Source organism: Corynebacterium gottingense (assembly GCF_002285125.1).
GTDB classification, from domain to species: domain Bacteria; phylum Actinomycetota; class Actinomycetes; order Mycobacteriales; family Mycobacteriaceae; genus Corynebacterium; species Corynebacterium gottingense.
The window spans coordinates 115344-171430 of sequence record NZ_NSGN01000006.1 but is presented as its reverse complement, the minus strand read 5'-3'; the positions used below and the strand labels follow the sequence as shown (position 1 = coordinate 171430).

Annotated in this window: 55 protein-coding genes (2 of these 55 cut by a window edge); 31 read left to right on the top strand and 24 right to left on the bottom strand. The window is 67.1% G+C overall.

Translation table 11 applies throughout. The annotated features are described in order from the left end of the window. Together CKJ82_RS07540 and CKJ82_RS07535 are read right to left on the bottom strand one after the other, a co-directional pair. Positions 1 to 1121, bottom strand: partial view of an MFS transporter gene (locus CKJ82_RS07540; RefSeq protein WP_095537651.1) — the 5' portion only. It extends 64 nt beyond the left edge of the window; only the first 1121 of its 1185 coding nucleotides appear in the window; its start codon is at positions 1119 to 1121; the stop codon falls past the left edge of the window. Positions 1122 to 1170: 49 nt separating this feature from the next. Then, the gene (locus CKJ82_RS07535) at positions 1171 to 2844 is read right to left on the bottom strand and encodes an AMP-binding protein (protein ID WP_095537650.1); all 1674 of its coding nucleotides are present in this window, start codon (positions 2842 to 2844) and stop codon (positions 1171 to 1173) included. Between the two features lie 194 nt (positions 2845 to 3038). On the opposite strand from CKJ82_RS07535, the gene CKJ82_RS07530 reads away from it, so the two are divergent. Beyond that, complete coding sequence (locus CKJ82_RS07530; RefSeq protein WP_095537649.1) at positions 3039 to 3893, top strand: GDSL-type esterase/lipase family protein; 855 nt, start codon at positions 3039 to 3041, stop codon at positions 3891 to 3893. On the opposite strand, the gene CKJ82_RS07525 is transcribed toward CKJ82_RS07530, so the two are convergent. Next, positions 3874 to 4836 (bottom strand): heme-copper oxidase family protein, encoded by a 963-nt coding sequence (locus tag CKJ82_RS07525; RefSeq protein ID WP_095537648.1) that lies wholly within the window; start codon positions 4834 to 4836, stop codon positions 3874 to 3876. The two genes, CKJ82_RS07530 and CKJ82_RS07525, sit on opposite strands and share 20 nt — an antisense overlap. After that, positions 4833 to 5213 carry a PadR family transcriptional regulator gene (locus CKJ82_RS07520; RefSeq protein WP_095537647.1) on the bottom strand — a complete coding sequence of 127 codons (381 nt, stop codon included), beginning with the start codon at positions 5211 to 5213 and terminating at the stop codon, positions 4833 to 4835. The genes CKJ82_RS07525 and CKJ82_RS07520 overlap by 4 nt, the downstream gene beginning before the upstream one ends. Before the next feature lie 120 nt (positions 5214 to 5333). On the opposite strand from CKJ82_RS07520, the gene CKJ82_RS07515 reads away from it, so the two are divergent. Together CKJ82_RS07515 and CKJ82_RS07510 are read left to right on the top strand one after the other, a co-directional pair. Further along, positions 5334 to 6434: an S-(hydroxymethyl)mycothiol dehydrogenase gene (locus CKJ82_RS07515; RefSeq protein WP_095535196.1), complete on the top strand. Its 1101-nt coding sequence runs from the start codon at positions 5334 to 5336 to the stop codon at positions 6432 to 6434. Between the two features lie 25 nt (positions 6435 to 6459). Further along, complete coding sequence (locus CKJ82_RS07510) at positions 6460 to 7086, top strand: MBL fold metallo-hydrolase (protein WP_095537646.1); 627 nt, start codon at positions 6460 to 6462, stop codon at positions 7084 to 7086. 15 nt (positions 7087 to 7101) lie between these two features. Here CKJ82_RS07510 and CKJ82_RS07505 read toward each other — a convergent pair whose 3' ends face one another. The 12 genes from CKJ82_RS07505 to CKJ82_RS07450 form a co-directional block, all read right to left on the bottom strand. Beyond that, on the bottom strand, positions 7102 to 7815 hold the full coding sequence (locus CKJ82_RS07505; protein ID WP_240510723.1) for a DsbA family protein: 714 nt from the start codon (positions 7813 to 7815) through the stop codon (positions 7102 to 7104). Between the two features lie 13 nt (positions 7816 to 7828). Beyond that, positions 7829 to 8197, bottom strand: coding sequence for a DUF2304 domain-containing protein (locus CKJ82_RS07500; RefSeq protein ID WP_095275334.1), 369 nt, complete (start codon positions 8195 to 8197; stop codon positions 7829 to 7831). Next, positions 8194 to 8946 (bottom strand): polyprenyl-phospho-N-acetylgalactosaminyl synthase PpgS, encoded by a 753-nt coding sequence (locus CKJ82_RS07495; protein WP_095537644.1) that lies wholly within the window; start codon positions 8944 to 8946, stop codon positions 8194 to 8196. The genes CKJ82_RS07500 and CKJ82_RS07495 overlap by 4 nt, the downstream gene beginning before the upstream one ends. Positions 8947 to 9034: 88 nt before the next feature. Beyond that, entirely contained in the window at positions 9035 to 9808 is a 774-nt protein-coding gene (locus CKJ82_RS07490) for a glycosyltransferase (protein WP_095275166.1), read from the bottom strand. A gap of 211 nt (positions 9809 to 10019) precedes the next feature. After that, complete coding sequence (gene rfbA, locus CKJ82_RS07485) at positions 10020 to 10883, bottom strand: glucose-1-phosphate thymidylyltransferase RfbA (protein ID WP_095537643.1); 864 nt, start codon at positions 10881 to 10883, stop codon at positions 10020 to 10022. Between the two features lie 50 nt (positions 10884 to 10933). After that, a complete protein-coding gene (locus CKJ82_RS11530) occupies positions 10934 to 11395 on the bottom strand; it encodes a hypothetical protein (protein ID WP_109561650.1) in 462 nt (153 codons plus the stop codon). Positions 11396 to 11447: 52 nt separating this feature from the next. Continuing rightward, the gene (locus CKJ82_RS07475) at positions 11448 to 12770 is read right to left on the bottom strand and encodes a sugar nucleotide-binding protein (protein WP_095537642.1); all 1323 of its coding nucleotides are present in this window, start codon (positions 12768 to 12770) and stop codon (positions 11448 to 11450) included. A 21-nt stretch (positions 12771 to 12791) separates the two neighbouring features. Next, positions 12792 to 13772 carry a dTDP-glucose 4,6-dehydratase gene (rfbB, locus tag CKJ82_RS07470; protein ID WP_095537641.1) on the bottom strand — a complete coding sequence of 327 codons (981 nt, stop codon included), beginning with the start codon at positions 13770 to 13772 and terminating at the stop codon, positions 12792 to 12794. 6 nt (positions 13773 to 13778) lie between these two features. Next, positions 13779 to 14969 carry a polysaccharide biosynthesis protein gene (locus CKJ82_RS07465; protein ID WP_095275161.1) on the bottom strand — a complete coding sequence of 397 codons (1191 nt, stop codon included), beginning with the start codon at positions 14967 to 14969 and terminating at the stop codon, positions 13779 to 13781. Further along, a complete protein-coding gene (locus tag CKJ82_RS07460; protein WP_095537640.1) occupies positions 14966 to 17044 on the bottom strand; it encodes a prolyl oligopeptidase family serine peptidase in 2079 nt (692 codons plus the stop codon). The genes CKJ82_RS07465 and CKJ82_RS07460 overlap by 4 nt, the downstream gene beginning before the upstream one ends. Further along, positions 17045 to 18190, bottom strand: a complete 1146-nt coding sequence (locus tag CKJ82_RS07455; protein WP_095537639.1) for an alpha/beta hydrolase — start codon at positions 18188 to 18190, stop codon at positions 17045 to 17047. Between the two features lie 370 nt (positions 18191 to 18560). Further along, the gene (locus CKJ82_RS07450; RefSeq protein ID WP_240510722.1) at positions 18561 to 20237 is read right to left on the bottom strand and encodes an alpha/beta hydrolase; all 1677 of its coding nucleotides are present in this window, start codon (positions 20235 to 20237) and stop codon (positions 18561 to 18563) included. A gap of 177 nt (positions 20238 to 20414) precedes the next feature. Here CKJ82_RS07450 and lpdA point away from each other — a divergent pair, with 177 nt between their 5' ends. The 9 genes from lpdA to CKJ82_RS07405 all read left to right on the top strand — a co-directional run bounded on the left by lpdA (position 20415) and on the right by CKJ82_RS07405 (position 29203). After that, positions 20415 to 21878 (top strand): dihydrolipoyl dehydrogenase, encoded by a 1464-nt coding sequence (gene lpdA, locus CKJ82_RS07445; protein ID WP_095537638.1) that lies wholly within the window; start codon positions 20415 to 20417, stop codon positions 21876 to 21878. A gap of 389 nt (positions 21879 to 22267) precedes the next feature. Then, positions 22268 to 23041, top strand: coding sequence for a succinate dehydrogenase cytochrome b subunit (locus CKJ82_RS07440; RefSeq protein WP_095275158.1), 774 nt, complete (start codon positions 22268 to 22270; stop codon positions 23039 to 23041). A gap of 24 nt (positions 23042 to 23065) precedes the next feature. Continuing rightward, entirely contained in the window at positions 23066 to 25159 is a 2094-nt protein-coding gene (locus CKJ82_RS07435) for a fumarate reductase/succinate dehydrogenase flavoprotein subunit (protein ID WP_095537637.1), read from the top strand. Then, the gene (locus CKJ82_RS07430; RefSeq protein ID WP_095535209.1) at positions 25159 to 25908 is read left to right on the top strand and encodes a succinate dehydrogenase/fumarate reductase iron-sulfur subunit; all 750 of its coding nucleotides are present in this window, start codon (positions 25159 to 25161) and stop codon (positions 25906 to 25908) included. Before CKJ82_RS07435 ends, CKJ82_RS07430 begins: the two co-directional genes overlap by 1 nt. Before the next feature lie 55 nt (positions 25909 to 25963). Continuing rightward, positions 25964 to 26335 (top strand): hypothetical protein, encoded by a 372-nt coding sequence (locus CKJ82_RS07425; RefSeq protein WP_095275155.1) that lies wholly within the window; start codon positions 25964 to 25966, stop codon positions 26333 to 26335. Between the two features lie 123 nt (positions 26336 to 26458). Then, positions 26459 to 27736, top strand: coding sequence for a DUF445 domain-containing protein (locus CKJ82_RS07420; RefSeq protein ID WP_095537636.1), 1278 nt, complete (start codon positions 26459 to 26461; stop codon positions 27734 to 27736). 54 nt (positions 27737 to 27790) lie between these two features. Beyond that, a complete protein-coding gene (locus tag CKJ82_RS07415; protein WP_095537635.1) occupies positions 27791 to 28336 on the top strand; it encodes a CGLAU_01105 family protein in 546 nt (181 codons plus the stop codon). Positions 28337 to 28339: 3 nt separating this feature from the next. Further along, positions 28340 to 28660: a DUF2516 family protein gene (locus tag CKJ82_RS07410; protein ID WP_233125689.1), complete on the top strand. Its 321-nt coding sequence runs from the start codon at positions 28340 to 28342 to the stop codon at positions 28658 to 28660. Between the two features lie 6 nt (positions 28661 to 28666). Beyond that, complete coding sequence (locus tag CKJ82_RS07405) at positions 28667 to 29203, top strand: hypothetical protein (protein ID WP_095535212.1); 537 nt, start codon at positions 28667 to 28669, stop codon at positions 29201 to 29203. On the opposite strand, the gene CKJ82_RS07400 is transcribed toward CKJ82_RS07405, so the two are convergent. Genes CKJ82_RS07400 through CKJ82_RS07390 form a run of 3 tightly spaced genes read right to left on the bottom strand, consistent with a single transcriptional unit; the run spans position 29200 to position 31298 of the window. Beyond that, on the bottom strand, positions 29200 to 29985 hold the full coding sequence (locus tag CKJ82_RS07400; RefSeq protein ID WP_095537634.1) for an LmeA family phospholipid-binding protein: 786 nt from the start codon (positions 29983 to 29985) through the stop codon (positions 29200 to 29202). The genes CKJ82_RS07405 and CKJ82_RS07400 overlap by 4 nt on opposite strands. Positions 29986 to 29990: 5 nt before the next feature. Continuing rightward, a complete protein-coding gene (locus CKJ82_RS07395; RefSeq protein WP_095537633.1) occupies positions 29991 to 30806 on the bottom strand; it encodes a class I SAM-dependent methyltransferase in 816 nt (271 codons plus the stop codon). Beyond that, complete coding sequence (locus CKJ82_RS07390) at positions 30807 to 31298, bottom strand: DUF2505 domain-containing protein (protein ID WP_095535335.1); 492 nt, start codon at positions 31296 to 31298, stop codon at positions 30807 to 30809. Here CKJ82_RS07390 and CKJ82_RS07385 point away from each other — a divergent pair. Next, positions 31260 to 32354, top strand: coding sequence for a UDP-N-acetylmuramate dehydrogenase (locus CKJ82_RS07385; protein ID WP_095537659.1), 1095 nt, complete (start codon positions 31260 to 31262; stop codon positions 32352 to 32354). The two genes, CKJ82_RS07390 and CKJ82_RS07385, sit on opposite strands and share 39 nt — an antisense overlap. On the opposite strand, the gene CKJ82_RS07380 is transcribed toward CKJ82_RS07385, so the two are convergent. Both CKJ82_RS07380 and CKJ82_RS07375 read right to left on the bottom strand, forming a co-directional pair. Beyond that, positions 32351 to 34102, bottom strand: a complete 1752-nt coding sequence (locus CKJ82_RS07380; protein ID WP_095537632.1) for a long-chain-fatty-acid--CoA ligase — start codon at positions 34100 to 34102, stop codon at positions 32351 to 32353. The two genes, CKJ82_RS07385 and CKJ82_RS07380, sit on opposite strands and share 4 nt — an antisense overlap. 10 nt (positions 34103 to 34112) lie before the next feature. Beyond that, positions 34113 to 35927 carry a long-chain-fatty-acid--CoA ligase gene (locus CKJ82_RS07375; protein WP_095537631.1) on the bottom strand — a complete coding sequence of 605 codons (1815 nt, stop codon included), beginning with the start codon at positions 35925 to 35927 and terminating at the stop codon, positions 34113 to 34115. A 176-nt stretch (positions 35928 to 36103) separates the two neighbouring features. Here CKJ82_RS07375 and CKJ82_RS07370 point away from each other — a divergent pair, with 176 nt between their 5' ends. Together CKJ82_RS07370 and mshA are read left to right on the top strand one after the other, a co-directional pair. Then, positions 36104 to 37072: a MinD/ParA family ATP-binding protein gene (locus CKJ82_RS07370; RefSeq protein WP_095535217.1), complete on the top strand. Its 969-nt coding sequence runs from the start codon at positions 36104 to 36106 to the stop codon at positions 37070 to 37072. Between the two features lie 44 nt (positions 37073 to 37116). Continuing rightward, positions 37117 to 38376 carry a D-inositol-3-phosphate glycosyltransferase gene (gene mshA, locus CKJ82_RS07365; protein WP_095537658.1) on the top strand — a complete coding sequence of 420 codons (1260 nt, stop codon included), beginning with the start codon at positions 37117 to 37119 and terminating at the stop codon, positions 38374 to 38376. On the opposite strand, the gene CKJ82_RS07360 is transcribed toward mshA, so the two are convergent. Continuing rightward, positions 38373 to 39548, bottom strand: coding sequence for a chymotrypsin family serine protease (locus CKJ82_RS07360; RefSeq protein ID WP_095537630.1), 1176 nt, complete (start codon positions 39546 to 39548; stop codon positions 38373 to 38375). The genes mshA and CKJ82_RS07360 overlap by 4 nt on opposite strands. 86 nt (positions 39549 to 39634) lie before the next feature. Between CKJ82_RS07360 and CKJ82_RS07355 the strand changes: the two genes are divergently transcribed. From CKJ82_RS07355 to CKJ82_RS07345, 3 genes are read left to right on the top strand one after another with little or no spacing between them, the layout of a single operon-like run. Further along, on the top strand, positions 39635 to 40381 hold the full coding sequence (locus CKJ82_RS07355) for a phosphoglyceromutase (protein ID WP_173783189.1): 747 nt from the start codon (positions 39635 to 39637) through the stop codon (positions 40379 to 40381). 18 nt (positions 40382 to 40399) lie between these two features. Further along, positions 40400 to 41686, top strand: a complete 1287-nt coding sequence (locus CKJ82_RS07350; protein ID WP_095537629.1) for a sensor histidine kinase — start codon at positions 40400 to 40402, stop codon at positions 41684 to 41686. Positions 41687 to 41700: 14 nt separating this feature from the next. Continuing rightward, positions 41701 to 42390 carry a response regulator gene (locus CKJ82_RS07345; protein ID WP_095275143.1) on the top strand — a complete coding sequence of 230 codons (690 nt, stop codon included), beginning with the start codon at positions 41701 to 41703 and terminating at the stop codon, positions 42388 to 42390. On the opposite strand, the gene CKJ82_RS07340 is transcribed toward CKJ82_RS07345, so the two are convergent. Then, on the bottom strand, positions 42387 to 43283 hold the full coding sequence (locus CKJ82_RS07340) for a DUF3109 family protein (RefSeq protein WP_095537628.1): 897 nt from the start codon (positions 43281 to 43283) through the stop codon (positions 42387 to 42389). The two genes, CKJ82_RS07345 and CKJ82_RS07340, sit on opposite strands and share 4 nt — an antisense overlap. Positions 43284 to 43316: 33 nt before the next feature. On the opposite strand from CKJ82_RS07340, the gene CKJ82_RS07335 reads away from it, so the two are divergent. The 5 genes from CKJ82_RS07335 (at position 43317) to CKJ82_RS07315 (ending at position 46730) form a co-directional block, all read left to right on the top strand. After that, positions 43317 to 44273, top strand: a complete 957-nt coding sequence (locus CKJ82_RS07335; RefSeq protein ID WP_095537627.1) for a Ppx/GppA family phosphatase — start codon at positions 43317 to 43319, stop codon at positions 44271 to 44273. Next, entirely contained in the window at positions 44273 to 45100 is an 828-nt protein-coding gene (locus tag CKJ82_RS07330; protein WP_095537626.1) for a hypothetical protein, read from the top strand. Before CKJ82_RS07335 ends, CKJ82_RS07330 begins: the two co-directional genes overlap by 1 nt. 76 nt (positions 45101 to 45176) lie before the next feature. Beyond that, positions 45177 to 46010: a pyrroline-5-carboxylate reductase gene (proC, locus tag CKJ82_RS07325; RefSeq protein ID WP_095537625.1), complete on the top strand. Its 834-nt coding sequence runs from the start codon at positions 45177 to 45179 to the stop codon at positions 46008 to 46010. Positions 46011 to 46220: 210 nt separating this feature from the next. After that, complete coding sequence (locus tag CKJ82_RS07320; protein ID WP_095275138.1) at positions 46221 to 46412, top strand: helix-turn-helix domain-containing protein; 192 nt, start codon at positions 46221 to 46223, stop codon at positions 46410 to 46412. 216 nt (positions 46413 to 46628) lie between these two features. Next, the gene (locus CKJ82_RS07315; protein ID WP_003855542.1) at positions 46629 to 46730 is read left to right on the top strand and encodes a 30S ribosomal protein bS22; all 102 of its coding nucleotides are present in this window, start codon (positions 46629 to 46631) and stop codon (positions 46728 to 46730) included. Between the two features lie 144 nt (positions 46731 to 46874). Here the strand turns inward: CKJ82_RS07315 and CKJ82_RS07310 are convergent, their stop codons facing one another. Beyond that, positions 46875 to 47927 carry an HAD-IB family hydrolase gene (locus CKJ82_RS07310; protein ID WP_095537624.1) on the bottom strand — a complete coding sequence of 351 codons (1053 nt, stop codon included), beginning with the start codon at positions 47925 to 47927 and terminating at the stop codon, positions 46875 to 46877. A gap of 112 nt (positions 47928 to 48039) precedes the next feature. On the opposite strand from CKJ82_RS07310, the gene CKJ82_RS07305 reads away from it, so the two are divergent. From CKJ82_RS07305 to CKJ82_RS07270, 8 genes are all read left to right on the top strand, one after another. Beyond that, entirely contained in the window at positions 48040 to 48258 is a 219-nt protein-coding gene (locus CKJ82_RS07305) for a glutaredoxin family protein (protein WP_095537657.1), read from the top strand. A gap of 57 nt (positions 48259 to 48315) precedes the next feature. Further along, positions 48316 to 49641, top strand: a complete 1326-nt coding sequence (locus CKJ82_RS07300) for a glutamyl-tRNA reductase (protein WP_095537623.1) — start codon at positions 48316 to 48318, stop codon at positions 49639 to 49641. Then, the gene (hemC, locus tag CKJ82_RS07295; RefSeq protein ID WP_095537622.1) at positions 49641 to 50525 is read left to right on the top strand and encodes a hydroxymethylbilane synthase; all 885 of its coding nucleotides are present in this window, start codon (positions 49641 to 49643) and stop codon (positions 50523 to 50525) included. Before CKJ82_RS07300 ends, hemC begins: the two co-directional genes overlap by 1 nt. A gap of 171 nt (positions 50526 to 50696) precedes the next feature. Next, a complete protein-coding gene (locus CKJ82_RS07290; protein WP_095537621.1) occupies positions 50697 to 52421 on the top strand; it encodes a bifunctional uroporphyrinogen-III C-methyltransferase/uroporphyrinogen-III synthase in 1725 nt (574 codons plus the stop codon). A gap of 33 nt (positions 52422 to 52454) precedes the next feature. Next, entirely contained in the window at positions 52455 to 53453 is a 999-nt protein-coding gene (gene hemB, locus CKJ82_RS07285; RefSeq protein WP_165765405.1) for a porphobilinogen synthase, read from the top strand. Between the two features lie 5 nt (positions 53454 to 53458). Further along, a complete protein-coding gene (locus CKJ82_RS07280) occupies positions 53459 to 54073 on the top strand; it encodes a hypothetical protein (protein ID WP_133064043.1) in 615 nt (204 codons plus the stop codon). A gap of 11 nt (positions 54074 to 54084) precedes the next feature. Further along, positions 54085 to 54579, top strand: a complete 495-nt coding sequence (locus CKJ82_RS07275) for a hypothetical protein (RefSeq protein ID WP_095537618.1) — start codon at positions 54085 to 54087, stop codon at positions 54577 to 54579. A gap of 15 nt (positions 54580 to 54594) precedes the next feature. Next, on the top strand, positions 54595 to 56087 hold the 5' portion of the coding sequence (locus CKJ82_RS07270) for a heavy metal translocating P-type ATPase (protein ID WP_095537617.1). The gene runs 1075 nt beyond the window's last position; 1493 of the gene's 2568 nt are visible here — the first part of the coding sequence; its start codon is at positions 54595 to 54597; its stop codon lies off the right edge, out of view.

The window sequence follows — 56087 nt, the reverse complement described above, 5'->3', positions numbered from 1 at the left end:
GAGCACGCAGCCAGCACGGCGAAGACCGCAAACGGCAGGCTCGGCCCGACGCGCGGCGTGATCCACGCGATCAGCGGCGAGATCCCAAACCCGATGTAGGTGGCCACGTAGTACAGCCCGATGACGCGGCCGCGTTTGTCGGGCGGGGTGTATTCGTCGACGTCGAGAAGCCCCTCGCGCAGGCACAGTCCGTAGGCGAGCCCGAGCAGCGCGGTGGCAGCCAGGAACACGGCGGCGGAAGGCTGCGCCCCGCCAACCGCGATGAGCGCCATGCCACCGGCCGCACCGAGCGCCCCGACCACACCCGCGCGCGGCCCCCACTGCCCGCGCCGCGCGAGCGCCTGCACGGCCAGCGCCACGCTAAAGCCCAGCACCGCGGCCACACCAGGCATAAACGCCGCGCCGATGGCAAAGTCGGTGCGCCCGGCCAGCACCACCATCGCGGTCGTGATCGAGGCGAAAACCCATATCCCCATCGGCACCGCAGTCGCGAGCGCCTTGACCTCGCTGTGGCCCGGGCGAGTCTCAGCAGTCTTCGTCACCGCAGGTGCGCCGTCGTCGCGCATGCGTATCGACGCCACCATCACCCCCACAGCCATCACAATCGGCACCACGAACGGGACCTTCACCGCGTCTGCGGCCAGGTGGGCGACCACACCGGAGGAGACCGGACCGAGCATGAACCCGGTGGTCAGGGCGATGCCCGCGAGCGTGGACCCGCCCGCGCCGCGGAGCCTGCCTGCCCAGGTAGTACCGGCGCTGACGACCAGCCCCACCCCGAGCCCGACGACGAAGCGGCCGAGGAGCAACCCGTGCCCGGGGATACCCAGCATGAGGTAGACATTGCCCGCGGTCGCGATGACGGTGCCCGCAACGACGGCGGGTCGCGAGCCGAAGCGGTCAGCGATCCACCCGCCGATGAGCAGGCTGGGGAAGAGCCCGAGCGCGTAGATGCCGTAGGCGCTGTTGGCTAACACTGCGGAGACGTCGTGGTCGCGGCGCAGCAGCACCAGCACTGAGGCGAAGTGGTTCGCTGACCACCCGGCCGTGATGAGGAACGCGAGGGCGAGGAGGAATGGTGCGCGGGCGTTGTCGCGCGGGCCCGGTGCAGCAGCTCCCATGGGGCTCCTTCCGCCCGGGGATGAGCACTGGCACCCTGGTCCTCGGGACTTATGTGTCGCGGCGGCTTTCCGGCAGCAGGCGGGGGACAACCTTGCCCGTCGCGTTGCGCGGAAGCTTGTCCACGAAGTTTACGTCGCGGGGGATGGAGTGGTCAGCCAAATGGGCTCGGACCCAGTCGCGAATTGCCTGGGGAGTCAGGCGAGCGCCGGCGTCGGAGCGTTCGCGCACCACCCACACGGCGATGCGCTTGAAGGTGTCGGGGTCGTCGACGCCGCCGGAGTGGAGCTCGTCCACCCCCGGCATCTTCTCCAGGACCTCGGTGACGGATTGCGGGTGCACGTTCTCGCCGCCGACGATGATCATGTCGTCGTTGCGGCTTAAGACGTGGAGGTAGCCGTGCTCGTCGAAGTAGCCGAGGTCGCCCATTTCCACGAGTCCGTCGATGGTGACCAGCGGGGTGTCCGGGTTGGTGTAGCCGCGCAGGGCCGTTTCGTTGTTGAGGAAGATGCGGCCGACTTCGCCTTGGGGGACTTCCTGGTCGTTGGCGTCGTAAAGCTTGAGCACCGTGCCCGGCGGGACGCGGCCGGCGACGGAGAAGTCGCTGGCCAGCAGTTCCGGGTCGGCGGCCGCGGCGAGGGCGAGTTCGGTGGAGCCGTAGATGTTGGCCAGGATGGGGCCGAAGCGCTCGTGCATGCGCTCAATGATGGCGGGGGTGAGCGCGTTGCCGGCCGAGCCGATGAACTTCAGGTGCGAGGTCTCGTAGCGCTCGTTGCCGGGGACGTCCAGCATCTGTTTGAAGAAGACAGGGGAGGAGACGAGCCCGTCGCAGCGGAAGTTCTGGATCTGGCGGAACACGTTCTCGGGATCGAAGACGCGCTGGGTCACCACGGTGCCGCGCACGCCGAGCGTGATGTTGAGCGCGGACCACCCCCAGGTGTGGAAGATGGACGCCGTCATCTGGATGGTGTGGCCGGAGCGGAACGGCATGGCTTCGAGGTAGCCGGCTACCACGATCGGCAGCTTCGGCTCGGGGCGGAGGATGCCTTTGGGGATGCCGGAGGTGCCCGATGACATGAGCACCATGTCGCCGTGCGCGGGGAAGGTGGGGAGTGCGGGGAGGTCGCGGGTGCCGCGGGCGATGATGCCGGCCTGGGTCAGCTCGTCGCCGTGGTCGCGGGAAGTGTGCGCCCACACCGTGGTGACGTGGTCGATCCCCTCGGGGATGCGGTCGGCGAACTCGTCGTCGATGAACAGGATGTTGATGTCGTTTTCCGCGATGATGCCGGCCAGCTGCTCTGGGGAGGAACCGATGTTGAGCAGGAAGATCGTGCCGCCGGTGTAGCCCTTCGCCGCGAGGGGCAGGATGATGCCGCGGCCGTTGCGCGCCATGACGCCGATGCGCAGCGCGTCGAGGTCCTGCGTGCGCTGGACGTCGAGCATCCAGCGGCCGAGGGTGCGCGAGTGGTCGCGGAGCTGGCGGTAGGTGAGGAGGCCGTCGTCGTCGATAAGCGCGGTGCGCTCGGGCACTGCCGCGGCGCCCTGCTCGACCTCGCGCGCGGTGGTGAAGTGGTAGCGTGCGAGCGCGGGCGCGAGGGTGAGCAGGGCTTTCGGCCCGCCTTCGGCGCTGATGAAGCCGGCGTGGGTGGCGGCGCGGAGGAAGCGGACCGCGGAGCGCGCGGTGAACGCGGCGCGGCCCACGGGAGAGAGTGCGGGGTGCGGCATGGCGCGAGGTCCTTCTTTCCCTGAAAAGCTGGCAGACACAGCATATCTGCTGAGTTGTACAAAATGATTTGGGATGTTAATTCAGTAAACGTATGTGACTTATGTTGTGGTGAAAGTATGGCACGGGTAACGTTTGTCTACGACTTGGGGATACACATCCTGTACATAATGCCGCCACAAGGAGCATACGGAACATGACGCGCACTTCACTTCGTACCAAGGTTGCCGCCACCTGCGCAGCGGTCCTGGCCACCATCGGCTCCGTCGGGGCTGCCGGCATGGCCGGCGCACCGGCCGCGCAGGCGCAGGAGCGAAACCTGGTCATCTTCGGTGACTCCGTTATCGCGGACCCGAGCGGCCCGCAGTGGGCGGCGGGCAAGCTCGGGCTGGACCCGCGCGGCTCCTCTTCCGTGACCACGTGGTGCCCGACCTCGCCAACCAGCTGGGGCAAGCAGGCGGCCGGCCGACTCGGGCTGCCCGCCTGGGACTACTCCTGCACGGGCACGGTCTCCATCCAGAAGGGGCCGCAGTTCGCCTCCCAGGTCACCCGCGCCGTCGACGAGGGCGGCCTGACCCCCAGCACGGCCCGCGTGATCATCTCCACCGGTTTCAACGACACCTACCACAACGACGGGCGCGATCGAGCCGCTTTTCGACGCGACTTTGTCGCCGCCATGGTGCCGCAGATCAATCGTATTCGCGCCGCCGCCCCCAACGCGCGCATCCAGATCGTCGGCTACCCCAAGATCACGCAGGGTGACCGCGTCTGCCTCTTCCATGTTGCGCCGAACGTGTCGGACTACACCCCGTTCGCGGCGGTGCAGGAGTGGGAGGACTCCGCGCAGTGGGCCCAGGTTGACCTTGCGCGCGCGACCGGTGTGGAGTTCCTGGACATGAAGCCGTCCACCTGGAACAACAACATGTGCTCGCCGGATAACCAGCGCATGTGGGCCGGCCTCGTAGACTTCTACGGCGGGCCGGGCAACCTGCCCATCCACGTCAACCAGCGCGGCCACGCCCACGTCGCGGCTATGATTGCCGCATCTTAAGCAGTGAGAAGATCGCTGCCGCGCCGGAGCATACCGCGGCGATGCTGAACATGACGATGCCGAACATGTTTGGCCCGTCTTCGCTGAAGTAGTTGAGCGCCAAGTTGGCGAGCATGAGCAGGAATGCGCCGGCGTTGATGCTGGCGGCGCGCTGCAACTTACGCTTCGGGCGCGACGGGAGGCTGTGCGCGTAGCGCTTCGCGTCGCCGAATTCTTCCTCCACCGTCGTGCCGTTTTCCTCGGCGAACGCGTGGGCTTCCGCCAGTGCCTCGCGGATCTCGCGCTCGCGGTACTCGCCGCGGGCGCGCAGCTCCCTGGCGACCGTGGTGTCCCAATCGCCGGTGGGGGCGGCGTTGAGAGGCGCGCGCTTCTTCCACGGCAGGAAGAACGCTGCGGCCGACATGACCAGTGCCAGGATGAGGCCCCACCCGTTGCCAAACGGCAGGTCGATCGTGCTCAGCGCCGTAATGAGCCACGCACCGATGAGGCTGAACGCCACGAGCGGGATGGCGGAAATGGCACCGGCCTTCCACTTCGCCATGCGGGTGTAGAGATTCCAGTACGTTGCCAGCGTGGCGCTCAGCCCGAGCGCGAGGACCGCCGGGGTGATCGCCATGCCAAGGGTGACGTCTTCGTTCCAGGTGGCGACGGTGAGTCCGATGGCGAAGCCTGCCGTGGCGACGAAGAAGATCCAGGCCAGGCGCGGTGGGCGCGCCAGTCCCTGACCGACGAACGGGTCCGTGCCACCGTGTGCCAAGTCGTCGCGGACCTCGGCGGCGTGGGATTCTGCCCACTCGTCGGCCTTGCCGAAGGCGGCCTCGGGTGTGAGCCCGTCGGCGTCTGCGTGCGCTGCGGCATCGGCGGCGGCCTGCTCGGCCGCGTCGCGGGAAAAGCCGTGGTTGAGGGTGAGGACAAGGGTTGCGCGGTCGGTCCAGAAGCTCATTTCGTGTCCTTTCGGGTCGCAGTGGAAGCAGCAGAGTCAGCGGCGGCGGTGCCGGTGGTGTGCGTTGGCCCGTCGCGAAGCGCCGCCTTGAGCTGGTCGAGCTGGGTGCCGTAGTCGAAGAGCTCGGCCTTGCCCTTGGTGGTGATGGAGTAGGTCTTGCGGCCGGGCCCGCTTTCGCTGGGGGCCCAGTGGGCTTCGATGAGGTCGGCGTTCTCGAGCTTGCCCAGGACGGGGTAGAGGGAGCCGCCCTTTGGTCTGCCGAAGCCGAGCGATTCGAGCGATTGTGCGATGGCGTAGCCGTGCGCGGGCCCGTCGGCGAGGCATCGGAGGACCGCAGCCGGCATGAAGGCGCGTATCCAAGGTTGGGGGAATGTCATGTATCTAAGTATGAAACGTATCTAGGTATGTGTCAAGGCTTTGGTTGGTGTGAGGGGCCAGCGCTCGGATCAGTGCTCGGATAAGTGACAGATCTCCAAATTTCGGTACAGTAGGGCCCTATGAGTATCCAAAAGGTCCAAGGAGTCATCGCCCGCGAGAAGGGCGCAGACGTTGAAGTCACCACCATCGTCATCCCGGAGCCGGGCCCCAACGATGTAGTGGTGAAAGTCCAGGCCACCGGTGTGTGTCACACCGACCTGGCATACCGTGACGGCGACATCGAGGACGCTTTCCCCTTCCTCCTCGGCCACGAAACCGCTGGCGTGGTCGACACGGTCGGCGAGGACGTGACCCACGTGGCACCCGGCGATTTTGTCGTGCTGAACTGGCGCGCAGTCTGCGGTGAGTGCCGCGCCTGCCGCAAGGGCGACACGAAGAACTGCTTCAACACCCACAACGCCTCCAAGGGCATGACCCTGGAGGACGGCACCGAGCTCACCCCGGCGCTGGGCATCGGCTCGTTCGCGGAGAAGACCCTGGTCCACGAGCTGCAGTGCACCAAGGTGAACCCGGACGAGGATCCGGCGGCCGCGGGCCTGCTCGGCTGCGGCATCATGGCCGGCCTCGGTGCGGCCGTGAACACCGGCGACATCCAGCGCGGCGATTCCGTCGCCGTCTTCGGCCTGGGCGGCGTTGGCCTGGCCGCAGTGGCGGGTGCTGCGCTCGCGGGTGCATCGAAGATCATCGCGGTGGACATTGACCAGCGCAAGTGCGACGCCGCCACCGAGACCTTCGGCGCCACCCACGCCGTGTGCGCGAAGGACCTCAGCGAGCAGGAGGTCATTGATAAAGTCCGCGAGCTCACCGACGGCTTCGGTACCGACGTGGCGATCGACGCCGTGGGCATCCAGCCCACCTGGCGCCAGGCCTTCTACTCGCGCGACCTGGCCGGCCGCATGGTCATGGTGGGCGTGCCCAACCAGACCGACCACATCGACGTGCCGGCTATCGACGTCTACGGACGCGGCGGCTCCATCAAGCCGGCCTGGTACGGCGACTGCCTGCCGGAGCGCGATTTCCCCACCTACGTCGACCTGCACCTGCAGGGCCGCTTCCCGCTCGGCGAGTTCGTCTCCGAGCGCATCGGCGTCGGCGACGTGGAGGACGCTTTTGCCAAGATGAAGCGTGGCGACGTGTTGCGCAGCGTCGTCGAGTTCTAGTCAGACCGAGCCCGAAAGGACCACCATGACATTCCGCGTAGAATACGTTGTCACCTCCGGCCTGTTCAAGCTGGACGGCGGCGAGTGGGAGGTGGACAACAACGTCTGGATCGTCGGCGACGACAGTGAGGTCTACATCATCGACGCCGCCCACGACGCCAACGCCATCGCCGCCGCGGTGGGCGACCGCCGGGTGAAGGGCATCATTGCCACCCACGGACACTCGGACCACATCGACGCCGCGCCGGAGCTCTCTCGGCTGGTCAACGCGCCGGTGTACCTGCACCCCACCGACGGTTTCCTGTGGCAGCGCGAGAACCCCAACGCGCAGTATGAGCAGCTTGTCGACGGCACCACGTTCCAGATCGCCGGCACCGACCTCAAGGTGCTGTCTACCCCGGGCCACTCGCCCGGCTCCGTGGTTGTTTACGCGCAGGAGGCCGGCGAGCTGTTCTCGGGCGACACCCTGTTCCAGGGCGGCCCGGGCGCGACGGGTCGCTCGTTCTCGTCCTTTGACACCATCATCCACTCCCTGCAGACGTCCGTACTGGACCTGCCCGCGGAGACGGTGGTGCGCACCGGCCACGGCGACCACACCACCATCGGCGCGGAGGCCCCGCACCTGGAGGAGTGGATCCGCCGCGGCTACTAGCCCGGCGAGCCCGGGCTAGGCGTCGGCTTTCTCAAGCTCGGCGTCGATGACCTGGGCAAACTTCTCAAAGGGCAGCGCGCCCTCGAGCACCTGGCCGTTGATGATAAAGGTCGGGGTGGCGGTGACCTCGGACTGCTGGGCGAGCGTGTTCGCCTCCGAAAGCGCCTGGTCGTACTTGTCACTTTCCGCGTCCGAGCGGAACTGCTCGAGGTCCGGCACGCCGGCCTCTTTGGCAAACCCGGCGAGCTCGTCGAGGGAGAAGTCCGGGTGGCCCTCCACCTGGGAGGCGGCCGCGACGTAGGCTTCCTGGAACTCGAAGAACTTGCCCTGGTCCGCTGCGGCGCGGCCGGCGCGCGCCCCGTTGAGGGCGCCTTGTCCGTTGATGACAAAGTCGTTCATCTCGAAGCGGACCTTGCCGGTGTCCACGTACTGCTTCACAATCTCCGGCATCGTTTGCGCGGCGAAGCGCATGCAGTAGGGGCAGGCCCAGTCGGAGAACTCGGAGATGACGACGGGGGCGTCGACGTCGCCAAGCGCCATGGCGTCGTCGGCCTCGCGGCGAGCAACATCCACCTTCGGGGCCTCTGCCTGGGTAGACTGCTGAGCGGTCTCCGTCGCGGCGGGCGGCGTCGCGGTCTGGTTGCCAATGAGATATCCGCCCACGCCGGTGCCGATGGCGAGCACGGCCGTAAAGGCCCACATCAGGGGTGGGATCTTCGTATCGCTCACGGTAAAAATACTCCTATTCAGGTTGCGATGCTTGAGTCGCTGCGCCGTACGGATCTTCCGGGCGCACCGCATTCTGCAAGGCTACCGCGCGGGCCAAGCGGGCATAACGCAGCTCCTGTTCGCGGAACCGGGTCCACGTGGAGATGGTGGTGAAGAAGAACGCGAAGATGAGCGCGTACAGCATGAGATCCGTGCCGCGAGACACCCCGAGCCAGTTGGCCAGCACCGTGACGTCGTCGGGGCGCAGGATCGCCCAGATTGCCGCGAAGACGAGCACCACGAAGCCGAGCTTGACCCACGCCTTCGCGTTCGCCTTCTTGCGGTGCGTGAAGAAGTAGATGACCAGCACCAGGGTCGCCAGGATGAGGAACAGCTGGATCATGGGAGCCTCCTTGCCACAATGCCGTCGGCGAGGATGTTCACACCGTTGATCAGGGACTGGCCCTTGCTCATGGAGTACTCGGTGTACAGGATGTCCACCGGCTCCTCAGCCACGCGCCACCCCTGCGCATCAATCATGCTGACAATTTCGGAGGCGTGCGACATCCCATTCATACGGATGTTCATCTCGTGTGCCACTTTGGTATTGAAGGCGCGCAGGCCGTTGTGCGCGTCGGTCAGCCCAAGTCTGCGGGTGCGAGGGGAGAGGAGCACCACCGTTCTCAGCACGAGGCGCTTGATCCACGGCACCTGCGTCTCCTCCTGGCCTGCAAAGCGGGTGCCCACGACGATGTCAATCGGCTCGGTGCGCAGCCGCTGGATCATGCGCTTAACGTCTTTGACCTGGTGCTGGCCGTCGGCGTCGAAGGTGACAAAGTACTTCGCGCCGGGCTGAGTACGCGCGTACTCAACACCCGTCTGGATCGCGGCACCCTGGCCAAGGTTCACCGGGTGGTTGACCAGGTGCGCGCCCGCGGCGTGGATCGCCTCGGCGGAGTTGTCGTGCGAGCCGTCATTGACCGCCACGATATTGGGAAACGTTTCCCGCGCGTGCTCCAACACGTCCTGGATGACCTGACCCTCGTTGTAGCAGGGGACGATGAGCCAGGTGTCGGTGAAAGACTCGTGCGCGCCCTGTTTGCGCCCTGGGTATTGCGCCGAATGCTTATCGACGCCGCGAGATTGGTTCATAGCGCTCAATACGTTACCGGTCTCGATGGAAAAGTAGGGCGTACACGCGCGTGAGCAGTCTGTGAGGAATAGTCAGCGAAAACGGTGTTCACTTACTTCGATGGAACAGCACGCCATATGCGCGCTGCATGAGGTGTAGTGGGAGCGCGCGGTAGAGGTTTCGGAGGACGAAGTTGAGGCGCGCGCGCACCGGCGAGACTAGGCCATACTGAACCAGCGCGGTTTGAAGTTCTCTTTCAGCCTCGCGTACGTTGTTCGCGGAACGGCGTCTGAACTGGTCTTGATCCACTCGAAAATATGTTAGAGGTTCTGGGAGATTATAAAGTTTCTTCCCCTGCGAGATCATGCGTGCCCATAAATCGTAGTCCTCCATGCCACGTAGATCGCGGTAACCTCCTACGGCAAGTACGTCGGCGGTGCGAAACATTACCGAAGGGTGGTTCATTGGGGAGTTGAGTCGGACGTATTTTGCAATCGCCGAGGGAGATTCCGGCAGTTTTCTAATATTGCCGTGACCCGCTTCGTTGAACTCCCTCATCGAGGAGCCGACTACCGAGATGTCAGGGTGCTTATTGAGGAAACTGAGCTGAGTCTCGATGCGGTGTGGGAAAGCGGCATCGTCCGAGTCAAGGCGTGCGACAAATTCGGTGTCGACTGCACGAAGTCCAGCTGCCAGAGCTTTCCCGAGGCCAACATTTTCTTCCAACGGTAGCGTATCGACGTTGTTGAGAAGCGAATGGACGTCCTGGGCGATTGGGCCGTCGAGAACTACGAGAATGCGTTCGGGCGGCCGAGTCTGTGCTTGTAGGCTCTTCAGGGCGAAGGCGAGATCTTCAGCTTTCGTATTTGCGTATACGGACATGAGTACTGTGACTTCGCCTACGCGCAATGACTTGACCTGCTTTTCTTCGAATTGTGAACGTGTGATCTCAGGGCAAATTCCTCTGAAGCCCTGAGATTTCACATCTGGCTAGTTCAAGGTTTTTAAAATACCATTCCCCGACCATGTGTGGCGGAATTGAACTAATTTTGTAGCACAAAGTAGGGTAAAAAAGTATATTGCGGAGTGTCTCCTAGTCCCGCGCTGCGTCCAACAAGTAGCGCCCGTAACCCGATTTCAGCGTGGCGCGGCCGAGGGCCTCGAGCGCGTCGCGGGAGATGAACCCCTCCCGGTAGGCGGCCACCTCGGGCGAGCCGATGATGGTGCCGGTGCGCTTCTGCATGACCTCCACATACGCGCTGGCCTCGCTCATGGAATCGATCGTGCCGGTATCCAGCCACACGTCCCCGCGGTGCAGCCGGTGGACCTTCAGCGCACCCTCGCGCAGGTAGGCCTCGTTCACGCTGGTGATTTCCAACTCGCCGCGCGCGCTCGGGGTGATCTGTTTGGCAATCTCCACCACCTTGCTGTCGTAGAAGTACAGGCCCACGACGGCGAAGTTGGACTTCGGTGTTTCCGGCTTTTCCTCGATGGACAGGGCGGTGCCTGCCGCATCGAACTCGACGACACCGTAGCGCTGCGGGTCCGAGACCTCGTAGGCGAAGATGGCACCGCCGTCCACGTCGCGGGTCTCGCCAAGAATCCGGGTGAGCTGCGTGCCCTCGAAAATGTTGTCCCCCAGCACGAGTGCGACCGAGTCATTGCCGATGAAGTCTTCCCCGATGATGAAGGCCTGCGCGAGCCCATCCGGGGAGGGTTGGACTGCGTAGTTGAGCATGACTCCGAAGCGTGAGCCGTCGCCAAGCAAACGCTTGAACGCGCCCGCGTCCTCCAGGGTGGTGATGATGAGGATGTCGCGGATACCTGCGCTGATCAGCGTGGTCAGCGGGTAGTAGATCATCGGCTTGTCATAAATGGGCATGAGCTGCTTCGAAATGCCCTGCGTGATCGGGTACAGGCGCGTGCCGGACCCGCCGGCCAGAATGATGCCTCGCATGCGTCCCAGACTAGCCGGTCACGCGACGTTCGCCCGCCCTGATGCCGCGCTTACTCCTGTGCCATTTCCTTCATGAAGTCTTCGAAGGTGTAGCGGCCGGCGGCGATCTCGCGCACATCAAACTTCACTGCCAGGCCCAGCACCGTGGTGAGCACGCCCAGCACGAGCAACGCGATCTGCGGCTTGCTGATCTTGGAGAAATCGCCGCTGGACATCGCTTGCAGGATGTCCGGGGCGGAGGGCGCGGCCGACGACGTGGTGGTGGTCGGCGTGACCGTGGGGGTGGTGGTGACCGTGACCGTCGGGGTTGTCACGGTGGTGGGACTCGGGGTGGCGGTCGGCGTTGCCGTTGCGGTGGTGGTCCCGGTTGCCGTTGCTGTCGGAGTGGCAGACGTCGTCCCTGTCTGCCCCGTCTGTGCAGCGTGCGCCGGGACCACGAGGCCTGCGGCCCCTAGGACGGCGACGGTGGCTAACGCGACGGACTGCGTGCGAGGCATCTGCGTGCGAGACATGGTGGAGCTCCTTTTACTGTTTCCTCAGGCAAAGCAAGTTCAGCGTCTAAACCTACTGCATCGCAAGGTACAGGGCGAGTGCTGCTCGCCAATTGGTTGGCGTGAATCCGGTCGCCTTGATCTTGTCCAAGCTCAGCGTGGACTCCGCCGGGCGGCGTGCCTCCGGCCCGTTGAGCTCGGCGTACTGCGCCGTGGTCACCGGGTGTACCTCGGAGGGGTCGTGGCCGACGCCAATGAACACGGCCATGGCGATCTCGTCGCGGCCCACCGCGTCCCCGTCCGAGGTCAGGTTGTACACCCCGTACTCGGCCCGGGTGCGAAGCAGGTGCGCGATGCCCTTGGCCAGGTCCTCGGCGCACGTGGGGCGGCCGCGCTGGTCCATGATCACCTTCGGCTCCACCCCGCGCGCGGCAAGACCTGCCATCGTGGACATGAAGTTGTTGCCGTCGCCAAAGACCCAGGCGGTGCGCACCACGTAGTGCTTGCGCGCCACCTGCGCCGCGGTATCGCCCGCGGCCTTCGACGCCCCGTAGGCCGACAGCGGGGAGGGGATCTCCGCCTCGTCGTGGACCTCGCGGGTGCCGTCGAAGATGTAGTCGCTGGACACGTGCACCAGCGTTAGGTCGTGTTCGTTGCAGATCGCCGCCAACTGTGCCGGCGCCTCAGCGTTGACCGCCCAGGCGGTGGCGCGGTCGTCCTCGGCGCCGTTGACGTCGTTGTACGCGGCGCAGTTGATCACGGCCCAGTACTGGGAGAAGTCCAGGTCGGGCATGTCGGTGAGGTCGAACTCTTCGTGGGTGAAAAAGTCGGCCTCATCCTCGCCGTACACCTGCCTGAGCGCCCGGCCCAGCTGGCCGTTCGCGCCGGTGACGAGGATTTTGCGGGGTGGGACTGGCGTGGCGTCGGCAAGCATCGGGTGCTTCGTGTCTGCCTCCGAAAGCTCGGTGGGCTCGAGCGGCCACTCGACCTCCTTGTACGAGCAAAACGCGTACGCTCCGTCCGGGTTGTAGCGCTGATTGACCAGGTAGATGTAGGTCGTGGCGTCCTCGAGCGCCTGGAAGCCGTTGGCTACGCCCCGCGGCACAAACACCGCGATGTCCGGGGTGATCTCCAGTCCAAAGCGCGACCCAAACGTGGGCGAGCCCTCGCGCATGTCCACCCACGCGGCGTAAACGCGGCCCGAGGCCACTGAGATCCACTTGTCCCACGGCTCGGCGTGCATCCCGCGGGTGGCGCCGCGCCGGGCGTTGAAGCTCACGTTCTGCTGCGCGGGCACGAGCGCCTGGCCCGCCCAGTTCTCCTTAAACCAGCCGCGATTGTCCTTGTGGACGGTCAGCCGTTCAACCTTAAGGCCTTGAATCGGGGTCTCACACATGCACGCCAGTCTAGGGGCTGCCTAGTGGCCGCGCGCCGCGTAGCCCGCCTCCACCGCGTCCTTGCCCGCGGCCCACCAGGACTCGTGATCGCGGTACCAGGCAATCGTCTGCTCCAGGCCCGCGCGCAGATCCGTGTAGCGCGGCTGCCAGCCCAGCTCGCGGCGCAGCTTCGTCGCGTCCATGGTGTAGCGCTGGTCGTGGCCGGGGCGGTCCGCGACGTGCTCGTAGGTGCCGCCCATCAGCTCGCAGATGTCCTCGATGACCTGCTTGTTGGTCACGTGCGCGCCGCCGGCCCCGATGTTGTAGGTCTGGCCCAGCTCGCCGCGCTCCAGGATGGTGAGCACCGCGTCGTTGTGGTCGTCCACGTGGATCCAGTCGCGCACCTGCGCGCCCGTTCCGTACAGTTTCGCGGGCTCGCCGCGCAGCAGGTTGGTGATCTGCCGGGGGATGAACTTCTCCACGTGCTGGTAGGGGCCGTAATTGTTGGAGCAGTTGGAGATGGTCGCCGGGATGCCAAACGAGCGGACCCACGCGCGCACCAGGTGGTCCGAACCCGCCTTCGTCGCCGAGTAGGGCGAGGACGGGTTGTACGGCGTTGTCTCAGTGAAGGCGTCCGTGCCGCCGAGGGCGAGGTCGCCGAAGACCTCGTCGGTGGAGATGTGGTGCAGCCGCGCGCCGTGCTCGCGCACCGCCTCGAGCAGCGTGTACGTGCCCACCAGGTTGGTTTGGATGAACGCCGAGGGGTCGCGCAGCGAGTTGTCGTTGTGCGATTCCGCGGCGAAGTGCACCACGGTGTCGGCGCGTGCGACGAGGCGGTTGACCAGCGGGGCGTCGGCGACGTCGCCACGCACGAGCTCCACGTCGCACCCGGCGAGGCTGTCCCGATTGCCCGCGTAGGTGAGCTTGTCCAGCACCACAATCTTGTCCACCTTGCTGAGCGCCATGCGCACGAAGTTGGACCCGATGAACCCGGCACCGCCGGTGACCAGCATTGTTCCCATAGGGAACTACCTTAGCGCGCGCCGCAGCCCCGCCACATGCACCAGCGCGCCGGCCAGGGGGCCTGCGAAGAGGGCAATGCTTATCGACGCCACCGTGCCCCCACCCTCAGCACCCACCGGCGCCGCGAACAAAATCCCAAACGCCACCGCCGTGGCCGTGAGCCACCCGGCGACGTACCAGCCGTGGCGCTCCAGGGCGAGTACCGCAACACCGGTGATCATGAGCGCGCCCATGAACGCGGACGCGAAGGTGAGCACGCCCAGCGACACCCCGCCCATCGCGTACTCCGGCGAGAACGCGATGCGCAGGATGAGCGGGCCGACCGCCCACGCGGCGACGAACCCCACCGCGCCGAGCCCCAGGACCGCGCCAATTGGCATGGCCAGCGCCGCGTAGATCCGGTCGCGGTGCTCCACAAACCGGACCACCAGGGCCGACTGGAAGCGCTGCAGCGGCACGAGCACGGGCGCCCTGGTGAGGATCACGGCGTTGATCACCGCCGCCACCGGCGCGCCGGGAAACGCCGCGTTGATCACGGCGGGGAAGCCGGTGATTAGCGCCGCCGACGCCCCGGAGGCCACCATAGCGGTGACCATGCGGCGTACGAACAGGCCGCTGTCCACGTCCACCGGCACCTGCAGGTGCTCCCGGCGCAGCAGGGTGAGCCAGCTCGCCGCGCCGATCACGGTGATGAGCAGGAAGACCGGCAGGCCCCACCCGGCGGCCCACGCCACCACGGCGAGGACCAGGCGCACGCCCGAGTCCAGGGCGAAGAGGGCGGCGTAGCGGTCCCACAGGTGTGAGCCGGACAGGACGCCTGCCAGTACCGCCTGGAATACGTAGCTGATCAGGCCGATGGTGAGCAGGGCAGTGGCGGTGCCCGGGGACTGCGGTACGACGGTGCCCATGAGCAGGGCGCCGCCGACCGCCACGACGACGAGGACCACCGCCGCGAGCCGGGCGCCGATGCGCCACGGGTTAGCCGCGCCACGCTTGCCGGTCTCGGCGGCGGAGGCGACGGCGCGGGTGGTTTCGTGCGTGATGCCGTCGACAAGCCCGGCGCCCGCGAAGAAGACGCTCCAGAACGCGGCGAAGTACCGGTAGCCCGTCTCCGGGTCCAGGGCGCGGGCGGCGACCCAGAGCACGACGAAGCCGCTGATGGCCGCGAAGATGGTGGCCAGCGTCAGGTTCTTCACTGCGTGCGCTCCGCCGTTGCTGTGTCGCCGATCTGGCGTTCCAGCCAGGTGTAGATCATGGCCTCCACGCGCGCCACCTGCTCGTTGTCGGCCGCGCCCGCGTGCCCGCCGACGGTGTTTTCAAAGTAGTCGACCGGCTGGCCGGCTTCCCACAGCGCGAGCGCGAAGGTGCGCGCGTGGGCGGGGTGGACGCGGTCGTCGCGGGTGGACGTGGTCACCAGGGCCGGCGGGTAGGCGGGGGCGCTGGCCACGTTGTGCAGCGGCGACCACGTCTCAATGAAGGCGCGCTCGGCAGGGTCGTCCGGGTCCCCGTACTCCGCCATCCACGACGCCCCGGCGGAGAGCGTGTGGTAGCGCAGCATGTCCGTGAGCGGGACCTGCACCACGGCGGCGCCGAAGCGGTCCGGGTACTGGGTGAGCGCACCGGAGGTGAGCAGCCCGCCGTTCGAGCCGCCGCGGATGGCAATGCGCTCGGGCGTGGCGTAGCCGCGCGCGACGATGTCTTCCAGCACGGCGCGGTGGTCCTCCCACACCTTGTGGCGGTTTGCCTTCACGGCCTGCGAGTGCCAGCTGGGGCCGAACTCGCCGCCGCCGCGCAGGTTGGGCTGTACGTAGAAGTATCCCTTGGACAGCCAGGCGATGCCGCGCACGTTAGAAAACGACGGCGTGAGCGAGACCTCGAAGCCGCCGTAGCCGCCCACCAGCGTCGGGCGCGGGCCGCGCGAGAAGTCGCCGGTGATGTAGTAGGGGATCCGGGTGCCGTCGGCGGAGGTCGCCCAGTGCTGGCGGGTTTCCAGCCCTGCGGTGTCCGAAAGGTCAAAGAGGGCGGGGGCGTGTTTGGCCGCGTTGGGGTGATCGGGCGCGGTGGCGTCGAGAAGCGAAAGCGTGCTCGGCGTGGTGAAGCTGGAGGTGTTGAGCCATACCTCATCGCCGTCGAGCGGGCTGGTGGCTACGATGTGCGCGGCCGAGGCCGGCGGGAGCGGGACGTCGGTGCGCTCCCAGGTGCCGAGGGCGATGCGCTCGATGCGGGTGGACACGTTGTCGAGCGTGGTGACGAAGGCGTAGTTGGCGGTCAGCGAGAGGTCTTCAACCGCGCTTGAGTCGGACAAGTCGGACAGGACGCGGAAGTCGCGCTCGCCCGCGAGGAAGCGCTCCAGGTCGGTGACGGCGAGCGCGCCGGCCGGGATCGTTGCGCCCTCCGGCTGGTAGTCGGTGCGCGGGATGATGAACAGCCACTGCTTGTAGGGCACCGCGCTGCAGTCCAGCGGCAGGTCCAGCTCCTGGCCGTCGACCCAGGTCCGGGACGTGTAGAAATCCAGGGCGCGGGTGATCACGGTGCGCTCGTAGCCGGGAGTGGGGTCGTAGGAGGCGCCGACGGCGACGTCGCTCGCCTCGCCGCGGAAGATCTCCTCCGCCTGCGCGAGCGGCGTGCCGCGGTGCCAGCGGCGAACCTGCGCGGGGTAGCCGGAGTGGGTGAGCGAGTCCTCGCCCAGGTCCGTGCCCACCAGGAGCGTGTCGCGGTCGACCCAGCTCACATCGGTCTTGGCCTCATCGATGCGGAAACCGTCGGCGACAAAGGCGCGGGTGTGCAGGTCAAACTCGCGGATGGTCACCGCGTCGGCGCCGCCCCGCGACAGCCGCAGCAGCGCTCGGTCCTGCGTCAGCGGCAGCACGGTCGCGCCCTTCCAGACCCAGTCCTCGCCCTCTGCGCGGGCAAGCGTATCCACGCTCACCAGTTCCTCCCACTCCGTTTCCGGAGCCAGGAACTCGGGCAAGGTGGTGCGGCGCCACACGCCGCGGGGGCGCGAGGCGTCGCGCCAGAAGTTGTAGAGGAAATCGCCGCGGCGCAGCACGTAGGGGATGCGCGCGTCGGTGTCCAGGGCGGCGCGGATGTCGCTGCGGAGGCGCGCAGCCTCCTCGGCGAGCGGGCTGCCGAGCGCGGTCAGCGAGGCCTCGGTGTCGGCGGACCACGCGTTGGCCCACGCCAGCGCCTCATCTCCGGTGATCTGGTCGAGCAGCGCCGGGTCGATCGCTCTGCTGCGGGGCTGATTGCTCTGCTTGCTCTGCGGGTGCATCTACATCCCAAACGCAGGGGCGATGGTGGTGAACCATGCCTGCTGGATGTCGTCCTGCCAGTATCCCCAGGAGTGCGTGCCAGCGTTGCGGAACTCGTAGTGCGCCGGGATGTTCAGCCCGTCGAGCTTTGCGCGCAGGTCGTGGTTGCACTGGTTGATGGCGGCCTCGATCGCGCCACCCTCGACCTGCAACGTGGTGGCGGCGACACCCGCCGCGATCTCCGGCACGCCGGCCTCGCCCACCAGGTAGCTGACCTGGTCCTTCCGGCCAGCCAGGCCGGTGGAGGAGGAGATGTAGAGCTTGGTGCCGCGCAGGCGCTCGGCGTTGGCCAGCCCGTCGTTCCACACATTGTTCGGGCTGCCCATCGGGCCCCACATTTGCTCCGGGGTGATCTCCTGGAAGTTCGGGATGTTCGCCGCGCGGTTGACGGTCACGCGCCCGTAGTTGTAGCCGTGCGGGGAGGCGGTGGCGGCGCAGCCGGAGAACGAGGCGGCGGCGTCGTAAAAGCCCGGGCGGTGCTCCGGCAGCACGAGCGCGCTCGTGCCGGACATGGAAAAGCCGACGATGGCGCGGCGGTTGTCCGCGTTGAGCGTGCGCTCCATCGGGCCGGGCAGCTCCTGGGTGAGGAACGTCTCCCACTTCTGCGGCCCGCGGACGTAGCGCCCCTGCGGGTTTTGGTCTACCCAGTCGGTGTAGTACGAGAACGCGCCCGCCTGCGGGATGACCACGTTGACGCCCTTGCCCGCAAAGAATTCGCGGGTGGTAAAGGACTTCAGCCAATCCTGGTCCTGCTCCGCGCCGCCTGCGCCGTTGAGCAGGTAAATGATCGGTGCGTTGGGCACGCGCTGCCCGGCGGCATTGGTTGCCGGGATCACCGCGACCGGGATGTCACGCCGCATGGAAGGCGAGTACACCTGGTACGACAGCACGTTCTTGTGGTCTACCTGCTGGGTCCACGACTGCGGGCGGTTGGTGTTCAGCGCCAGCGGCGGGTTGGACCGCGCGTCCCACGCCTTCACAGTGCCCACCGGGGTCTGCCCCGCGACCTGGGCGGCGGTGACGGTGGCGGCGTCCGCCGCCGGGGTCATACCGCAGGCCAGAGCGATTGTCGACGCCGCGGCAACCACGGCTCCCTTCAAGTTCATCAGTCCTGCATTCCTTTTCCAGGTTGTCTTGGGAGTAACAGAGAGAAGCGGGAGTGCCCACTGTTTCAGATATTGCCGAGTGCTCATCTTACGTTACTCATGGGGCAATTGAGGTTACAGTGTGCGACAATAGGCCGCACAGTTTGTAACAGCGGTGACAGAAAACGAGGTTTTTCACATGAACGGATTGGAAACCATCCAGGTCCAGATCAACGAGGCGCTCGGCCAGATCCTCAACTTTGGCTCGTCGACCTCCTCCACCATCGCCTACGGTCTGGGGCTGTTCTAAGCCGCACGTTTGTGGCCCAATAGTTTGAGGGCTGGCTTGCACCCGGTGCAAGCCAGCCCTCAAGGCGTTTCCGGCGGGCGACTAGTTGGCGTCGGCCGCGGTGGTCTCCGTCGGCGCTGTGGTTTCAGTGGTTTCCGTGGTTTCAGTGGTTTCCGTTGCCTCCTCCGTCGCGGTGGCGGCGGCGGACTCGGAAGGCTCGGCGGCAGTGGTCGTTTCAGTCGGCTCGGTCGGGAGCGTCGGCAGGGCCGGTGCTTCCGGTGCGGCGGTCCCGGTCGGCTTCTCGGGGGCCGCCGGGGTGTCCTTCTCGGTCGTGGTCTCCGGCTCGTCCGGGAGCAGCGCCGGGCGGATCACGGTTGCCCAGGACTCGCGCATGTCCTCCAGCCAGGACGGCCAGGAGTGGGTGCCGGTGGCGCGGAAGTTGTAGTGCGCCGGGATGCCCTTGGCGTCCAGCTTGGCGCGCAGGTCGTGGGTGCAGGCGTTCATCGCGCCCTCGATCACGCCGCCCTCGACCAGGAGGGTGAGGTGGTTAGAAAAGGCGCGGCTGGATTCCAGGTTGCGCTGGTTCTTCAGGTAGCCGATGGTGTCGGTCTCGCTGACCAGGCCGGTGCCGCTAGAAATGTACAGGTCAGTGCCCTTGAGGTACTCCGCCATGACGAGCGCGTCGTTGTAGCGGTTGTACTCGGAGCCCATCGGGCCCCACAGCTCATCCGGGGTCAGGCCGCCGCCGCGGTTCACCGTCAGGCCGACGAAGAACCAGGGGAGCGGGCGGGAGGTCGCGGCGCAGCCGGAGAAGGAGCCGACCGCCTTGTAGAAGCCCGGGTTGTGCTCAGCGAGCAGGAGCGAGGAGGTGGCGGACATGGAGAAACCGGAGACCGCGCGGCGGTCGTTGGTGGTGTCCATGTACGGCTCGATTGCCTGCGGCAGTTCCTTGGCCAGGAAGGTGGACCAAAGCTGCTTGCCGTTCATGTAACGGTTCTTGTCCGGCTCGGTGAGCCAGTCCACGTAGTAGGAGAAGGCGCCCTCCATCGGGATGACCACGTTGACGGGCTCGTGGCCCAGGGTGCGGTCGAGGGTGCCGCCGGCCTGGGCGATCCAGTCCGTGTCCTGCTCGGAGCCGCCGGCGCCGTTGAGCAGGTAGTAGGTCGGCGCGTCTTTGATGTAGTTGCCCTGGTCGTCGGTCGCGCGGATGATCGCGACCGGGATGTCGCGCTCCATGGAGGGGGAGTAGACCTCGACGGCCTCGCCACCGTCGAAAAGCTTGATCTTGTCCACCCATTCCTGCGTGCCGCCGGTGGCGGCGGGCAGGGAGCGGGGGAGCGGCTTGACGGTACCGGCGGAAGTAGCGCGCTCCTCCTGCATGTTGTTCAGCTTGTCGGGGTCGGTTTCGGGGCCGGACAGGACATCGTCGATAAGCGCGCCGACCTCGCCCTCGTCCCCGGTCGGGTTGGAAGCGCCGCCGCCGTTGGCGTCGGTGAGCTCGCTGTCGGAGTCCTCGGCGTCCGAAGTTGGCTCGCTCGGCGCAGAGGACGCAGACGACTCAGTGGACTCAGAAGACTCAGTGGTCTCTGCCGGCTCAGAAGATGCGGTGGATTCCGTCGTCTCCGGCACGGTCGCGGAGGTGGTGGATTGTGCGGCGGCGATCTGCGCGGGCTGGGTGCCTTCCTCGCTGTCGGCGCTGAGGTGGATACCTGCCGGGACCGCGGCTGCGGCGATGGCAACTGCGGCGACGGCGGCGAGTGCGGGGCGCGTGAACTTCACGGTGGCTCGCTTTCCTAGTTAGCTGTGTAAACGGTGTGAACAAACGGGAGGGCTCGTCGTTGCTTCCGTATATATTGCCAGACGGCCGTCACGTTACAGGAGCGAAACCGGAGTACAGGGTGTTTCGGGGTGCTCGGTACCCACATTCGGGCGCTGTACGGCACTCGCGGAAGCGCGATGTGGGGGAATGCATACCCAAAGTTGGGGAATGCACGTATCCTGTGTGGCGTGAGTAAAGAACATTTTGACGTTGTTGTCCTCGGCGCGGGCCCCGGTGGGTACGTTGCCGCCATCCGTGCAGCTCAGCTGGGTAAGAAGGTTGCAGTTGTAGAGAAGCAGTACTGGGGCGGTGTCTGCCTCAACGTGGGCTGCATCCCGTCCAAGGCGTTAATTAAGAACGCTGAGGTTGCAGAGATTTTCAACCACGATGCCAAGACGTTCGGCATTAAGGGTGACGTGGAGTTCGATTACTCGGACGCCCACAAGCGCTCCCGCCAGGTCTCTAAGAAGATCGTCGGTGGCGTGCACTACCTGATGAAGAAGAACAAGATCACCGAGATCAACGGCCTCGGCTCCTTCACCGACGCGAACACGATCGAGATCACCGAGGGCGACGACAAGGGCACGACCGTCACCTTCGACGACTGCATTATCGCCACTGGCTCCGTCGTGCGCACGCTCCCGGGCATCGAGCTGTCCGAGAACGTCGTCTCCTACGAGGAGCAGATCCTCAACCCCGAGGCCCCGAAGAAGATGGTCATCGTGGGCGCCGGCGCGATCGGCATGGAGTTCGCCTACGTGCTGTCCAACTACGGCGTCGACGTGACGGTTGTGGAGTACATGGACCGCGTCCTGCCCAACGAGGACAAGGACGTGTCCAAGGAGATTGCGAAGAAGTACAAGAAGCTCGGCGTGAAGCTGCTGACCGGCCACGCCACCACCGCTGTGCGTGACAACGGCTCCGAGGTCGAGGTGGACATTCAGAAGAATGGCACCGACAAGACTGAGACGCTCACCGTGGATCGCGTGATGATCTCCGTCGGCTTCGCCCCGCGCACCGAGGGCTACGGCCTGGAGAACACGGGTGTCGAGCTGACCGAGCGTGGCGCCATTGCTATCGACGACCGTATGCGCACCAACGTCGAGCACATCTACGCCATCGGCGACGTCACCGCGAAGCTGCAGCTCGCCCACGTCGCGGAGGCCCAGGGCATTATCGCCGCGGAGACGATCGCGGACGCGGAGACCTTGGAGATCGAGGACTACATGATGACCCCGCGCGCGACCTTCTGTAACCCGCAGGTCGCGTCCATGGGCTACACCGAGGAGCAGGCGAAGGAGAAGTGGCCGGACCGCGACATCAAGGTCGCCACCTTCCCGTTCTCCGCGAACGGCAAGGCTGTCGGCCTGGCCGAGACCGCGGGCTTTGGCAAGCTCATCGCTGACGCCGAGTTCGGCGAGATCCTCGGCGCGCACCTGGTCGGCCCGCACGTCTCCGAGCTCCTGCCGGAGATCACCCTGGCCCAGCGCTTCGACCTCACCGCCGGTGAGATCGCCCGCAGCATCCACATTCACCCGACGCTGTCCGAGGTACTCAAGGAAGTTGCCCACGGCGTCGAAGGTCACATGATCAACCTGTAGGCAGTTGCTTGTCGACGCCACCGTCGACCCACCCCAAGCGCCCCGGTTTTCGCCGGGGCGCTTTTTGTGTGCCACGGGGGCGTCGAAAAGCGAAAGCTCAACCTGGAGTTGAAACTAAGGGCGAACTTACCAACGAAAGGTTGACACATTAAGGGGTGCAGGCAGGGGGATTATGAACAAAATGCGGTGAGAGTGTGCAAGGTCACAAATTGCCGTAGGGTGGGCTGGGAACGTTGAAAGTTGCTGGGAGCGGGCGCGCTCCGGGGGTCAAGCGAGAAAGGTATTCCCATTATTCGAGGTGGGAGGGGGTGCGGGAGCGCGGAAGTGGCGCGAATAAATAGGTGGGGTGCCCAAAGGTTGCCTACAGTAGTAGCGACACTGGAGGTGCCATGACTGTACAAAACGCAGACCGTGAAGCCATTCGTCACGGTAAAATCACTGAAAAGCCGCTGCGCGAGCGGCCGTCCTACCCAACGTGGGCTTTGAAGCTGACCATGGCCGTCACCGGCCTCATTTTCGGTCTTTTTGTGCTCGGCCACATGGTGGGCAACCTGAAGATCTTTATGCCGCTCCACGCCAACGGGCAAGCGCCGATTGATGAATACGGCCGCTTCCTGCGCGAGATCGGCGAGCCGCTGCTCCCGCACGAGGGCTTCCTCTGGATCGCCCGCATCGTGCTGCTCGTCTGCCTGGTGCTGCACGTCTGGGGTGCGTTCACGCTGAAGGCGCGCTCGTCCCAGTCGCGCGGCAAGTTCAAGCGCACGGGCCTGATGGGTGGCTGGCAGTCCACCGCGACCCGCTGGATGCTCATCACCGGCGTAATCCTGCTGCTCTTCGTCATCTTCCACCTGCTGGATCTGACCACGGGCCAGGTCGTCGCCTCTGACCAGTTCGTCCACGGCGAGGTGCGCAACAACATGCTCGCCACCTTCGCGCCGGGCCGCTGGTGGGTCACCCTGATCTACGTCGTGGCCAACCTCGCGCTGCTGATGCACCTGACCCACGGCATCTACCTCGCTGTCTCCGACCTCGGTTGGCTCGGCGAGCGCGGCCGCGGCCTGATGGTCCTGCTGGCGTACGTCCTCCCGTTCATCGTGGTCATCGGCAACGTCGTGATGCCGATTGCCATCGCGTGCGGATTCGTCCCCGACTTTTCCCGGTAACGGCTGATAGAGGAGAAACACACTATGACTACCGCATACAACCCCAATAAGGGTGCTCAGGGCGGCGCAGCCGACACCACCGCTACCGGCGCAGTGGGCGCCCAGGGTGCTGCCGGCCGGGAGACGTCCGGCGGCTTCCGCCAGCCCGAGTCCGCCGCTCCCGGCGTGACCCCGGGGCACATTCTGGACGCCGCGGAGCCCAACCGCGACGAGGTCCGCATGAAGGACATGTGGGGCTACCAGAAGGACCACATGAACCTGGTCTCCCCGCTGAACCGCCGCAAGTTCACCGTCCTCGTGGTGGGCACCGGCCTGTCCGGCGGCGCTGCCGCCGCGGCGCTGGGCGAGCTGGGCTACAACGTGAAGGCCTTCACCTACCACGACGCACCGCGCCGTGCGCACTCCATCGCCGCGCAGGGTGGCGTGAACTCCGCCCGCGGCAAGAAGGTGGACAACGACAGCGCGTACCGCCACACCAAGGACACCGTCAAGGGAGGCGACTACCGCTGCCGCGAGTCCGACTGCTGGCGCCTGGCTATCGAGTCCGTCCGCGTCATCGACCACATGAACGCCATCGGCGCCCCGTTCGCCCGCGAGTACGGCGGCACCCTGGCCACCCGCTCCTTTGGTGGCGTGCAGGTCTCCCGCACCTACTACACCCGTGGCCAAACGGGCCAGCAGCTGCAGCTGTCCACCGCGTCGGCGCTGCAGCGCCAGATCCACCTGGGTAACGTGGAGATCTTCACCCACAACGACCTGATGGACCTGGTCATCACGGAAAAGGATGGCAAGAAGCACTGCGAGGGCATTGTCACCCGCAACCTGATCACCGGCGAGATCGTGCCGTTCACCGGCCACGCCGTGATCCTGGCCACCGGCGGTTACGGCAACGTCTACCACAAGACGACGCTGGCCAAGAACTCCAACTCGTCTGCCATGATGCGCGCGTACGAGCGCGGCGCGTACCTCGCCTCCCCGGCATTCATCCAGTTCCACCCGACGGGCCTTCCGGTCAACGCGAAGTGGCAGGCGAAGACGACGCTGATGTCCGAGTCGCTGCGTAACGACGGCCGCATCTGGACCCCGAAGGAAAAGGGCGACGACCGCGACCCGAAGGACATTCCGGAGGAGGAGCGCGACTACTTCCTCGAGCGCCGCTACCCGGCGTTTGGCAACCTGGTGCCGCGCGACGTGGCCTCCCGCGCCATCTCCCAGCAGCTCAACGCCGGCTACGGCGTTGGCCCGCTGCACAACTCCGCGTACCTGGACTTCACCGACGCCATCGAGCGCCTCGGCGAGGACACCATCCGCGAGCGCTACTCCAACCTGTTCGAGATGTACGAGGATTCCATCGGCGATGACCCGTACAAGGTCCCGATGCGCATCGCTCCGACCGTCCACTTCACCATGGGCGGCCTGTGGACCGACTTCAACGAGATGACCTCCATCGACGGCCTCTTCGCCGCCGGCGAGTGCTCCTGGACCTACCACGGTGCGAACCGCCTGGGTGCGAACTCGCTGCTCTCCGCGTCCGTTGACGGCTGGTTCACCCTCCCGTTCACCGTGCCGAACTACCTGGCCAACCACCTCGGCGAGGAAGTGCTGCCGGAGGACGCGCCGGAGGTCACCGAGGCCGTCAACCGCGCCAAGGACACCATCGAGCAGATCATGTCCGTTAACGGCACCGAACCGCACGGCCCGGAGTTCTACCACGAGCAGCTCGGCGACATCCTCTACGAGCACTGCGGCGTCTCCCGCACGGTCGAGGGCCTGACGGAAGGCATCCAGAAGATCCGCGCGCTTCGCGACGATTTCCGTGCCAACATCTCCATCCCGGGTTCCCCGAACGAGATGAACCAGACCCTCGAGGCCGCACTGCGCCTGGCCGACTACATCAACCTCGGCGAGCTGATGTGCATCGACGCCCTGGACCGCGACGAGTCCTGCGGTGCGCACTACCGCATGGACCACCTCACCGAGGATGGCGAGGCAGAGCGAGACGACGAGAACTGGTGCTTCGTCTCCGCGTGGGAGCCGGCCGGCGAGGGCGAGTTCATCCGCCACGCAGAACCCCTGTACTTTGATTCGATCCCGCTGATGACAAGGAACTACAAGTAATGAAACTGACACTTGAGATCTGGCGTCAGGCCGGACCCGACACTGAAGGGCACTTCGAGACCGTCCAGGTGGACGACGCCGTCGAGCAGATGTCCATCCTGGAGCTCCTCGACCACGTGAACAACAACCTGGTCGAGGAAGGCAAGGAGCCGTTCGTCTTCGCCTCCGACTGCCGCGAGGGCATCTGCGGCACCTGTGGCCTGAACGTGAACGGCCGCCCGCACGGCGCGGACACCAACACCACCGCCTGCCTGCAGCGCCTGTACAACTACAAGGACGGCGACACCCTGAAGATTGAGCCGTTCCGCTCCGGCGCGTTCCCGGTGATCAAGGACCTCGCCGTGGACCGCTCCGCGCTGGACCGCGTGATGCAGCAGGGTGGCTACGTCTCCATCAACGCCGGTACCGCACCGGACGCCGACACCCTCGCCGTGAACCACCACGACGCGGAGACCGCGCTGGACTACGCGGCCTGCATCGGCTGCGGCGCCTGCGTCGCCGCCTGCCCGAACGGTGCTGCACACCTGTTCACCGGCGCGAAGCTCAAGCACCTGAAGCTGCTGCCGCTGGGCAAGCAGGAGCGCGGCCGCCGCGCCCGCAACATGGTCGACGAGCTGGAGACCAACTTCGGCCACTGCTCGCTCTACGGCGAGTGCGCGGACGTCTGCCCGGCGGGTATCCCGTTGGACGCGGTCGGTGCGATCAACGCCGAGCGCGCACGTGCAGCCTTCCGTGGTGGCGACGACTAGGCCGCCGTATACTATCTACCGAGTATTTGAAGCAGGACGAGAGAAAAGAGTCATCATGGCTTCCGAGCACGCAGTTGCAGACATCAGCAGCGAGTCTTTCCCGACGTACAAGTCGGCACTCGCGGACACCTACATCGAGGGCTACGACCCGGTTTCCCTGGGCGCTCCGCACTCCTCGCTGAACCGATTCTCCACCTGGATCGCGATGGCCCTGATCCTGGCGTCCCTCTCCGGCTTCGGCTTCGCCGTCTGGGGCGGCTCCGCCATGATCGCCGGCTTCGGCGCACAGGAGAATGACTACAGCCAGATCCTGCTCATCCTCGGCCTGATCGTCGTCGCCGCCACCCTGATCCTCGGCGCGATCCTGATCGCCGTAGGCCGCAAGGACTACAAGGCGTACAGCAAGGCCACCGGCCGCGTGAACTAGCGCCGCACGCCCTGCGCCACTTCCCCCGTCTGCGGAATTCTCCCGCGGGCGGGGGATTTTTGGTGCACGAGAGCGTCGATAAGCAACTCGAACTGCGCGGGGCCGGGCTGCCATAATCAAGGTATGTCTCAGCACGCGATGATGCCCGCGCCCTCGAACGAGGCAGAGCGGCGGCGGATCCTCCGGAATCACAAGATTTTTGTCACGAGCCTGCTCGGGCTCATGGCGGTGATCTTCCTGTCCTGCTCGTGGTGGCAGTCGCATGGCGCGCCCGCCTGGGTGGGCTATGTGCGCGCCGCGGCGGAAGCCGGCATGGTGGGCGGGCTGGCGGATTGGTTCGCCGTCACCGCGCTGTTCCGCTATCCCATGGGCCTGCCGATCCCGCACACAGCGATCATCCCCAACAAGAAGGACCAGGTCGCCGACGCGCTCAGCGAGTTCGTCAGCGAGAACTTCCTCAACGCCCGCACCATCACGCAGAAGGTGATGGAGGCGAACCTGCCGCAGCGCGTCGGCACGTGGCTCACCCGCCCTGCCAGCGCCGAGCGGGTCAGCCAGGAGGTCGGCGACTTTACGGTTCGCGTCGTGCGCGGCATCGATCCTGCTGACGCAGAGGCGTTCATCAACACCCAGCTCATCGACCGACTCGCTGAGCCCACGTGGGGTCCGCCGCTCGGCCGCGCGCTCGAGGGCTTCATCGCCGACGGCAAAGCGGAGCCCATCGTCGAGGACATCCTCGCCTGGTCGCGCGCGAAGCTGGACGGGATGGAGCAGAGCATCGTCACGCTTATCGACGACCGCATGCCCCGCTGGGCACCGAAATTTGCCAAGGACCTGGTGGGGGAGAAGGTGTATACCGAGCTGGTGAAGTTCATGGCGGAGGTGGACCGCGACCCGAACCACGAGGCGCGCCGCGCCATCCGCCGGCAGCTGTCCCAGTTCGCGCAGGACCTGCAGTTCGATAGCCAGATGATTACGCGCGTCGAGGCACTCAAGGGCGACGTGATGGGCTCCACCGCCGTCACCTCCGCGGCAAGCAGCATGTGGGAGCAGCTCGCGGACACTATCGTGGCCAACGCCACCGACCCGCAGAGCATGCTGCGCCGCAAGGTGGCGGACGCCGCCGCGGAGTGGGGCGGGAAGCTGGCGAACGACCCGGAGGTGCGCGCGTCGGCGGAGCAGAAGTTGGAAAAGGTGGTGCACTTCGCCGCCGAGAACGGCGCGGACCAGATCGTGGGCATCATCGCGGAGACCATCCAGCGCTGGGACGGGGCGGAGGCCTCGGACAAGATCGAGCTCATGGTGGGCAAGGATCTGCAGTTCATCCGCCTCAACGGCACGATCGTGGGTGCACTCGCCGGGTTGGTTATTTACACTGTGTCTCAGCTGCTCTTTTACTAGCTCACGCAACCACCACCCAGCAAGACACTGCAAGACACTGAAAGGTTTTCTGACATGGCTGACAATTCCTTCGACTCTGCATCCAACCCCTCCGAGTCCGGCGATCTGCGGGCCAACCTGCGCGACGCGGGCCAGGCGATCGTTGCCGCCGGCTCCTCCCTCGGCGCGATGATCAGCAAGCACGCCGGCAAGTACACGGAGGACCTGCCGGAGAAGCTGAAGTCCGCTACCGCCAGCGCCCGCGAGCGCCTGGACCAGGCCGATAGCGAGGGCGAGATCCGCGCGGCGGCCTCCAACTTCGTCGCTGAGGCAGAGAAGCAGTTTAAGGCGTTTCAGCAGCGCGACCTGGAGTTCTCCGACGACGTGAAGGGCTCGCTGCAGAAGGCCGTGGAAGACGCGCGCGGCCTGTTCAACGAGAAGATCGGCGAGCTGCGCGGTGGCGGTGCCGGCACCGCCACGGGCCAAGGCGCGGACAGCGTGCTCGATGATGTGCGCGAGCGCCTCGAGTCCCTGTTTGCCCGCGTGCAGGAGCAGTTTGGCGGCGCGAACCAGCGCCCCGATATTATCGATGGCGAAATTGTCGCCGACGAGGATAAGTAACGTATGACCCCGACTCTTGCGAACCTGAGCACCGTCACGATCATCATGAGCATCCCGACGATGCTCAGCGCCCTCTTCTTCTTCGCGGTGGCGATCGCGGGCTTCGCCGGGGTGTACTTTGCGCTGTCCACCCGCGCGGATGCGTTTGACGCGGCGGACCGGCAGAACAAGAACACGTGGGCGCTCATCCTGGGTGGCTCCGCCCTGGTCTGCCTGCTCCACCTGCCGTTCATCATGTGGTTCGGCGCGGTGGCGATCGGCGTGTACTGGCTGGACGTGAAGCCCCAGCTGGATAACATTCTGCGCGGCAACTACGGGTACTAGCGGCGCATGAACGACTACGAGTGGCTGGCCACCCGCCGGGGCACGTTCCTGGCCGGTGGCCCGTTTGCTGCCCCGGACGACCGGGGGAGCGCGGGCCTTGTCGTCGAGCCGACCCAGATCCCGCAGGTGCTTCGCCGCAGTCTTCCCGCCATCGCCGTCGTGGGCTGGCCCACCGGCCGCCACCACAGCGTGATCAAGGCGGCGGAGGCGCGCCTGGCGGCCGAGTCGGGCGCCGACGAGATCTGGCTCGCGCTCGACCCCGATGCCGCGCAGGGCGCCGCGCTTGCCGACGCCATCGCGGTCCACCAGTCACTCACCGTCCCAGTGGGCATCGTCTGCCCCGCAAGCGCAACGGATACTGCGCTGCGGGTCGCGGAGCAGCTCGGCGCGTCCTGCCTAGCTGTCCCGGCCGCCGCCGGGGTGCCCGACACGCCTGTCGACGTCGCCGTCTACGGCGCCGATCCGGGCGAGGAGGCCGCGATCACGTGGCTGGAAGCCGGTGCGGCCCGGGTCTTCGCCCGCTCCGGAGCACAGTCGGACTAGGCCGCGGCGCCGTACTGGCCCTGCGCGTTCTGCATCTCCGCAAAGTTCACGTTTTCACCGGTCATGGTGACGCGCACGCCGCCGGGCACGACGCTGAACTCCTGGATGTTCATGCCGTCGGCGCTCTGCTCCTCCATGCCCTGGCTCATGGCGTCGCTCAGCGCGCTCGCGGCCTCCTCAGGCAGGTCCATGCCGAACAGCTGGGTGCCGGTGGCCTCGAAGCGCATCTGGCCCTGCTCGGTGATGGGCTTGAGGTCCAGCGCGGCCACCCCTCCGGTGAACTCGATGTGGACGGTGCCGGCGTCGGGGTCGGTGCTCACGTCGGAGACGTTGATCACGCCGCTGAGGAAGGAGTCCTCGCCCATCTGCTGCTGCAACTGCTGGTTGAGCATCGCGCGGATGAGGTCATTGGTGAGCTCGGTGTCCACACGGAAGGACTCGGCGACGGGGTCGCCGGAGCCGTAGCGGATGTTGTCCATGACGATGTGCGAGGCGGGGTCGCCGGTCACCTGGTCGCCGTTGACCACCAGGGTGGACGGGGTGTCCAGGTCGATGTGGGGCAGCTTGCCAGACACCAGGCCGAAGATTACCGGCTGTGGGCCGAAGGAGACGTCGGGCTCCGCGCCGTCACCGCCGCCCTGGGCGGACGAGGTCTCGGCGTTCTTGTTGAACTCCGAGGTGATCTGGTTGGCCATGAACATGCGGATCCCGCCCTCGGCGATGAGGAGCAGGACGAGCAGTGCGGCAAGGATGCCGACGATGACTTTCCACGCGGTTTTCATGCGGCCTAGTGTACGGCAGGGTCCACCGCCGCCCAGTCCACGGTGAGCACGTTGTCGCGCAGGGGGCGCCGCACCGGGTGGATGGGCCACCCCTTGGCCACGAGTTCTTTTCGGGCTTCGCGCCAGCGCACGCGGGGCCCGTATGGGTCGAAGGGGGCGGCGTGGGCGTAGGCCGCGTTGGCGTCGGTAAGCAGCGCGTGGATCTTCTCGCCAGGGACGTTGCGGTGGATGAGGGCCTTGGGCAGGCGCTCGGCCACGTCACCCGGTTCGGCGACGTCGAAGGGGTCCCAAGCGAGGGTGAGGGAGCGGGGGCCGGTGGCGTCGAGAAGCACCCAGGTGGCGCGGCGGCCGATCTCGTCGCAGGTGCCTTCGATGAACATGCCGCCGGGGGCGAGGCGCTCGCAGACGGTCCGCCAGGCCTCATCCACCTCGGCGACGTCGTATTGGCGCAGCACGTTGAAGGCGCGCACGAGGTGGGGGCGGTAGCCGGCGAGCTCGAATCCGCCGAGCTCGAAGCGAACGCCGTCGCGTGGCGGCAGCACCCGGTCGGGGTGGATCTCCAGGCCCACGACCTGGGTAGACGGATTGACGCGCCGCAGCCAGCGGGACCACTCGACGGTGGTGGTGTGCGAGGCGCCGTAGCCCACGTCCAGCGCGAGCGGCTCCCGCGCGCCGCGCAGCAGGGAGCGGATCGCGGGGTTGTAAAAGGCCCAGCGATCACAACGGCGCAGGCGGTTGTACCCGGTGGTGCCGCGGGTGATTACTCCGTACGGCTTGCCGGGGCCGGCCTGCGCCCTGAGGTTGTGGTGGTGCGGGGAGATTTACAGGTTCTCCGCGATCCACTGTTCGGTGAGCTTGGCTTCGTTTTCCACGATCTCCTCGAGCGCCTCGGCCACCTTCGGCTCGAGCGCTGCGCCCATGAACGGGATGTCTACCTTGGCCTCGTTGTCGTAGGCGAGGGTGGTGGTGTCGCCCTCGCCGGTCATGGTGATCTCGCCGGAGAAGTCAACCGGGGTGCCCTTCACGTCACCGGTGAAGGTGTGGTTGGCGGTTGCGCCGTCGAGCTTGCCGATGTTGACCACGCGCTTGAGCTTGAGGTCCTGGCTGATCATGGCCTGCGCGGCCTCGGGCAGGATGGACTTGGGCAGCACTTCAAACAGGGTGGCGGTGTCACCGGTGAACTCGTGCAGCTGGCCCGGCTCCGGGGAGAGCTTCTCCGCGATGAACTCCCAGTACGCCTGGGTGGCGTAGGCCTCGGCGACCTTCTCGGCCGGCTGGTTGATGGTTACGGTGGTTTCACTTCGTGCAGTCATGCCCAACAGACTACCGTTGGTGGGGTGTCTGATTCATCTTTCGCCTCCCTGACCACGCTGCGCGTCGGCGGCACCCCCGCTGACCTGATCCGTTGCACGACTGCGGAGGAGCTCGCGGCCACCGTCGCGCGCCTGGACGCCGTGGGCACGCCACTGCTGGTCGTGGGCGGCGGCTCGAACCTGCTCGTCGCCGAGGGGAAGTTGGACCTCGTTGCGGTTGTCGCAGCAAACGAGGGCATCACGCTTGTCGACGCCCCCTCGTCCCCCTCCTCCCGCACCACCCTGCGCATCGGCGCGGGCACGGTGTGGGACGACGTGGTGGCCTACGCGGTCGAGCGCGGCCTGGGCGGTATCGAGGCCCTCTCCGGGATCCCGGGGTCTGCGGGCGCCACCCCGGTGCAAAACGTCGGCGCGTACGGCGCGGAGATCGCCGAGGTGCTCACCCGCGTGCGCCTGTGGAACCGCGAGACCAACAACGATGAGTGGGTGCCCGCAAGCGACCTGGACCTGGCCTACCGGTACTCCAACCTGAAGTTCACGCACCGCGCGGTCGTGCTCGAGCTGGAGATCGAGCTGGAGCGCCGCGAGCTCTCGGCCCCGCTGCGCCACCTCGGCGGCGAACAGGTCCCGCTGGCCGAGGCGCGCGCGTCGGTGCTTGCGACACGCCGGCAGAAGGGCATGGTGCTCGACCCCGCGGACCACGACACGTGGTCGGCCGGTTCCTTTTTCACCAACCCTGTCGTGGAGTCGGCGCTGGCCGACGCGATCGAGCGCGAGGTTGGCGAGGAGGGGATGCCGCGCTTCCCGCAGCCTGATGGCAAGGAGAAACTGTCGGCGGCCTGGCTCATTGAGCGCGCCGGGTTCCCGCGCGGTTTCCCGGGCGAGGAGGCGCCGGCGCGTTTGTCCACGAAGCACACGCTGGCCCTGACCAACCGTGGCCGGGCGACTGCGGACGATATTGCGGAGTTGGCACGGCGGGTGCAGCGTGGCGTCGAGAAGCGCTTTGGCGTGGCGCTGGTGCCCGAGCCGGTGTGGGTCGGGCTCCCCCCCGCTTAGCTGAGCATGTTGAGCAGGTCGTCGCGCACCTCGCGGCGGCGGATCTTGCCCATCTGATCGCGGGCGAGCTCCTCGAAGTGGTAGAAGGTGCGCGGCACCTTGTAGCGGGTGAGGTTCTCGCGGGCGAAGTCCTTGAGCCCCTCCGGGTCGAGCGCGGCGCCGTCGCGCAGCGTGACGCAGGCGACGACGTCCTCGGAGCCGTCCTCGCGGGGGCGCCCCACCACCGCCACATCGATAACGTCGCGGTGCTTGCGCATGACTTCCTCGACCTCGGCCGGGTAGACGTTAAAGCCGCCGGTGATGATGAGCTCCTTGATGCGCGAGACCAGCTTGATAAAGCCGTCTTCCTCCATCACGCCCATGTCGCCGGTGCGGAACCAGCCGTTGTGGAAGGCCTTCTCGGTGGCTTCCTCGTTGTTGAAGTAGCCGCCGAAGACCTGCGGGCCCTTCACCAGGATCTCGCCGGGCTCGCCGAAGGGCATGTCCTCGTCCAGGTTGTCCTCGTTGGCGATGCGAATCTGTGTGTCCGGGAACGGGATGCCGATGTAGCCAGGGCGGCGGTCCTCGGTGCGCGGGTTGCCCACGATGATCGGGGAGGTTTCGGTGAGCCCGTAGCCCTCGACCAGGTGGCCGCCGGTGAGCGACTCCCATTCCTCGATGACCTCGACGGGCAGCGAGGACGCGCCGGAGAAGCCGACCTGCACCTTGGACATGTCGACGTGCTTTTCGCGCGCCGCCTTCACAATGCGCTCGAAGACGGTGGGCACGCCCGGAATGAATGTCGGCGGGCGCTTCTTCAGGGCGTTCATGATCAGGTTCATCTTCGGCGCCGGCAGCAGGTTAAGCTCGCTGCCCACCAGCATCATGAGGGTGAGGGAGAAGGTGAGGCCGTAGGCGTGGAAGAAGGGGAGGGTGGCCAGCATGCGCTGGCCCGGCTCCTGCAGTTCCTTGACCCAGGCGCGGCCCTGCACCGGGTTTGCGTGCAGGTTTTTGTGCGAGAGCACCGCGCCCTTCGGCGCGCCGGTGGTGCCGGAGGTGTACAGGATCACGGCCGGCGAGTCCGGGGTGAGCGCCTCCGGGATGTCAATGTCCGCGCCCTCGCCGCCGATGGCGGAGCCGGTGAGCGCCTCGAAGGGGACGGTGTTGGTGCACGGACCGGTGAGCTGTGCGCGCGCCTCGCGCACCTTGGGCAGTGGGATGCGCAGCGCCAGGCGCGTCTTGCGCGGCATCGCGCGCGTCATGTCCACGCTGATCACCGTCTCCAGCGGCGTGTCCGGGCGAAGCTTCTCCAGCGTGTCCGCGGTCTTGTCCCACACGATGGCGATGCGCGCGCCGTGGTCGGCGAACTGCGGGCGCAGCTCGTTGGCGGTGTAGAGCGGGTTGTGCTCAACGACGACCGCGCCAAGCAGCTGCACCGCGTAGAAGGCGACGATGTGCTGCGGGCAGTTGGGCAGCATGATGGCCACGCGGTCGCCCTCGCGCACGCCGAAGGCTTTGAGCCCGGCGGCGGCGCGGCGGACGTCGCGGTCCAGCTCCGCGAAGGTGAGCGTGCGGCCGAAGAAGGTGGCCGCCGGCTTGTTCGCGTTTTTCTCCAGGTTCTGCAGGTACATCTCCGGCAGGGTCGTGGTGCCGTATTCCAGGGAGTGGTCGGTCCACTCCGGGTAGTACTGCAGCCAGGGCTTTTCCTGGTTCGGGTCAAAGGCGGAACCGGAGTTGCCGGCGGCGGAGGTATGCACTGTGGAAGACATGCCCCACACCTTACGCTTCCGTAGCTTTCTCTACCGTAGCGGGCGATGTGGGGCTTCTGTGAACTTCTGCGCCTCGTTGCTGCCTCGTTGCTGCCCGATATGCGCCGTCCTCTTCCAACATCCGGATGAGCGTGCGCTGCACGTCCCGGCGCCGGATCTTGCCGGTCTGGTCTCGGTCCAACTCTTCGAAGTGGTAGAAGGTGCGCGGCACCTTGTACCGGGTGAGGCGCTCGCGCGCGAACTTTTTCAGCCCCTCCGGGTCGAGCGCCGCGCCGTCGCGAAGGGTGACGCAGGCGACGACGTCCTCGGATCCGTCCGCGCGGGGCCGGCCCACCGCGGCGATGTCGGTGACGTCCGGGTGCTGCCGGATCGCCTGTTCGACCTCGTCGGGGTAGACGTTGAAGCCGCCGGTGATAATGAGCTCCTTGATGCGCGCGACCAGCTTGATCCACCCGTCCGGCTCCATCACGGCCATGTCGCCGGTGCGGAACCAGTCCAGGTAGAAGGTCTTCTCGGTGGCCTCGGGGTTGTTGAGGTAGCCGGAGAACACCTGGGGGCCGCGCGCGAGGAGCTCGCCGGGCTCGCCGTCCGGCACGGTCTCCGCCGGGTTGTCCGGGTTGGCAATGCGGATCTCCGTGTTGGGGAAGGGGAGGCCGATGTAGCCGGGGCGGCGGGTGCCGTCGAGCGTGTTGCCCGCCAGAATTGGCGAGGTCTCCGTGAGCCCGTAGCCCTCGATGAGCCGGCCGCCGGTGGCCTGCTCCCACCGTTCGATGGTGTGGGCCGGGAGGGTGGACGCGCCGGAGATGGAGGTGTGGATAGAGGAGAGGTCCGCGTGGGATTCGACGGCCCAGTCAATGATCCGGTCGTACAGGGTGGGCACGCCCGGCAAGACGGTGGGCCGCGTCTTCAGGATGGCCTTCTGGTACAGCTCCGGCTTGGGCGCCGGCAGCAGCACCATCTGCGCGCCGCAGGTGAGCGGCAGCGCGTAGTTCAGCGTAAGGCCGTAGACGTGGAACATGGGCAGGATGCCCAGCACCTTTTCCTCTACCGCGCCCCAGTTTTCCAGCCAGGACACGCCCGCGGTGAGCACGGAAGTGATGTTGCGGTGGGTGAGCGGCACGCCCTTCGGCGCGCCGGTCGTGCCCGAGGTGTACAGGATCACCGCCGGGTCGTCGGCGCTGATCGGCGGCTCGCCGACCGGTACCCCGCCGCGGCTGGCAACGTGCGCGCCGCAGCGCCCCTCCAGGAGGTCCTTCATATCGATCGTGCCGGGCGCCGGGCCGGTGAGCTGCGCGCGCTTGTCTCGGATTGGGCCGACTGGCACGGAGAGCGCGGCGCGCGTGGCCCAGGGCATCTCGTCGATCATGTTCACGGAGACGACGGTCTCAAGCGGGGTGTCTTCGATGAGTGTGGTGAAGGTGTCCGCCTGCTTGTCAAAGACGATGGCCACCTTTGCCCCGTGGTCGATGAACTGGTCGCGCAGCTCGTAGGCGGTGTAGAGCGGGTTGTGTTCCACCACGGTCGCGCCCAGGCGTAGTACGGCGGTCAGCGCCACGACGTGCTGCGGGCAGTTCGGCAGCGCGAGCGCGACGCGGTCGCCGCGGCGCACGCCGAGCCCGGCAAGCGCGTTGGCCAGCCGGGAGACCTTCTCGTTGAGCTGCGCGTACGTCAGTGCTTTGCCCATGAACCACGTGGCGTTGCGCTGCGGGGTGGCGGCCACGTTGGCGTTGAACATGCTGACCAGGGTGTCGCTGCCCAGCCTGGGGTGCGGGTCCGTCCACTCCGCGTACTGCTGGATCCAGGCCTTCTCGTCGGATGCGCCCACCGTCACTCCTTAGTTATCGTGAAATAAGTAGACGTGAGTATAACCTACGCAACCGTAACTTTGGAAAGTTTTGCCCTTGGAACATCCTCCGAAACACATTCGCGTTGCACGCTTCCCCCACCTGCCTTAGGCTTGGTGCCCACACGTTCAGGGGGAACAATTCAAGGGGGATTTCTGTGACCACGCTCAGTGACGGCCCAATCGAGCTCGTCCCGCCACAAGCGCTCGACCACTCCAACCTGGTCGATCCCGTCAAAGCGCCGCCAAAACGCGGCTGGCGCAAACTCGTCCACACCGCCACGCGCGGCCGGATCAACCCCGGCGGCTCGCGCAAGGAGCTCGAGCACGAGCAGCTTATCGACGCCATCCGCGCACCCCTCCGCGGTGACTACCGCATCGCCGTGATGAGCCTCAAGGGCGGCGTGGGCAAGACCACGACGACCGTGGCCCTTGGCGGCATCTTCGCCGAGACCCGCGGCGACCGCGTCATTGCCATCGACGCCAACCCGGACCTGGGCACGCTCGCCCAGCGCGCCGCGGCGACTACCCCGGCGACCATCCGCGACCTGCTCGCCGCGCCGGACACCTCGCGCTACCCGCAGGTGCGCGCCTACACCAACCAGTCCAGCTCCCGGCTCGAGGTGATCGGCTCCGAGCGCGACCCCGCCGTCTCCGAGGCGTTCTCCGAGCTGGACTACCGCCGCTCCATCGACATCCTGCAGCACCACTACAACGTCATCCTCACCGACTGCGGCACCGGACTGATGCACTCCGCCATGGCGGGTGTGCTGGACCTGGCCAACGCGCTCGTGCTGGTCACCTCGCCAGCGCTCGATGGCGCCCAGTCCGCCGCCGCCACGCTGGACTGGCTCAACCTCCACGGCTACGACCAGCTCGCGGCCAACTCCACCGTGGTCATCTCCGCGGCCGCGCCGGGCAAGCCCACCATTGATACGGACAAGCTCGCTGCGCACTTCGCGTCGCGCACCCGCGCCGTGCATGCAATCCCGTACGACCGACACCTCGCCGAGGGGGCAGTGGTGGACCTGGACCGCCTGGCGGCGCCCACCAAGCGCGCCTACCAGTACCTCGCGGCCGACGTGGCCAGCGACTTCAGCGCCTGGCACAAGCACGCCGCCTACTAGGTACGCGCGCTGCATTACCCTGGGGCGCTATGGATGCAGATGCACTGCGCGTGGGAATGATCTCCATGCACACCTCGCCCCTGGAACAGCCCGGCGTGGGCGATGCCGGCGGCATGAACGTGTATACCTTTAACGTGGCAAAGGGACTCGCGCGCCAGGGTGTCCAGGTGGACGTGTACACCCGCGCGACCCGCCCCAGCCAGGGCGAGGTGGTTGAAGTGTGCGAAAACTTCCGCGTCATCAACATCGTCGCCGGCCCCTACGAGGGGTTGCACAAGGAGGAACTGCCCACGCAGCTCGCCGCGTTCGCGGGCGGTGTCGTCCAGTTCACGCGCGCCCACGACCTGCGCTACGACCTCATCCATTCCCACTACTGGCTCTCAGGCCAGGTCGGCTGGCTACTCGCAGACTTGGCTGGCATCCCGCTCGTGCACACGGGGCACACGTGGGCGGCGGTGAAGAACGCGGCGTCGAGTAGCAGCTCCGAGGGCGAGGCCCGCCGCATCTGCGAGCAGCAGCTGGTGGACAACGCGGACACCCTCGTGGTGAACACCCGCGACGAGATCGACCAGCTTTCGCGCCACTACGACGTGGACCCCTGCAAGATCAGCGTGGTCACCCCGGGCGCGGACACTGAGCTGTTCACGCCGGGCACGAACCGCAACACGGAGCTGGCGCGCCGCCAGCTGGGCATCCCGCTGCACGCCAAGGTCGTCGCGTTCGTGGGGCGACTGCAGGATTTCAAGGGGCCGCAGGTGCTCATTCGGGCGCTTGGCGAGCTGCACCGGGCGCACCCGGAGGTGCCGCTGCGGGCGATTATCTGCGGCGGGGCGTCGGGAAGCGGCACGAGCGTGGAGCGCTACCGCGAACTCGCGCGCGAGGAGGGCCTCGGCCGTCTCGTACGTTTCCTCGGCCCCCGCCCGCCGGAGGAGCTGGTGTCCATCTACCAGGCGGCGGACGTCGTCGCCGTGCCCAGCTACAACGAGTCGTTCGGCCTGGTCGCGGTCGAGGCGCAGGCCACCGGCACCCCCGTCGTCGCCGCCCGCGTGGGCGGGCTGCCGCTCGCGGTGGCGGAGGGGGAGACCGGGGTGCTCGTGGATGGTCACGAGCCCGCCAGCTGGGCCGAGGCGCTCGGGGCATTGCTTGACGACGACCCCCTGCGCATCCCCATGGGCGAAGCCGCCGTCGCGCACGCCGCCATGTTTAGCTGGCAGGAGAGCGCGAAGGCGCTGGTCGGTGTCTACGAGCGGACGATCGCCGAGTTCGAGCCCGGGCTGGACGACCGCCGTGCCATCGGCGGCTAGTGCGGGCGGCCCTGCCCGAGGACGTCGTTGATCAGGTAGTTCGCCCCAGTGACCGCGAGCTGCTGGGAGTGGTGGTCAGCCGCCGCGCCGGCCATGTTTGCCACTTCCTGCGCGCTCTCCACGGAGTTCACCTGGCCCGCGCGCTGCGCCAGGGTGTTGGCGTCCTGCTGCGCGACGGCGACCGACTTGTCCCAGGCCTCCTTCGGCGTGGAGATCTCCACCTCCGGGTTCTCCTCCTGGATTGTGTTCATGACCTGGTCGAACTCCTGGTTCAGCGAGGTGTAGTCCGCGTGCGGGGCCGTCGACTGCTCCAGCGTGAACTCCTCGTTGACGTGTCCGTCGGGCACGCCGTAGGCGTCCTCGATGATGCGATCCGCCGGCTGGGCCTTGCCCAGCGGGCCGATGCCCATGGAGGTGACGCCGATGACGGCGCCGTCGTTCGGGTCGTAGTTGATGCCGCCGGAGTCGCCGCCCTGGTAGTTCAGGCCCCAGGAGTAGACGCCGTTGCGGCTGCGGCCGATCTGCGTCCCGCAGGAGCGGCCGGACGTCGCGCCGTCCTTGCAGATGGGCTGGCCGAAGTTGTCCGTGCTGAACTGGTTCACCGGCAGGGTGGGGTAGTCGCGGATGCTGCGCAGCTGCACGGGGGCACTCACCGGGGAGCCCGCCGCGTTGCTGGATTGGGAGATGCTGGTGGCGGGCACGGAATCGTCGATAAGCACGACGCCCCAGTCGTCGGTGTTGACGGTGTCCCAGAAGAACTCGTGCGGCCAGAAGGTGTGCTCGTACTCGGTGGGCTTGTGGGCGGCTTTGCGCTCGCCGATGCGCGGGTATTTGCCGGCGACGGGGACGGTGGCCTCGGTGCTAAACGTCGGGGTTTCGTTGTCCTGGAGCACGCAGTGGCCGGCGATAAGGAGGACGCGCTCGCCGCGGATCGTGCCGCTCGGGCCCTGGGAGCAGGACGCCACGCTGGCCTCAGGTGGGATGGTGATGTGCCCGTTGGCCGCACCCTCGAGTGGCATCTCGGTCTGCGGCTCCTGCGGGAAGACGCGGAACGCGCCGCCGGGTGCTACCAGCGCGGGCTCCTGCGCCGTAGCGGGGGCGGCGAAAGTTGCGGCGAGTGCTGCGGCGGAAAGCGCTACGGCCACGACTTTACGGGTGCGGGTGAGCTTCACAAGTCCTCCTCGAATGGTGGTTTAAAAGGTCTGTCTATGAGAGTACGTGAACGCATGCTGAACGGAATCGTGGCATGCTGGGAACCATGAGCAACGGAAAGCTAATTCTTGTCCGTCACGGGCAAAGCGAGTGGAACAAGTCCAATCAATTCACCGGCTGGGTCGACGTGAACTTGACCGAGCAGGGTGAGCAGGAAGCAATCAACGCAGGCAAGCTCATGGCCGAGCAGAACGTGCTGCCCGACATGGTGTTCACCTCTCTGTTGCGCCGCGCGATCCGCACCGCAAACCTGGCACTCAACGCGGCTGACCGTCACTGGATCCCGGTGGAGCGCAACTGGCGCCTCAACGAGCGCCACTACGGCAAGCTGCAGGGCCTGAACAAGGCTGAGATCCGCGACGAGTACGGCGAGGAGCAGTTCATGACCTGGCGCCGCTCCTACGGCACCCCGCCGCCGGAGATCGACCCGGAGAACGAGTACTCCCAGACCCACGACCCGCGCTACGCCTTCCTCCCGGAGGTGCCGCGCACCGAGTGCCTCAAGGACGTTGTCGAGCGTTTCCTGCCGTACTACGTCGACGTCATCCTGCCGCAGGTGCTCGAAGGCAAGACCGTGATGATCGCCGCGCACGGCAACTCCCTGCGCGCGCTGGTCAAGTACCTGGACAACATTTCGGACGAAGACATTGCCGGGCTGAACATCCCGACCGGCATGCCGCTGGTCTACGAGATTGACGCGGACGGCAAGGTCCTCAACCCGGGCGGCACCTACCTGGACCCGGAGGCCGCCGCTGCCGGCGCCGCTGCCGTGGCAAACCAGGGGCAGAAGTAAGACCCTAAAGTTGTCTGCATGACCCCACTTATCGCCTTTTTCCTGGGCATCGCAGTCGCAGCGCTCGCCGCTCCAATCCTGCGGCGGGCGCTGCGTTGGCGCGAGCGCAACCGGGAATACACGGCGGAGTCGGAGCCGCAGGCAAGCTCGATCAGCCAGATGTATCACCTGGCTATCCAGGGCTCCCCCACGGGTATCGCCGTCATGGAGCGCTCGGGGCGCGTCACGCTTTCCAACGCTCGCGCCCACGACATGTCCGTCGTGCACGACGGCACCGTGAACCCCGAGGTGTGGGCGGTGGCCGAGGAGGTCTTCGACGACCAAGAGGAGCACATCCTCGCCCTCGCCCTCCCGCAGCGCGCAACGGGCAGCCGGATTCGGAACGTGCGCGCCGTGATTAAGCCGCTCACGCTCACCCAGAACTCGTACGCCGTGGTCTACGTCACCGACGAATCCGAGAACGTGCGGATGGAAAACGCGCGCCGCGACTTCGTGGCCAACGTCTCCCACGAGCTGAAAACGCCGGTCGGCGGCATGGCGCTGCTTGCAGAGGCGCTCATGGAAGACCCCACGGACGCGGACATGGTCACCTACTTTGGCGCGAAGCTGCAAAAGGAAGCCCACCGGATGGGGGAGATGATCACAGACCTGATCTCCCTGTCCAAGCTGCAGGGCGCGGAGGCGCTTCCGGACATGAGCCCGGTGCGGGTGGACGAGATCATTGACGACGCAATCGAGCGCAACCACGTCGGCGCGGAAAACCGCTCGATCGAGCTCATCCGCGGGGAACGCACCGGGCTGCGCGTGATGGGGGACCGCCCCCTGCTCACCGCGGCCGTGTCCAACCTCGTTTCCAACGCGGTGAAATACTCGCCCGACGGCAAGCCGGTGAGCATCACCCAGAAGGTGGTGCGCGGCAACGTCCTGTACCTGCGCGTGACCGACCGCGGTATCGGCATCGCCCCCGAGGACCAGAAGCGCGTCTTCGAGCGCTTTTACCGGGTGGACAAGGCCCGTTCGCGCTCCACGGGCGGGACCGGCCTGGGCTTGGCCATTGTGAAGCACGTGGTGGCAAACCACGGGGGTAACATCAAACTATGGTCCCGGCCCGGAACGGGGTCGACGTTCACCATTGAGCTGCCGATCTTCGACCCGGAGCAGGCCGCGGAGCGCGCGGAGCTCGAGCGCGCGGCCGCCGAATCGGAAGCGGCGGGCGAGCCAGCAGTGACGGCCAAGGGGCAGCCGAAGTCGGGCACGAACACCCCGGTGCGTAACGTCATGCGTCGAGTGAAAGCCAATAAGTAGGAAAGGGAAGACCTGTGACCACCATCCTGATCGTTGAAGACGAAGAATCTTTGGCTGATCCCCTGGCCTACCTCCTGCAAAAGGAAGGCTTTGACACGCTCGTGGCACAGGACGGGCCCAGCGCACTCGACCAGTTCGGCGACAACGACGTGGACCTGGTCCTCCTGGACCTCATGCTGCCGGGCATGTCCGGCACCGAGGTGTGCAAGTCGCTGCGCTCCGTCTCCTCGGTCCCGATCATCATGGTCACCGCCCGCGACACGGAGATTGACAAGGTCGTGGGCCTGGAGCTCGGCGCCGACGACTACGTGACCAAGCCGTACTCAACCCGCGAGCTCATCGCCCGCATCCGCGCCGTGCTGCGCCGCGGTGGCGAGACGGAGGAGGCGAAGCCGGCCGAGCAGGAGGTCCTCGTTGGCGGCCGCGTCAAGATGGACATTGAGCGGCACACAGTGCTTATCGACGGCACGCCCGTCCCCATGCCACTCAAGGAGTTCGACCTTCTGGAGTACCTGATGCGCAACGCCGGCCGCGTCCTCACCCGCGGCCAGCTCATCGACCGGATCTGGGGCGCGGACTACGTCGGCGACACGAAGACGCTCGACGTCCACGTCAAACGCCTGCGCACCAAGATCGAGGCGGAGCCGTCCAAGCCGAAGCTGCTGGTCACGGTCCGCGGCCTGGGCTACAAGTTCGAGGGCTAAGCCTGCTTCCGGGCCGCCGGGTGAACCGCTTTCGCCTCGGCGGGTAGCGCCGCGCGCGCCGCGCAGTGCGCCGCCACGATCTCGTAGGGCTTCTCGCCGATCAGCGCGGTGAGCTCGTCCTTCATGGACTGCCACACCGGCGTCGCCGAGCCGCTGCCGGTGGGGGTGTGGCAGCTGGGGGCGCTGGTGCACCACCAGTCGAAGTCCTCGCCGCCCCCGCCCCACTGGCGCCGGTCGTACTCGCCGATGGTGGTGCGTAGAATCTCCTCGCCGTCGGAGCGCTCTTCGTACTCGTCCTCGCGCGAAAACGGCACCTGCCAGCACACTTCCGGTTTGGAGCCGATGATGTTGCGGCCCTCCGCCATCGCCCACTGGTGCAGGGCGCACCCCGGCCCCGTCCCCTCCTTTGAACGGTTGGCAAAGATGCACGCGCCGTCGACCACGCGGGTCTTAATGTGCGGCCCGTCGTCCTCTTCCTCAGTGTCGTCCCATTCCAGCCACGGCTCCAGGATGGTCGGGTCGGCGTTGGCGATGTAGGAGTCGGTCTCGGCGGGCCGCAGCTGCCAGTACTTCGCCGGCATTTCCGTAACGGCGTTGTAGAGGTCGTCGCGGTCTGACTCGTCCGAGAGATACGCGCCGTGGATGCAGCAGCCGACTACGGGGAAGCTCTCATCAATACCCAGGCACTCGGGCGTGCCAAACCGGCACGACCAGGTGGATTCCAGCCAGGTCAGGTCCAGGCTGAAGTAGTGGGTGGGGTCATCGGGGTGGACGAACTCGAACCATTCATGCGGGAAGTCTGGGCGGGTTTCGCGCCCGGCCAGGATGGACTTTCCGGCCGGCGAGTCTGCGGGGAAACCGAGAAAAACTTGGTTCGAAGCTGGCTGATTCACACCTCAACACGGTAGACCCATTACCCTAGTGGTGTGCGATTAGGTGTATTAGATGTTGGCAGCAATACCGTCCACCTTGTGGCGGTAGATGCCCACTCCGGCGGCCGCCCGACCCCGATGAGCGATTGGAAGCAGCCCCTGCGACTTGTGGAGCAGCTGGACGCGGACGGCAATATCGAGGACAAGGGCGTGAGCAAGCTTATCGACGCCGTGCAAGAGGCCAAGGACCTCTCCGACAAGCTCAAGTGCGATGAGTTGCTCGCGTTTGCCACCTCGGCGGTGCGTTCGGCGACAAACTCGGACGCGGTGCTGAAGAAGGTGGAGAAGAAGACCGGCGTGCAGCTGCGGGTCATCTCCGGCGAGGAAGAGGCGCGTTCCACCTTCCAGGCGGTCCGCCGCTGGTACGGCTGGTCCGCCGGTCGCATCACCAACCTGGACATCGGCGGCGGCTCCCTTGAGCTGTCCACCGGCACCGAAGAGGTGCCGGACTTGGCCGTGTCGCTCAACCTGGGTGCCGGCCGCCTGACCCACGAGTGGTTCGACACCGACCCGCCGGAGCGCAAGAAGATTAATGCGCTGCGCGATTTTATCGACGCCGAGCTCGCCGGCCCGGCCGACGAGTTCCGCGCGCTTGGCGAGGCCGGCCTGGCCGTCGGCACCTCCAAGACGTTCCGCTCCCTGGCCCGCCTCACGGGCGCCGCGCCCTCCTCGGCCGGACCGTACGTGCAGCGCACACTCACCGCCCCGGGGCTGCGCCAGCTCATCGCCTTCATTTCCCGCATGACAGCGGCGGACCGCGCGGAGCTCGAGGGCATCAACTCGGACCGCTCCCACCAGATTGTCGCGGGTGCCCTGGTGGCCGAAGCCGCGATGCGTGCACTTAATCTTGATAAGTTAGAGATCTGTCCTTGGGCGTTGCGCGAAGGCGTCATTCTGAAGCGGATTGACCAGGGACTTGCCCCAGGAGATGACGAAGGAGACAACGCCTAATGTCTGAGGAACGGCAGCTGACCGTTGCGGAGCTTCTTGCCCGGGCCCAGCAGGACAACCCCGAGGCAGGCAAGCGCCGTCGGCGTCGCCGCAGCTTGGAAGACGGCGGCGTGTCTGTCGCGGAGCTCACCGGGTCCCTGAAGAAGGTCGAGGCGCGCCCGCCGGAGTCGAAGCACTCCAACGTGCCTATCGACGCGCCCCCGCAGCCCCCCAAGGACGCGAAGCCAACCGGCGCTTCCGCCCCCGTCGAGGTGGTGAAGGTTTCGCCGGAGCCGGCGGAGCCGAAGCAGCCCGCGGAGCCGAAGGCGCCGTCCGCGGGCGACACCGCCGTCCTGCGCAAGGTCCCCGACGCGTCCGCCCCGAAGGCTGCGCCCAGGGCTGAGCCGAAAACTGAGTCTCAGGCTGCTGGCGCGTCGCGCCCGGTGCGCACCGAAGACACGTCGCAGATCCCGGTTGTCGCGCCGGAGCCGTCGGCAACCGCGCCCGTCGAGCCGCGCGAGGAGCGCCCCGTCGAGCCGGCAGCGCCTGTCCAGTCGCCGGAAGCAGCGGAGGCAGCGGAGGTGGACGAGCCGGTTGACGAGGGCGTCAACCCAATCGTCCTGGTCCTGCTGGTGTTCGTCGGCGTCCTGCTCGGCGTGCTCGGCTTCCTCGCCTTCCAGTGGATCTGGGCGCACATGTCCACCATCCTCGCCGCGATCCTGGGCGTGGTCGCCGTCCTCGCCGTCATCTTCGGCGTGCGCGCGATGCGCACCGGTAAGGACGCGCTGACCGTCACGATGGCGGGCATCGCCGCCGTGGTCATGGCGTTTGGCCCGGCGCTGATCTAAACGCCCCCGCAGTACAAACCCTCCACTGAGCCCTCCACTGAGCGCAACTGCCGGTGGAGGGTTTAGTCTGTCCACCATGGAATCCACGACTGCACCCACGTTCCAGGGCAAGATTGCCATCCTCGGCACCGGCAGCATCGGCGAGGCCCTGCTGTCCGGCCTGGTGGCCAGCGGCATCGACCCCAAACAGATCACGGCCACGAACCGCACGGCGGCGCGCCGTGACGAGCTCGCCGACCGCTACGGCGTCAACGTCACCGACGACAACAACGGCGCCGTCTCCGAATCGCAGGTGGCGTTCCTGTGTGTGAAGCCGGACCAGATCCTCGGCCTCATCGAGGACATCAGCACCGACATCGCCGATTCCGACTCCGCTACGGTGCTGGTCTCCATGGCCGCGGGCATCTCGCTGCAGGCGATGGAGGAGGCCGTCTCGGCCGCGGGTACCCCGATCGTGCGCGTAATGCCCAACACCCCGATGCTGGTGGGCAAGGGCGTGCTCGCCGCGGCGTTCGGCCGCTTCGTTGACGACGAGCAGCACGCCGCGATCAGCGAGCTGCTCTCCGCGGCCGGCAAGCTCGTCGAGGTCAAGGAGAAGCAGATGGATGCGGTCACCGCGCTCTCGGGCTCCGGCCCCGCCTATTTCTTCTTGGTCGCAGAGGCGCTTGTCGACGCCGGCGTGTCCCTCGGCCTGCCCCGCGACCTCGCCACCGAGCTCGCTTCCGCCACGGCCGCCGGCGCCGGCGCGATGCTGGAGGGGGAGCAGACGCCGACCGAGCTGCGGGCCGGGGTGTCCTCGCCGGCCGGGACGACGGTGGCGGCCATCCGGGAGCTCGAGGAGTCCGGGCTGCGCGGCGCGTTCTACCGGGCGACGGAGGCCTGCGCGAACCGTTCCGCGGAGATCGGGTGATGGTGCGTGGGGGTGGGTGTGGCGTCGATAGGCACTCTGCGCCCCACTCTTCACATCAATGACGCGGTGTCTCTGGGGACTCACAGAAAAATTTTGGCACTCAGGTCGCATTCGGCCCTGGTTTCACGATAGTCTGGTTCAGGCACGTGCGTGTTCGTCCTGTGGGAGGGGAAGCCTACAGCGCGACCGTGCTGAAGGGTTAAGTATTTTATGGCAAACGAAGACAAAGGTAAGTTCCTGACAGTCGCAGAGGTCGCAGAGATCATGCGCGTCTCCAAGATGACGGTGTACCGCCTCGTGCACTCCGGCGAGCTGCCGGCCGTGCGCGTGGGTCGGTCGTTCCGTGTGAACGAGGGCGCGGTGAATGAGTACCTGGAGTCCTCCGTCTACGACGTGGGATAACGCCCTTGCGTTGCAACCGGCGCCGCTCGCTTCCAGTCAAGGCGGGTGGTGCCGGATTTTTTGGTCGGACACGCGGCGGGCTGTATGCTGTCAACCATTGATGTCGGCGCACGCCCTGCGGAGTGTGCACCTCACGCCGGCCCGTTCGCCCCGCTTGGCGGGGTGGCGGTCGCGCTGACAGGCACTGTACGTACACCAAGGAAACGAGGAAGCCCCATGGGTTCTGTGATCAAGAAGCGCCGCAAGCGCATGTCCAAGAAGAAGCACCGCAAGATGCTGCGCCGCACCCGCGTTCAGCGTCGTAAGCTGGGCAAGTAGGCCTTGCCGGCCCGCACCCGTTCCCGTTGGGGCGGGTGCTTTTTCGTGCCCGCGCACCTGTGCCGGGTGGGGTGCGGCCTAGCTGACGAAGACCGGATGACGAAGATGCGAGAGGCTAGTCGCATCTTCGTCATGGCCGTCTCGTCATCCTTCAGGAGCCGCATCAGTATGGTCGGCGCCCCGCCTCGCCGCGGCCACACTCGCCACACCGGCAACCGCGACCGCACCCGCAACGCCCAGCGCCACGCGGCTGCGCGCCAGCTTGCGCAGCGGCCGGTACTCGCGCACCGCCCACCCGGCTGCGCGGGCGTGGCGGCGCAGCGCCCGGTCCGGGTTCACCGCCACCGGCACCCCGACCATGCCGAGCATGGGCAGGTCATTGATGCTGTCCGAATAGGCCGTGCATTTGTCCAGGTCAAGGCGCTGGATCGCGGCAAGCGCCGCCACTGCGTGCTTCTTGCCGGGGCCGTGCAGGATGTCGCCGACCAGCCGCCCTGTGAACACCCCGTCCTGCTCCTCCGCGACGGTGCCCAGCGCGCCGGTGAAGCCGAGCCGCTTCGCCAGCGCCTGGCCGATCTGCACGGGCGTGGCGGAGACCAGCCACACCTGCTGGCCCGCGGCGATGTGCATGCTGGCCAGCTCGATCGTGTCCTGGTACGCCTTGTCCAGCATCTGGCGCTCCACGATCTCCTGGCACAGCGCCTTAAGCTCGTCGACGCGCTTGCCTTTCACAATCCCCAGCGCCTGCTCGCGCCCCGCGGCGATGTCCGAGTGGCTCTCCGCGCCGCGCAGCCGGTACCGGATCTGCTTGAGCAGGGCCGGGAACAGCTCGCCGGCGGTGATGAAGCGCCGTCTCGCCAGCCCCTCGGCGAGCAGGATGAGCGAGGAGCCCTGGATGAGGGTGTTGTCCACGTCAAAGAACGCGGCGGCCTCGGTGTCCTGCGGCACGTCCGGGTCCGGCGGGGTGATGGTGGGGGTGCCGGCGGTGTTGAAGGCGCCGCCGACGGAGTCGATGCCGAGCGAGAAATCGTCGATAGTCAGCCCGAAGGTTTCCTCGATGGCGGCCGCCGCGGCGGCTTCGCCGGCAGTGCGTTGGGCGGAGGCGTCGAGCGGGGGCAGGGCGAGTTCCTCCAGGAAGCGCCGGAAGTTTCCGTGGGAGACGGACCAGTACGCGAGCAGATCGCGGTGTTCGGTCATGTCCTGCCTTTCGCGGTCGGGGGTGCGCGTGAGATAGCTTGGAACTCTGGAATATCGTACCGCTTGGGTTTCCGTGGAGAGGGAGTGACCAAACGTGAAGAGGGTCGAGCTCATGGTGCGCGAGGGCTGCGGGTCGTGCGACCGCGTCGCCGCGCAAATCCGCCCGCTCGTGGCAGAGTGCGGCGCGGAGCTTTCGCTTATCGACGTCGACGCCAACCCCGACGACGCCGCCGAGTACGGTGACCGCGTCCCCGTCGTGGTGATCGACGGCGAGGAGTTCGCCTGCTGGGAGGTAGACTCGGACGACCTCGTCGCGGAACTTAGGTCGTAGCGGGGTATCCTTTAGTTTGATTTTTTCTGGATTTGGCTGGATTGCTGGAGTGATTGTGTGAGTGTGCTCGTCGTAGGGATGTCGCACCGTTCTGCGCCGGTGGCGCTGCTGGAGCGGCTGAGTATGGACGAGACGGTGCAGCACGACACGGCGACGGCGCTGGTGTCCCGGCCCGCGCTGACGGAAGCGATGATCATCTCCACCTGCAACCGTCTCGAGGTCTACACCGTGGCGACCGCCTTCCACGCCGGGGTCGAGGACGTGCTGCACGTGCTCGCGGACGTCTCAGGCGTGCCCGAGGCGGAGCTGCGCGGCTACCTCTACGTGCGCTACGCCGATGCCGCTGCGGAGCACATGTTTACCGTGGCCGCGGGGCTGGACTCCATGGTGGTGGGGGAGCAGCAGATCATCGGCCAGGTGCGCTCCGCCTACTCGGACGCCGCCGAGCGCGGCACCGTCGGCCCGGCCCTGCACTCGCTGGCACAGACCGCGCTGCACACCGGCAAACGCGTGCACAGCGAGACTGCGATTGATGATTCCGGCGCGTCCATGGTCACGCTCGGCCTGGACCAGGCCATGCGCGAGATGGAACGAGAGGACTTCTCCGGCACCACCGCGCTGGTCCTGGGGGCGGGCGCGATGAGCTCGCTGGCCGCCACCCACCTGGGCAAGCGCGGCGTGGACAAGCTGATCATTGCGAACCGGACGCGCTCGCGCGCCGAGCGCGTGGCCGAGCACGCCCGGGAGGCGGGCGTTGCCGCGGAGGTCGTGGACTTCAACGCCCGCGCCGGCGCGATCGGCCGGGCGGACATCACCGTCTCCGCCACGGCGTCGGACGACTTCACCATCACCCCCGAGGACCTGTCCGGCCCGACCGTGCTGGTGGACCTTTCCCTGCCGCGCGACATCGATGACGCCGTCACCGAGCGCGATGGCGTGCGCCTGATCAACATCGAGTCGCTGCACGCGACGTTGCGCGACAACGACAGCGAGGATTCCCGCGCGCTGCAGCAGGCGGAGGCCATCGTGCGCGAGGAGGTCGAGGAGTTCAGCTCGGAGCAGCGCGTCCGCGACGTCGCGCCGGCGGTGACGCGGCTGCGCAAGACGGCCGCGGAGGTGCAGGCGCAGGAGCTCGACCGGCTGCGCACGCGCCTGCCCAACCTCTCCGAGGAGGAGTTTGACCAGGTTGGTAGGGCGGTGAAGCGTGTCGTCGATAAGCTTCTGCACACGCCGACGGTGAAGATTAAGGAGCTGGCCGCATCCTCGGAGACGGTGAGTGTAGAAATGGCGATCGAGGAGCTGTTCGGGCTCGGGCGATCCTCGGTGGCGGTGGACGCGCAGCGCCTGCCGCGGCCGGACGAACTGCAGGCGAAGGAGAACTGATGCTCAAGATTGGTACACGCGGGTCCCACCTGGCCACCACGCAGGCTGGCCACGTGCGCGACGCGCTGATCGCGGGCGGCGCTGAGGCGGAACTGCATATCGTGACCACCGCCGGCGACCTGAATATGTCGCCCGTCGAGCGCATCGGCGTCGGCGTGTTCACCACCGCGCTTCGCGACGCCCTCGCGTCCGGCGAAGTCGACGTGGCCGTCCACTCGTTCAAGGACCTCCCCACGGCTGGCGACGCCCGCCTCCACCTCGTCACCCCGGAGCGCGAGGACAACCGCGAAGCGCTCATCGCGCGCGACGGGCTGACGCTCGCGCAGCTGCCGCAGGGCGCGAAGGTGGGCACCTCGGCGCCGCGGCGCGTCTCGCAGCTGCGGTCGCTGCGCCCCGACCTGGACATTCGCCCGCTCCGCGGCAACATTGAGACCCGCATGAGCTACGTCGAGCGCGGCGAGCTGGACGCGATCATCCTCGCCTACGCGGGGCTGTGCCGCGGCGGGTACGCCGAGCGCGCCACCGAGGTGTTCGGCCCGGCCACACTCATGCCTGCCCCGGCGCAGGGTGCGCTGGCCGTGGAGTGCCGGGCGGACGACGCGGCGACGCGCGCAGCGCTCGACGCACTTGTCAGTGCGGAGGCGACCGCGTGCGCCGCCGCCGAGCGCCAGGTGCTGGCCACCCTCGAGGCGGGCTGCACCGCCCCGGTCGCGGCGTACGCGGAACTGGGGGAGCACGGCGCGCTGACGCTCCACGCTGGCGTCTTCGCCGTGGACGGCTCCGCGCAGCTGGTGGAGACGTTGACCGGCACCGATGCCGCGGCGCTGGGGCGCGAGGCCGCCGAGAAGCTGCTCGAGCGCGGGGCCGCGGACATCATGGAGTAAGACGCGGGTTTGGTTTTCGGGCCGCTTCCATCTTAAGGTGTAACTACCATACGTCGGATTGCCCCGGCGCAACTGGGTCCCATGGGGAGGGCGCGCCTTGCTGCGCGCAGCCCGCACTGAGCGTCCTGTTGCGCCGAGGCTACTGTTTTGCGCCTTAGAAAAGATCGTTCTATGACATTGCCCTCGCTTACGCCCCCACCGGGGAAGGTCATCTTCGTCGGTGCAGGCCCGGGCAACCCTGATCTGCTTACCGTCCGCGCACGCGAGGTGATGGAAACTAATTCTATCGCCCTCGTTGATCCGGACGTCGCTCAGGGTGCCCGAGACGTCGTCGCCGCTAAACTGCCTGTTCCCAAGGCTAAAATGCAGGCCGCCGACGAGGCGTACGCGCGCATGGTCGCGGAAGCGAAGGAAGCGGGTGCGCGCCGAAAGCCGCCGCGCCCGGACGACCCGACCGCGGCCGAGGTAGAGGAGCTCGCGCTGTCCGCCGACACCATCGTGGAGGCCGTGCAGCGCGCCCTGGGTGAGGCCGCAGCGTCCATCGAGCGCGGCGAGGCCGGCGACGGCGACGTGGTCCGCCTGGTCCGCGGCAACCCGCTGACCCGCGACGCGGTGATGGAGGAGATCTCCGCCGTCGCCGCCGCGGGCATCGAGTTCCAGGTCGTGCCGGGCATGAGCCTGCCGTCCACGGTGCCGTCGTTTGCGGGCATCGCGCTCGGCTCCACCTACACCGAGGCGGACCTGACCTCCGGTATCGAAGGCATCGACTTTGACCAGCTGGCGTCCGCGCCGCAGCCGCTGGTGCTGCAGGCGGAGCAGGAGCAGCTGGCCGAGATCGCCGACGCGCTCATGGAACGCGGCTTCGGACCGTCCACGCCGGTCGCGGTGACGACCCACGGCACGACGCGCCTGCAGCGCACCGTCGACGCCACCCTGGAAACCCTGGGCAAGCTGGACGCCGACCTGCCCGGATCCCTCGTGGTCACGCTCGGCGCGGTGGCGGATGACCGCTCGAAGTACTCGTGGTGGGAGAACCGCCCCCTCTACGGCTGGCGCGTCCTCGTGCCGCGCGCGAAGGAGCAGGCCGGGCCGATGAACGCCCGCCTGAGCTCCTACGGCGCGATCCCGCAGTCCGTCCCCACCATTTCTATGGAGCCGCCGCGCAACCCGGCGCAGATGGACCGCGCGATCAAGGGCATCGTGGAGGGCCGCTACCAGTGGGTCCTCTTCACCTCCGTCAACGCCGTGAACGCGGTGTGGAAGAAGTTTGCGCAGCTGGGCCTGGACGCCCGCTCCTTCGCCGGCGTCCACCTGGGCGCGGTGGGGCAGAAGACGGCGGACGCGCTGCGCGCCCGCGGTATGTTCCCCGAGCTGGTGCCGCACCGCACGAAGCAGAACGCGGCCGGGATGGTGGAGATCTTCCCCGAGTACGTCGAGGACATCGACCCCGTCAGCCGCGTGCTGCTGCCGCGCGCCGACCTCGGCTCCGACCTGCTCGTCGACGGCCTGAAGGAGAAGGGCTGGGAGGTCGACGACGTGGTGGCGTACCGCACGGTGCGCGCCGCCCCGCCGGCTCCCGAGACCCGCGACCTGATTAAGACGGGCGGCTTCGACGCCGTCTGCTTCACCTCCGCGTCCACGGTGAAGAACCTCGTGGGCATCGCGGGCAAGCCGCACCAGCGCACCATCATCGCCTGCATCGGCCCGAGCACCGCGGCCGAGGCGAAAGAGCAGGGGCTGCGCGTGGACGTGGTGCCCGAGGTGGCGGACGTGCCTTCGCTTATCGACGCCCTCGCGAACCACGTTGCCAACCTGCGTGCCGCCGGCCAGCTCCCGCCCCCGCGGAAGAAGCGCCGCACCCGCCGCAAGCCCGTGGCCAAAGCGTCCGGCGAGTAGGTACGCACGGCCGCGGGGCCTATGATGGTGGCCATGTCTACCTACGATTTGCCCCGCCGCCCCCGCCGCCTCCGCCAAAACGCCGCGATGCGCGCGTTGAGTGCGGAGACGCGCTTGCACCCAGCGGACTTCATTCTCCCGATGTTTGTGGCCGACGGCATCGAGGAAAAGCGCGAGATCACGTCCATGCCGGGCGTGTACCAGCACACCACGGACTCCCTCAAGGCACTGTGCCACGAGGCGCTCGAGGCCGGCGTGAAGTGCATCGACCTGTTCGGCGTTCCCCTGGACGAGGACAAGGACGCCACCGGCTCCGTCGCCTGGGACCCCGAGGGCGTGCTCAATCGCAACCTGCGCGCGCTGCGCGAGGAGTTTGGCAACGACCTGCTCATCATGGCGGATACCTGCCTGGACGAGTTCACCGACCACGGCCACTGCGGCGCCCTGAGCACGGACCGCTACGGCAACCAGTTCGTGGACAATGACGCCACGCTGCCGCTCTACGCCCAGATGGCTGTCTCCCAGGCGGAGGCGGGCGCGCACATCGTGAGCCCGTCCGGCATGATGGACGGCCAGATCGCCGTCATCCGCGAGGCCCTCGACCAGGCCGGCCACCAGGACGTGGCCATCATGGCGTACTCCGCCAAGTACGCGTCGAAGTTCTTCGGCCCGTTCCGCGACGCCGTCGGCTCCTCCCTCCAGGGCGACCGCCGCACCTACCAGCAGGACCCGGCCAACATCCGCGAGTCGCTGCTGGAGACGGAGCTGGACCTCGACGAGGGCGCGGACTTTGTCATGGTGAAGCCGGCCCTGCCGTACCTGGACGTGCTGAGCCAGGTCGCCGAGATTTCCCCGGTGCCGGTGGCCGCCTACCAGGTCTCCGGCGAGTACGCGATGATGGTCGCCGCCGGCCGCAACGGCTGGATCGACTTCGAGGCAACGATGATGGAGTCGCTAATATCCATCAAGCGCGCCGGCGCGGACCAGATTCTGACCTACTACGCCATCGAGGCAGCAAAGGAACTGAAGTAGCGTTTATGGTTAGCCTTCCCCCGACGCCCCAGCGGGCACCGGAGCAGCGCCCGATGCCGGACGGAGGAGCGTCGTCAAGCACTTCGATGCCCGAGGCCGTGCGCCTCATGCTCGCGTGCTGGGCGGTGATGATCGGCGGCGAGCTGATTCACCAGATCCTCACCGTGGTCATGACCGTGCTGGACCCCGCCCCGCTGCGCGAGAGCGCCAAGGAGGCGGCGAAGGGCCAGGATCTCAGCGACGCCATGCTCAACCTCGGCATCTACGGCTCGCTTGTGCTCATGGCGCTGATCCAGCTACTCATCCTGGCCGGGTTTGCCGTCGCGCTGCGCATGGTGGCCAACCGGGGGAAGCGCGCGGCGGCGGCGCGACGCCTCCTGCAGATCTTTGCCACCTTCTTCGCGCTGCGCATGGTCACGCTGTACATGATGTCGCCGGGGTCCACGGCGGTGCCGATCGCGCTGTACGGGGCGGACGGCGTCGTGCAAATCATCCTCGGCGTGGCGGGCGCGATGGGACTGTTCTACGCTTCGCAGAAGGACTCGGGGGACTGGGTAGAGCCGCCGGCGCACCAATCTCCGCAACAGCCACAGCACGACGATCCCGCGGGTAAACAGTAAAGGAGCAACCGATGGCCGGAATGTTTCCCACCTTCGTTGCAGACCCGAACGACCCCAACCGCCGCTACACCGGCAAGGTCGGCGAGGCCTGGCCCGGCCAGTTGCGCGCCGGGTACTACGCAGCGCTGGCCGGCGCCGTGCTGCTGCTGTTGTTCGGCATGCTCATGCTGGCCAGCGGCGCGCCGAAGGACGCGGACGCCGAGTTCGCGGACGCGTTTGCGCGCAACATGCGCATCGTCGCCTGGTGCAACATCGTCCTCGCCCTGGTGATCGCGGGGTGCGCCTCCTACTTTGCGCGCGGCTCCAAGACAGCGCGGCGCGTGTTTGCCATCGCCGCCGCCGTGGCGATCTTCCTCAACCTGGCCGGGTTCTTCCTCAACGTGGCGGGTTGGGGCGTGTTCGCGGTAGTGATCCTGCTGGTCGCCGCCCTGTTCTTCGCGTTCCGCCCCGCCGCGAACGCGTTTGTGGACGAGCGCAGCGGCTCCCCCTGGCGGGGCGTGGACTAGCGCGAGGGATTCAGCATGTCAGAGCAGACTCAGCAGCAGACGGCTGCGCTCGAGCAGACCATTGTGGCCGCCCGCGAGGCGGCGATGGAATGCGGCGTGGACCTGGACTCGCCCCGGATCGGGGCGGACGGTAACCCGCGTTACCCGAACACCTCCTACGCCTTCGAGCTCGACGGGCTCGAGGACGGACCACAGCTCAAAGACATCGAGGCGGCGCTGGAGGAGCTGGACGGCGTCGCCGCGCGCCTGGTGTACTCCTCCAAGACGGCGTGGATCACCGCGCCGAGCACCACGCCGATCGCGGACCTTGAGGCCGTGTTCGCGCGCTTCGGTGTGAGCGCCCGGCTTACGGATTCCACGCTGCGCCGCAGGGTGCTCGGCCGGGCGGCGGCCGCGCGTCCGGTGCCGCGGCGGGGTGTGCGGGGGCTGAGCGGGAGGCGTCGAAAGTTGCGCCACGACGAGCTGGTCAGCCTGCGCCGCGCCCGCGCGCAGGGGTTCGTGGACTCGGCGTCGCGCGCCGCGCGCGCCCGGGAGAACGAGGACGTCCTGTTCACCGCCCGCGACCTGGTCACGCCGGTGCGGATGTGGCTAGCAATCGTGCTGACGCTCCCGGTGCTGCTCCTCACGTACGTCTCCGACCTGCAGTTTGACGGCTGGCAGTGGGCGTGCTTCGCGCTGACCACCCCGGTCGCACTGTGGTGCGCGTTCCCCTTCCACCGCGCGATGGCGGGCGGCGTGCGCCGCGGCATCTCGGCGCTGGACGGAGCAAGTTCCATCGCCATCCTCGCCGCCTACTTCTGGTCCGCCGCCGTGCTGCTGTTCACGCCGGCGGGGGAGCTCAACTGGCGCAACTACGGCAGCTGGGTCCCGCTCACCATGGTGGAGGAGCCCGGCCTGTTTTTCGAGGTCGCCTGCACCATCACCTCGCTCCTCCTCGTCGGCCGCTTCTTCAGCATGCGCGTGCGCCCGCACCTGCAGGAGGACCTCTCCGGCCGTGTCCCCGACGCGGAGTCGACCTACATGGTCCGCCGCCGCTCGCGCACGGGCAAGGTCATCGAGGAGCCGCTGCCCGCCGCCGAGATCAACCGGGGCGACGACATTGTCATCCTCCCGGGCGCGATCATCCCCGCCGACGGCGAGGTGGTCGGCGGTTGCGGCACGCTCGAGCAGGAGCTTATCGACGCCCACGAGTCCCCCACCCTCAAAGTGGGCAGCCACGTCTACGCGGGGTCGGTGCTGCGCAAGGGGAAGGTGAAGATCCGCGTCTCCCGGGTCGGCCACGCGACCCGGCTGGCCTCGGTCAACCGCTGGCTGGAGCGCGCCTCGGAGCACCAGAACGCGACGACGATGGTGTCCACCCGCGCCGCGGGCATGCTCATCCCGGTGGCGTACGTGCTGGCGGTGCTGGACTTCGGCCTGTGGCTGCTGTTCACGGGGAACCTCAACGCGGCGTTTTCCACAGCGCTGGCGATCCTGGCGGTGGTCGCACCGGTGGCGCTGGCGATCTC

Coding starts and splice junctions, on each gene's coding strand:
- CKJ82_RS07535 (WP_095537650.1), bottom strand. CDS start 2,844: ATGCCGCACCCCGCACTCTCTCCCGTGGGCCGCGCCGCGTTCACCGCG.
- CKJ82_RS07530 (WP_095537649.1), top strand. CDS start 3,039: ATGACGCGCACTTCACTTCGTACCAAGGTTGCCGCCACCTGCGCAGCG.
- CKJ82_RS07525 (WP_095537648.1), bottom strand. CDS start 4,836: ATGAGCTTCTGGACCGACCGCGCAACCCTTGTCCTCACCCTCAACCAC.
- CKJ82_RS07520 (WP_095537647.1), bottom strand. CDS start 5,213: ATGACATTCCCCCAACCTTGGATACGCGCCTTCATGCCGGCTGCGGTC.
- CKJ82_RS07515 (WP_095535196.1), top strand. CDS start 5,334: ATGAGTATCCAAAAGGTCCAAGGAGTCATCGCCCGCGAGAAGGGCGCA.
- CKJ82_RS07510 (WP_095537646.1), top strand. CDS start 6,460: ATGACATTCCGCGTAGAATACGTTGTCACCTCCGGCCTGTTCAAGCTG.
- CKJ82_RS07500 (WP_095275334.1), bottom strand. CDS start 8,197: ATGATCCAGCTGTTCCTCATCCTGGCGACCCTGGTGCTGGTCATCTAC.
- CKJ82_RS07495 (WP_095537644.1), bottom strand. CDS start 8,946: ATGAACCAATCTCGCGGCGTCGATAAGCATTCGGCGCAATACCCAGGG.
- CKJ82_RS07490 (WP_095275166.1), bottom strand. CDS start 9,808: ATGTCCGTATACGCAAATACGAAAGCTGAAGATCTCGCCTTCGCCCTG.
- rfbA (WP_095537643.1), bottom strand. CDS start 10,883: ATGCGAGGCATCATTCTGGCCGGCGGGTCCGGCACGCGCCTGTACCCG.
- CKJ82_RS11530 (WP_109561650.1), bottom strand. CDS start 11,395: ATGTCTCGCACGCAGATGCCTCGCACGCAGTCCGTCGCGTTAGCCACC.
- CKJ82_RS07475 (WP_095537642.1), bottom strand. CDS start 12,770: ATGTGTGAGACCCCGATTCAAGGCCTTAAGGTTGAACGGCTGACCGTC.
- rfbB (WP_095537641.1), bottom strand. CDS start 13,772: ATGGGAACAATGCTGGTCACCGGCGGTGCCGGGTTCATCGGGTCCAAC.
- CKJ82_RS07460 (WP_095537640.1), bottom strand. CDS start 17,044: ATGCACCCGCAGAGCAAGCAGAGCAATCAGCCCCGCAGCAGAGCGATC.
- CKJ82_RS07455 (WP_095537639.1), bottom strand. CDS start 18,190: ATGAACTTGAAGGGAGCCGTGGTTGCCGCGGCGTCGACAATCGCTCTG.
- lpdA (WP_095537638.1), top strand. CDS start 20,415: ATGTGGGGGAATGCATACCCAAAGTTGGGGAATGCACGTATCCTGTGT.
- CKJ82_RS07440 (WP_095275158.1), top strand. CDS start 22,268: ATGACTGTACAAAACGCAGACCGTGAAGCCATTCGTCACGGTAAAATC.
- CKJ82_RS07435 (WP_095537637.1), top strand. CDS start 23,066: ATGACTACCGCATACAACCCCAATAAGGGTGCTCAGGGCGGCGCAGCC.
- CKJ82_RS07430 (WP_095535209.1), top strand. CDS start 25,159: ATGAAACTGACACTTGAGATCTGGCGTCAGGCCGGACCCGACACTGAA.
- CKJ82_RS07425 (WP_095275155.1), top strand. CDS start 25,964: ATGGCTTCCGAGCACGCAGTTGCAGACATCAGCAGCGAGTCTTTCCCG.
- CKJ82_RS07420 (WP_095537636.1), top strand. CDS start 26,459: ATGTCTCAGCACGCGATGATGCCCGCGCCCTCGAACGAGGCAGAGCGG.
- CKJ82_RS07415 (WP_095537635.1), top strand. CDS start 27,791: ATGGCTGACAATTCCTTCGACTCTGCATCCAACCCCTCCGAGTCCGGC.
- CKJ82_RS07410 (WP_233125689.1), top strand. CDS start 28,340: ATGACCCCGACTCTTGCGAACCTGAGCACCGTCACGATCATCATGAGC.
- CKJ82_RS07405 (WP_095535212.1), top strand. CDS start 28,667: ATGAACGACTACGAGTGGCTGGCCACCCGCCGGGGCACGTTCCTGGCC.
- CKJ82_RS07400 (WP_095537634.1), bottom strand. CDS start 29,985: ATGAAAACCGCGTGGAAAGTCATCGTCGGCATCCTTGCCGCACTGCTC.
- CKJ82_RS07390 (WP_095535335.1), bottom strand. CDS start 31,298: ATGACTGCACGAAGTGAAACCACCGTAACCATCAACCAGCCGGCCGAG.
- CKJ82_RS07380 (WP_095537632.1), bottom strand. CDS start 34,102: ATGTCTTCCACAGTGCATACCTCCGCCGCCGGCAACTCCGGTTCCGCC.
- CKJ82_RS07355 (WP_173783189.1), top strand. CDS start 39,635: ATGAGCAACGGAAAGCTAATTCTTGTCCGTCACGGGCAAAGCGAGTGG.
- CKJ82_RS07350 (WP_095537629.1), top strand. CDS start 40,400: ATGACCCCACTTATCGCCTTTTTCCTGGGCATCGCAGTCGCAGCGCTC.
- CKJ82_RS07330 (WP_095537626.1), top strand. CDS start 44,273: ATGTCTGAGGAACGGCAGCTGACCGTTGCGGAGCTTCTTGCCCGGGCC.
- proC (WP_095537625.1), top strand. CDS start 45,177: ATGGAATCCACGACTGCACCCACGTTCCAGGGCAAGATTGCCATCCTC.
- CKJ82_RS07320 (WP_095275138.1), top strand. CDS start 46,221: ATGGCAAACGAAGACAAAGGTAAGTTCCTGACAGTCGCAGAGGTCGCA.
- CKJ82_RS07315 (WP_003855542.1), top strand. CDS start 46,629: ATGGGTTCTGTGATCAAGAAGCGCCGCAAGCGCATGTCCAAGAAGAAG.
- CKJ82_RS07310 (WP_095537624.1), bottom strand. CDS start 47,927: ATGACCGAACACCGCGATCTGCTCGCGTACTGGTCCGTCTCCCACGGA.
- CKJ82_RS07305 (WP_095537657.1), top strand. CDS start 48,040: ATGGTGCGCGAGGGCTGCGGGTCGTGCGACCGCGTCGCCGCGCAAATC.
- hemC (WP_095537622.1), top strand. CDS start 49,641: ATGCTCAAGATTGGTACACGCGGGTCCCACCTGGCCACCACGCAGGCT.
- CKJ82_RS07290 (WP_095537621.1), top strand. CDS start 50,697: ATGACATTGCCCTCGCTTACGCCCCCACCGGGGAAGGTCATCTTCGTC.
- hemB (WP_165765405.1), top strand. CDS start 52,455: ATGTCTACCTACGATTTGCCCCGCCGCCCCCGCCGCCTCCGCCAAAAC.
- CKJ82_RS07280 (WP_133064043.1), top strand. CDS start 53,459: ATGGTTAGCCTTCCCCCGACGCCCCAGCGGGCACCGGAGCAGCGCCCG.
- CKJ82_RS07275 (WP_095537618.1), top strand. CDS start 54,085: ATGGCCGGAATGTTTCCCACCTTCGTTGCAGACCCGAACGACCCCAAC.